The organism is Streptomyces coacervatus, assembly GCF_029223485.1.
Taxonomy (GTDB): Bacteria; Actinomycetota; Actinomycetes; order Streptomycetales; family Streptomycetaceae; genus Streptomyces; species Streptomyces coacervatus.
Genome location: NZ_JARHTP010000027.1, coordinates 1 through 57671, shown reverse-complemented (window position 1 = coordinate 57671; position 57671 = coordinate 1). Strand labels below are relative to the sequence as shown.

General features: G+C 70.7%; 46 protein-coding genes and 3 pseudogenes (1 of these 49 running past the window's edge). 23 read left to right on the top strand and 26 right to left on the bottom strand.

Annotated features, from left to right (window positions below; all coding sequences use genetic code 11):
- Together P2Q00_RS44920 and P2Q00_RS44915 are read right to left on the bottom strand one after the other, a co-directional pair.
- On the bottom strand, positions 1-279 hold the 5' portion of the coding sequence (locus tag P2Q00_RS44920) for a phosphatase PAP2 family protein (RefSeq protein WP_275780585.1). 1650 nt of this gene lie to the left of the window's left edge; 279 of the gene's 1929 nt are visible here — the first part of the coding sequence; it begins with the start codon at positions 277-279; the stop codon falls past the left edge of the window.
- 327 nt (positions 280-606) lie between these two features.
- The gene (locus tag P2Q00_RS44915; protein ID WP_275780584.1) at positions 607-1506 is read right to left on the bottom strand and encodes an N-acetylglucosamine kinase; all 900 of its coding nucleotides are present in this window, start codon (positions 1504-1506) and stop codon (positions 607-609) included.
- Positions 1507-1860: 354 nt separating this feature from the next.
- Between P2Q00_RS44915 and P2Q00_RS44910 the strand changes: the two genes are divergently transcribed.
- The 6 genes from P2Q00_RS44910 to P2Q00_RS44885 all read left to right on the top strand — a co-directional run bounded on the left by P2Q00_RS44910 (position 1861) and on the right by P2Q00_RS44885 (position 10136).
- Positions 1861-2994 (top strand): ROK family transcriptional regulator, encoded by a 1134-nt coding sequence (locus tag P2Q00_RS44910; protein WP_275780583.1) that lies wholly within the window; start codon positions 1861-1863, stop codon positions 2992-2994.
- 274 nt (positions 2995-3268) lie between these two features.
- The gene (locus tag P2Q00_RS44905) at positions 3269-4591 is read left to right on the top strand and encodes an ABC transporter substrate-binding protein (protein ID WP_275780659.1); all 1323 of its coding nucleotides are present in this window, start codon (positions 3269-3271) and stop codon (positions 4589-4591) included.
- 123 nt (positions 4592-4714) lie between these two features.
- Positions 4715-5629 carry a carbohydrate ABC transporter permease gene (locus P2Q00_RS44900; protein ID WP_275780582.1) on the top strand — a complete coding sequence of 305 codons (915 nt, stop codon included), beginning with the start codon at positions 4715-4717 and terminating at the stop codon, positions 5627-5629.
- The gene (locus P2Q00_RS44895) at positions 5626-6528 is read left to right on the top strand and encodes a carbohydrate ABC transporter permease (RefSeq protein ID WP_275780581.1); all 903 of its coding nucleotides are present in this window, start codon (positions 5626-5628) and stop codon (positions 6526-6528) included. Before P2Q00_RS44900 ends, P2Q00_RS44895 begins: the two co-directional genes overlap by 4 nt.
- 2 nt (positions 6529-6530) lie before the next feature.
- A complete protein-coding gene (locus P2Q00_RS44890) occupies positions 6531-8249 on the top strand; it encodes a hypothetical protein (RefSeq protein ID WP_275780580.1) in 1719 nt (572 codons plus the stop codon).
- A 54-nt stretch (positions 8250-8303) separates the two neighbouring features.
- Entirely contained in the window at positions 8304-10136 is a 1833-nt protein-coding gene (locus P2Q00_RS44885) for a hypothetical protein (protein WP_275780658.1), read from the top strand.
- Here P2Q00_RS44885 and P2Q00_RS44880 read toward each other — a convergent pair.
- Positions 10126-10782 (bottom strand): nucleoside/nucleotide kinase family protein, encoded by a 657-nt coding sequence (locus P2Q00_RS44880; RefSeq protein WP_275780579.1) that lies wholly within the window; start codon positions 10780-10782, stop codon positions 10126-10128. The genes P2Q00_RS44885 and P2Q00_RS44880 overlap by 11 nt on opposite strands.
- Positions 10783-10885: 103 nt before the next feature.
- On the opposite strand from P2Q00_RS44880, the gene P2Q00_RS44875 reads away from it, so the two are divergent.
- Together P2Q00_RS44875 and prcB are read left to right on the top strand one after the other, a co-directional pair.
- Positions 10886-11281 (top strand): nuclear transport factor 2 family protein, encoded by a 396-nt coding sequence (locus P2Q00_RS44875; protein WP_275780578.1) that lies wholly within the window; start codon positions 10886-10888, stop codon positions 11279-11281.
- Positions 11282-11377: 96 nt separating this feature from the next.
- On the top strand, positions 11378-12232 hold the full coding sequence (gene prcB / locus P2Q00_RS44870; RefSeq protein WP_275780577.1) for a proteasome subunit beta: 855 nt from the start codon (positions 11378-11380) through the stop codon (positions 12230-12232).
- Between the two features lie 27 nt (positions 12233-12259).
- Here the strand turns inward: prcB and P2Q00_RS44865 are convergent, their stop codons facing one another.
- From P2Q00_RS44865 to sthA, 3 genes are all read right to left on the bottom strand, one after another.
- Positions 12260-13219, bottom strand: a complete 960-nt coding sequence (locus P2Q00_RS44865; RefSeq protein ID WP_275780575.1) for a hypothetical protein — start codon at positions 13217-13219, stop codon at positions 12260-12262.
- An 11-nt stretch (positions 13220-13230) separates the two neighbouring features.
- Entirely contained in the window at positions 13231-14703 is a 1473-nt protein-coding gene (locus P2Q00_RS44860) for an APC family permease (RefSeq protein ID WP_275780573.1), read from the bottom strand.
- Between the two features lie 272 nt (positions 14704-14975).
- The gene (sthA, locus tag P2Q00_RS44855) at positions 14976-16379 is read right to left on the bottom strand and encodes a Si-specific NAD(P)(+) transhydrogenase (protein ID WP_275780572.1); all 1404 of its coding nucleotides are present in this window, start codon (positions 16377-16379) and stop codon (positions 14976-14978) included.
- A 244-nt stretch (positions 16380-16623) separates the two neighbouring features.
- Here sthA and P2Q00_RS44850 point away from each other — a divergent pair, with 244 nt between their 5' ends.
- Entirely contained in the window at positions 16624-17754 is a 1131-nt protein-coding gene (locus P2Q00_RS44850) for a sulfite oxidase (protein ID WP_275780571.1), read from the top strand.
- Positions 17755-17762: 8 nt separating this feature from the next.
- Here the strand turns inward: P2Q00_RS44850 and P2Q00_RS44845 are convergent, their stop codons facing one another.
- Positions 17763-17969: a hypothetical protein gene (locus P2Q00_RS44845; RefSeq protein WP_275780569.1), complete on the bottom strand. Its 207-nt coding sequence runs from the start codon at positions 17967-17969 to the stop codon at positions 17763-17765.
- 177 nt (positions 17970-18146) lie between these two features.
- Between P2Q00_RS44845 and P2Q00_RS44840 the strand changes: the two genes are divergently transcribed.
- Entirely contained in the window at positions 18147-20408 is a 2262-nt protein-coding gene (locus P2Q00_RS44840) for an MMPL family transporter (protein ID WP_275780568.1), read from the top strand.
- On the opposite strand, the gene P2Q00_RS44835 is transcribed toward P2Q00_RS44840, so the two are convergent.
- Positions 20380-21492, bottom strand: coding sequence for a PP2C family protein-serine/threonine phosphatase (locus tag P2Q00_RS44835; RefSeq protein ID WP_275780567.1), 1113 nt, complete (start codon positions 21490-21492; stop codon positions 20380-20382). The two genes, P2Q00_RS44840 and P2Q00_RS44835, sit on opposite strands and share 29 nt — an antisense overlap.
- A gap of 246 nt (positions 21493-21738) precedes the next feature.
- Here P2Q00_RS44835 and P2Q00_RS44830 point away from each other — a divergent pair, with 246 nt between their 5' ends.
- Complete coding sequence (locus P2Q00_RS44830) at positions 21739-22635, top strand: GNAT family N-acetyltransferase (RefSeq protein ID WP_275780566.1); 897 nt, start codon at positions 21739-21741, stop codon at positions 22633-22635.
- A gap of 37 nt (positions 22636-22672) precedes the next feature.
- Here P2Q00_RS44830 and P2Q00_RS44825 read toward each other — a convergent pair whose 3' ends face one another.
- Positions 22673-23566, bottom strand: a complete 894-nt coding sequence (locus tag P2Q00_RS44825) for a Gfo/Idh/MocA family protein (RefSeq protein WP_275780565.1) — start codon at positions 23564-23566, stop codon at positions 22673-22675.
- A 261-nt stretch (positions 23567-23827) separates the two neighbouring features.
- On the opposite strand from P2Q00_RS44825, the gene P2Q00_RS44820 reads away from it, so the two are divergent.
- Positions 23828-24685 (top strand): aldo/keto reductase, encoded by an 858-nt coding sequence (locus P2Q00_RS44820; protein WP_275780564.1) that lies wholly within the window; start codon positions 23828-23830, stop codon positions 24683-24685.
- Between the two features lie 137 nt (positions 24686-24822).
- Positions 24823-25235, top strand: a pseudogene (locus P2Q00_RS44815) (ATP-binding cassette domain-containing protein); the annotation flags it as partial.
- Positions 25236-25292: 57 nt separating this feature from the next.
- Here the strand turns inward: P2Q00_RS44815 and P2Q00_RS44810 are convergent.
- Complete coding sequence (locus tag P2Q00_RS44810) at positions 25293-25628, bottom strand: hypothetical protein (RefSeq protein WP_275780563.1); 336 nt, start codon at positions 25626-25628, stop codon at positions 25293-25295.
- Positions 25629-25799: 171 nt separating this feature from the next.
- Between P2Q00_RS44810 and P2Q00_RS44805 the strand changes: the two genes are divergently transcribed.
- Together P2Q00_RS44805 and P2Q00_RS44800 are read left to right on the top strand one after the other, a co-directional pair.
- Positions 25800-26039: a DUF5133 domain-containing protein gene (locus P2Q00_RS44805; protein ID WP_275780562.1), complete on the top strand. Its 240-nt coding sequence runs from the start codon at positions 25800-25802 to the stop codon at positions 26037-26039.
- A gap of 238 nt (positions 26040-26277) precedes the next feature.
- Positions 26278-26493, top strand: a complete 216-nt coding sequence (locus P2Q00_RS44800; protein WP_275780657.1) for a hypothetical protein — start codon at positions 26278-26280, stop codon at positions 26491-26493.
- Positions 26494-26503: 10 nt separating this feature from the next.
- On the opposite strand, the gene tgmB is transcribed toward P2Q00_RS44800, so the two are convergent.
- From tgmB to P2Q00_RS44785, 3 genes are all read right to left on the bottom strand, one after another.
- Positions 26504-27496, bottom strand: a complete 993-nt coding sequence (gene tgmB / locus P2Q00_RS44795; protein WP_275780561.1) for an ATP-grasp ribosomal peptide maturase — start codon at positions 27494-27496, stop codon at positions 26504-26506.
- A gap of 17 nt (positions 27497-27513) precedes the next feature.
- Positions 27514-27705 carry a putative ATP-grasp-modified RiPP gene (tgmA, locus tag P2Q00_RS44790; protein WP_275780560.1) on the bottom strand — a complete coding sequence of 64 codons (192 nt, stop codon included), beginning with the start codon at positions 27703-27705 and terminating at the stop codon, positions 27514-27516.
- Positions 27706-27837: 132 nt separating this feature from the next.
- Positions 27838-28128, bottom strand: a complete 291-nt coding sequence (locus P2Q00_RS44785) for a YkvA family protein (RefSeq protein ID WP_275780559.1) — start codon at positions 28126-28128, stop codon at positions 27838-27840.
- 241 nt (positions 28129-28369) lie between these two features.
- Here P2Q00_RS44785 and P2Q00_RS44780 point away from each other — a divergent pair, with 241 nt between their 5' ends.
- The gene (locus tag P2Q00_RS44780) at positions 28370-29401 is read left to right on the top strand and encodes a hypothetical protein (protein ID WP_275780558.1); all 1032 of its coding nucleotides are present in this window, start codon (positions 28370-28372) and stop codon (positions 29399-29401) included.
- 90 nt (positions 29402-29491) lie between these two features.
- Here P2Q00_RS44780 and P2Q00_RS44775 read toward each other — a convergent pair whose 3' ends face one another.
- A complete protein-coding gene (locus tag P2Q00_RS44775; protein ID WP_275780557.1) occupies positions 29492-30661 on the bottom strand; it encodes a hypothetical protein in 1170 nt (389 codons plus the stop codon).
- 304 nt (positions 30662-30965) lie between these two features.
- Here P2Q00_RS44775 and P2Q00_RS44770 point away from each other — a divergent pair, with 304 nt between their 5' ends.
- Both P2Q00_RS44770 and P2Q00_RS44765 read left to right on the top strand, forming a co-directional pair.
- Complete coding sequence (locus P2Q00_RS44770; RefSeq protein WP_275780656.1) at positions 30966-31346, top strand: PadR family transcriptional regulator; 381 nt, start codon at positions 30966-30968, stop codon at positions 31344-31346.
- The gene (locus tag P2Q00_RS44765) at positions 31343-32383 is read left to right on the top strand and encodes a hypothetical protein (protein ID WP_275780556.1); all 1041 of its coding nucleotides are present in this window, start codon (positions 31343-31345) and stop codon (positions 32381-32383) included. Before P2Q00_RS44770 ends, P2Q00_RS44765 begins: the two co-directional genes overlap by 4 nt.
- Here the strand turns inward: P2Q00_RS44765 and P2Q00_RS44760 are convergent.
- Positions 32367-32861 carry a lamin tail domain-containing protein gene (locus P2Q00_RS44760; protein ID WP_275780555.1) on the bottom strand — a complete coding sequence of 165 codons (495 nt, stop codon included), beginning with the start codon at positions 32859-32861 and terminating at the stop codon, positions 32367-32369. The two genes, P2Q00_RS44765 and P2Q00_RS44760, sit on opposite strands and share 17 nt — an antisense overlap.
- A 103-nt stretch (positions 32862-32964) precedes the next feature.
- Complete coding sequence (locus P2Q00_RS44755; RefSeq protein WP_275780554.1) at positions 32965-34128, bottom strand: FAD-dependent oxidoreductase; 1164 nt, start codon at positions 34126-34128, stop codon at positions 32965-32967.
- Between the two features lie 97 nt (positions 34129-34225).
- On the opposite strand from P2Q00_RS44755, the gene P2Q00_RS44750 reads away from it, so the two are divergent.
- Complete coding sequence (locus P2Q00_RS44750; protein WP_275780553.1) at positions 34226-35218, top strand: D-cysteine desulfhydrase family protein; 993 nt, start codon at positions 34226-34228, stop codon at positions 35216-35218.
- A 36-nt stretch (positions 35219-35254) separates the two neighbouring features.
- Here P2Q00_RS44750 and P2Q00_RS44745 read toward each other — a convergent pair whose 3' ends face one another.
- From P2Q00_RS44745 to P2Q00_RS44730, 4 genes are all read right to left on the bottom strand, one after another.
- Positions 35255-36619: an FAD-dependent oxidoreductase gene (locus P2Q00_RS44745; protein ID WP_275780551.1), complete on the bottom strand. Its 1365-nt coding sequence runs from the start codon at positions 36617-36619 to the stop codon at positions 35255-35257.
- A gap of 135 nt (positions 36620-36754) precedes the next feature.
- On the bottom strand, positions 36755-37603 hold the full coding sequence (locus tag P2Q00_RS44740; RefSeq protein ID WP_275780549.1) for a chitosanase: 849 nt from the start codon (positions 37601-37603) through the stop codon (positions 36755-36757).
- Positions 37604-37754: 151 nt separating this feature from the next.
- The gene (locus P2Q00_RS44735) at positions 37755-40583 is read right to left on the bottom strand and encodes a SpoIIE family protein phosphatase (RefSeq protein WP_275780548.1); all 2829 of its coding nucleotides are present in this window, start codon (positions 40581-40583) and stop codon (positions 37755-37757) included.
- Between the two features lie 104 nt (positions 40584-40687).
- Positions 40688-43210, bottom strand: coding sequence for a SpoIIE family protein phosphatase (locus P2Q00_RS44730; RefSeq protein ID WP_275780547.1), 2523 nt, complete (start codon positions 43208-43210; stop codon positions 40688-40690).
- 266 nt (positions 43211-43476) lie between these two features.
- On the opposite strand from P2Q00_RS44730, the gene P2Q00_RS44725 reads away from it, so the two are divergent.
- The 3 genes and pseudogenes from P2Q00_RS44725 to P2Q00_RS44715 all read left to right on the top strand — a co-directional run bounded on the left by P2Q00_RS44725 (position 43477) and on the right by P2Q00_RS44715 (position 46464).
- Positions 43477-44889, top strand: coding sequence for a cytochrome P450 (locus P2Q00_RS44725; protein ID WP_275780546.1), 1413 nt, complete (start codon positions 43477-43479; stop codon positions 44887-44889).
- Positions 44890-44961: 72 nt separating this feature from the next.
- Positions 44962-45783 (top strand): annotated as a pseudogene (locus P2Q00_RS44720) (alkaline phosphatase family protein); the annotation flags it as partial.
- Between the two features lie 48 nt (positions 45784-45831).
- Positions 45832-46464, top strand: a complete 633-nt coding sequence (locus P2Q00_RS44715; RefSeq protein WP_275780655.1) for a GNAT family N-acetyltransferase — start codon at positions 45832-45834, stop codon at positions 46462-46464.
- 24 nt (positions 46465-46488) lie between these two features.
- Here P2Q00_RS44715 and P2Q00_RS44710 read toward each other — a convergent pair whose 3' ends face one another.
- The 6 genes and pseudogenes from P2Q00_RS44710 to P2Q00_RS44685 form a co-directional block, all read right to left on the bottom strand.
- The gene (locus tag P2Q00_RS44710) at positions 46489-48219 is read right to left on the bottom strand and encodes a dolichyl-phosphate-mannose--protein mannosyltransferase (protein ID WP_275780545.1); all 1731 of its coding nucleotides are present in this window, start codon (positions 48217-48219) and stop codon (positions 46489-46491) included.
- Positions 48220-48429: 210 nt separating this feature from the next.
- Positions 48430-48636 (bottom strand): hypothetical protein, encoded by a 207-nt coding sequence (locus P2Q00_RS44705; protein ID WP_275780544.1) that lies wholly within the window; start codon positions 48634-48636, stop codon positions 48430-48432.
- Positions 48637-48744: 108 nt separating this feature from the next.
- Entirely contained in the window at positions 48745-51162 is a 2418-nt protein-coding gene (locus P2Q00_RS44700) for a GH92 family glycosyl hydrolase (protein WP_275780543.1), read from the bottom strand.
- 209 nt (positions 51163-51371) lie between these two features.
- Positions 51372-52199: pseudogene (locus tag P2Q00_RS44695) on the bottom strand (ThuA domain-containing protein); the annotation flags it as partial.
- Positions 52200-52219: 20 nt separating this feature from the next.
- Positions 52220-53989 carry a pectate lyase-like domain-containing protein gene (locus P2Q00_RS44690; protein WP_275780541.1) on the bottom strand — a complete coding sequence of 590 codons (1770 nt, stop codon included), beginning with the start codon at positions 53987-53989 and terminating at the stop codon, positions 52220-52222.
- A 64-nt stretch (positions 53990-54053) separates the two neighbouring features.
- Complete coding sequence (locus tag P2Q00_RS44685; RefSeq protein ID WP_425579645.1) at positions 54054-55037, bottom strand: chitinase; 984 nt, start codon at positions 55035-55037, stop codon at positions 54054-54056.
- A gap of 470 nt (positions 55038-55507) precedes the next feature.
- Here P2Q00_RS44685 and P2Q00_RS44680 point away from each other — a divergent pair, with 470 nt between their 5' ends.
- A complete protein-coding gene (locus P2Q00_RS44680; RefSeq protein WP_425579644.1) occupies positions 55508-57622 on the top strand; it encodes a DUF1996 domain-containing protein in 2115 nt (704 codons plus the stop codon).
- The last annotated feature ends 49 nt before the right edge of the window (positions 57623-57671 follow it).

The window sequence follows — 57671 nt, the reverse complement described above, 5'->3', positions numbered from 1 at the left end:
GGCGCCGCCCGTCTTCCATATCTGCGCGAACCCGCCGAGCACGCGGACGACCGCGTTGGTCTCGGGCGTGAGGTTCGTCGAGACATTGGTCCTGTAGTCGTCGACGAATGCCGCGGGCATCGTGGCGGCCTTGGCGTCGGCGGCGCTCAGCCATGTCACGAAGGTGGGCGCGGCCAGCACACCGGCCGAGGCGCCCAGGGAGGTCTTGAGGAACCCCCGCCTGTTGACGGCGAGTCGACCGGCCTTCGAGGAGGAGCGGTGCCCGGCAGGTGACGGCATGCGTGTGCCTCTCTTCAGTTCTTCGGCCGTGCGGCCGGGAGGGAGATCGTGCGATCAGAGGTGTCCCGCGGGACGCATGGGATGTGCGAATCCGGTGCGTCCCGTGAAGCTTTGAGCGAAGATCTACGGCCGGGTGCTGACCCGATGGCGAGTGCCCGGCGACCGAGACGTGTCGTGTCGGTGAACTAAGCGGGTCGGCAGCGCCCTTGAGGGGCGCGGGGCTATGACATCAGCGGCTCCGCCGCAGGGCGCGATCAGCCACGACGGAGCCGCAGCCGATCGACGGCGTGTCGCAGCACACCGGTGCAGCGCCTGGCGTCGACGTGCTCACAGGATCGAACGCGCCAGAGTCACCGCACCCTCCACGGGTGGTTCCCGCAGCGGCTGCGGACGGGCTCCGGGCACAGACCGGGCGAGCGCCGTCGCGAACGCGCCGTACAGCGAGGCCTGGGCGAGGACGGTGCTGCCCGCGACCACCACGTCGTCCACCATGACCCCGCGAGCGGCGAGCCGCTCCACCAGCGCGGCCAGCGAACGGCCGGCCTCGGTGATCACCGCACGAGCGAGCGGCGAGCCCGCCTCGGCGGCCGCGAACACGACCGGCGCATGCCGGCCCCACTGAGCGGAGACGTCCGTGGCGCCCTCCAACGCCGCGCCGAGCGCCGGTACTTCGGAGACGCCGAAGGAAGCGACGAGACCCCGGGCGAGTTCATCGGGCTCCTCCCCGCGGTCGTGTGCCGCCCAGGCGGCCCGCGCGGCCTCGCGGACGAGACCGGCCGCGCCGCCCTCGTCGCCGAGCACCGCACCCCAGCCGCCGACCTGGAGGGAAGTTCCGTCGGCGAGCCGTCCCACCGCGACGGAACCAGTGCCGGCGACCAGGCCGACCCCCTTGTCCAGGCCCGCGGCGGGCACGAGCAGTTCGGCGTCACCCATGACCAGCGCGGGTGCGTCGAAGTGCAGTTGCAGGGCGGTACGGATCTGGGCGCACTGGCGCGGAGTCTCACAGGCGTGACCGCCCACTGCGAGGGCCGCCGGGCGTGCGCCCTGCGGCAGCGCGTCGGCGACCAGCGCGGCCAGCCACCCGGCGGCGGCCACGGGGTCGTGCGGCCGCCAGCCGCGGCTCGTCCGGACATGATCGGCGACAAGCTCCGCGCCGACGTAGGCACGCAGATGCGTCTTGGTGCCACCCACGTCGATACCGACCACGAGGGGCATGAAGTCCTGCACGGGGCCTCTTTCGTCAGTGCGCTGGACACGCCGGACCGGTAGCGCCCCTGAAGGGGCGCGGGGCTGTGTCGATATGCGGCTCCGCCGCGCGGGCGCGATCAACCACGACGGTGCCGCAGACAACCAACGGCCCCACGCGGCACAACCGGCGGAGCGCCACGGTAGGCGAACCGTGCCTGAAATTACGGGAGTTGACGAACTAGGGAAGCCCCGGGACGGGCTTCTGACGGACACGGCAGGCGAGTACCGTGAAGTTCGTTAGGAAGTTAACTAACGAAGTACAGTGCGTCAAGAGGCATCGCGCACTCGACCACTGAGCGGCTCGTGACCCGTGGGAGAACTGTGATACACGACATGGCGGAAGCCCCCCGCCTGACCGAGAGCGCAAGCGCGGTCTTCGCCGTGCTCGCCGAGGCGGGCAGCGCGACCCGCCCGCAGCTCGCAAGCCTGGCGGGCCTGTCCAAGCCCACCGTGTCCTCCGCCGTCGCGGAGCTGGAGAGCGCCCGGCTCGCCGCCCACTCCGGCACAGCCTCCGGCGGCACGGGCCGCTCCGCCGCCGTCTACGGCCTGGGGCCCGCCGCCGGGGCCGTGCTCGCCGTCGACCTCGGCCCCGCCCTCACCCGGGTGCGCGGCTGCGCCCTGGACGGCACTCTGCTCGCCCAGGCCACCGGGGCCCGGGAGGAGGCTGCCGACGTGGTGCGCGAGGCGCTCGTCGCGCTGCCCGCCGGCGCCCCGCTGCGCACCGTCGTCGTCGCCGTCGGCGACGTCACCGCGCGCGAGAAGGAGGGTGCCCGTATGCGCCCCGCCACGGCCAAGGCCGGCCCCGTCTTCGACGCCATGGCCGTCGCCCTGCCGCCGGGCGTTCCCGTGCACCTCGAGAACAACGTCAACTGCGCCGCGCTCGCCGAACTGCACGAGGGTGCCGCGCGCGGCCGGCGCACCTTCGGCTATCTGCGGATCGGCGTCGGCATCGGCCTCGGCATCGTGGTCGGCGGGCAGGTGCTGCGCGGAGCCAATGGCGCCGCCGGTGAGCTGGCCCGGCTGCCCTACCCCTGGGACGACGGCCGCGAGCCGCGCCACGAGGCCCTGGAGGAGTACATCGGCGCCCGCTCACTGCTGCGGCGGGCGGCCGAGGCCTGGCCGGACGAGGACGGGCCGTGCCCGCGCACCGCCGAGCAGCTCTTCGCCCTGGCCGGGGAGGGCCGGGCGGCGGCCCGTGCCGTGATCGGCCGCCACGCCACCGACGTCGGCCGCCTCGCCGCCGCCGTGACCGCCGTACTGGACCCGGGACTGATCGTCCTGGGCGGCAGCACCGGCGCGGACCCGCAGGTACTGCCCGGTGTACGGGCCGAACTGGCCCGGCTGAGCTGGCCCACCGAGGTGGTCAGCAGCACGGTGGGGGATCTCGGCACGGTCGTGGGCGCCGCCCGGCTCGCGGTCAGCCGAGGAGTCCAAACCGTGACCGAGGCCGCGGGGGCGAAGGATTGACGGCCTCCGACTCGATCTGCCAATGTCCGGACAAGCGCTTTCTAAGTCGGCCGGGATGCCGACTCGGGGTGAACCTCCCGCCCGTACGCGAAGTACGGCAGCCGCACGAGGGCGTGCTTGTGCGACGACGGCCCTCATGGCCGGGGACACCACCCTTCAAGGCGACGCGGCCGGGCGAGGCCGTGCCCCCGGAAAGCGAAATTTCCTGCAAAATGCACCCGTGCCACCCTGGCTGGCGCCGTGCTTCTTCCGCTACGACGAAAAGGGATCGAAGATGATCAGTCTGGGTGTGCGGCGCTCACGCCGACTCGGCCGCGGCGGCATACGCCGCGTGGTTCCCCTCGCTGCCGTGGCCACGGCAGGTGCCCTCCTGCTCTCCGCCTGCGGAGGGGGATCCGGCTCGGGCGGCAACTCCAAGTCGCTGACGTTCTGGATCTCCACGGTTCCGGGGCAGGACGCGGGCTGGAAGAAGCTGGTGGCGCAGTACAAGAAGGAAGCCGGCGTCTCCGTCAAGCTCGTCAACATCCCCTACGACGGCTACACGACGAAGCTGCACAACGCCGCGCAGGCGAACTCTCTGCCCGACGTGGCGGCCGTGCCGGCGCTGGACCCGATCTGGTCGAACAAGCTGCTCGACCTCAGCTCCATCGCCAACAACAAGAGCAACAACATCAACGCCAACTTCCTCGCCAAGGACTCGTCCGGGAAGGTGCTGTCCATCCCCTCGGACGTCACCGCGTCCGGTCTGTTCATCAACAAGACGCTTTTCAAGAAGGCCGGTGTCTCCGTCCCGACCTCGCCCGACAAGACCTGGACCTGGACCGACTTCATCGCGGCGGCGAACAAGGTCCGCGAGAAGACCGGCGCCAAGTACTCCCTGACCTTCGACCAGTCGCCGTCCCGGCTGCGCGCCATGGTGTACGAGCTCGGCGGGAAGTACGTCCACGCGGACTCCTCCGGCAAGTTCTCGGTGGACGCCGCGACCAAGAAGGCCGTGAAGTACTTCGTCGGACTGAACGACGACAAGACCATGCCGAAGTCGGTGTGGACCAGCGGCGCCGACCCGTCGGCCATGTTCCAGAGCGGTGACGTGGTCGCCTACTGGTCCGGCGTCTGGCAGGTTGCCTCCTTCGCGGACAGCATCAAGAAGTTCGACTGGGCGAGTGTCCCGACTCCCGCCGAGCCGGTCCAGGCCAGTGACGTCAACAGCGGCGGCATGACGGTGGGCTTCAACAACAACAGCGCCGGGGCGACCGCCGCGAAGAAGTTCCTGTCCTGGCTGTACGAGCCGGCCCACTACAAGACGCTCTGTGAGGCGTCCGGCTTCCTGCCCGTCGAGAGCGGTCTGAACCCGACGTACCCCTTCAAGTCCGAGGCGGCGCAGGCGGCGTTCAAGCTGTACAACGAGGAGATCCCGCTCTACGCCCCGATCTCCGGCTACTTCAACGGCGCGCAGACGAACTGGGTGCTGAAGGGCAAGAGCCTCACCGAGGACCCGACCAAGACGGAGCTCGGCAAGGCGATCAACGGCCAGCAGTCGGCCGACAAGGCCCTGCAGAACATCGTGGACGGCTACAACCAGCAGGTCGGCGGCTGAACGTAGGCCACAGGGCCGGGCGGCGGCGTCGAGACACCGCCGCCCGGCCCTGAGCGCCCATGTGATGCCGGCCTCATGGCGTGAGCCCACAGGAATCCATTCCACCAGCACGGAGTCAGGAAGATGACAAAACGCGCCTCGGACGTGTCCGCGAGCCCGCCCAGGAGACGCCGCAGCAGCTACACCATCGCGCCGCTCGTCCTCATCGCGGCCAATGTCGTGCTCTTCGCGCTGTTCTTCGTCTGGCCTGCGGTGATCGGGCTCGTCTACTCCTTCACGAACTACACGGGTGTGGGGGCGTTCCAGTTCATCGGACTGGACAACTACCACAACCTGTTCGGGGACTCCACCTTCTACGATGCGCTGAGCCGGACGCTGCTGTACGCCGTGCTCTTCGTGCCGCTGAACTTCGCGCTCTCGCTGCTCGCTGCCAACCTGGTGGTGAGCAAGCACGCCAAGGGCGCGTCGGTCGCCCGCGTCATCTTCTTCATCCCGTGGCTTCTGTCGCCCATCGTCGTGGGTGTCCTGTGGCGGTGGCTGTTCGGTGAGAACTTCGGACTGGTCAACTACGTCATCGAGAAGCTCGGCGGAAGTGCCGTTCCGTGGCAGTCGAACGCGGACCTGTCGTTGATCGTGGTGGTGATGGCGGCTTCCTGGGCCTGGACGGGCTTCTCGATGCTGCTGTTCATCGCGGCGATCAAGAACGTACCGGTGTCGTACTACGAGGCGGCCTCGCTCGACGGCGCCGGCCCATGGCGCCAGTTCATCAGCATCACGCTGCCGAGCATCGCGCCCACCTCGTTCATCGTCATCCTGCTCAACACGATCAACGCGATGAAGGAATACCCGGTGTTCGTCGCCCTCAACAACGGCGGACCCGGCACGTCGAACAACCTGCTTGTCCAGTACATCTATGAGACCGGCTTCAAACGGGGCCAGATCGGCTACGCGAGCGCCGCGTCATTCGTGCTCATGCTCATCCTGATGGCCGTCGCGATCATCCAGCTGATCGTCAACCGGCGGGTGGAGAACCGATGACAACCACAGACATGCCGCGCAAGGTCGACGCCGGTCCCGGACGGGCCGTCACCAAGAAGCGGTCCGGCGGCGCGGGCAGTGGTGGGCTCCGGCGGGCGGTGTCCGCGACGACACTGCTGTGGATCCTGGCGTGCCTCTACGGCCTTCCGGTGCTGTGGTTCATCCTCAGCTCCCTCAAGCCGGCCAGCGACCTGTTCTCCTATCCGCTGACGCTGGTTCCGCACAACCCCACCCTGTCGGGTTACCTGACGGCGTGGCGCAGTGCCAACTTCTCCCAGTACTTCGTCAACACGGCCATCGTGTGCGTGATCACGACGATCCTCACGGTGGGAGTCAGCTGCTGCACCGGGTACGCGCTGGCCAAGTACGACAACAAATGGCTCAAGGTCTTCTTCATCTGCATCCTGGCCACCACGATGCTGCCGTCCGAGGTCATGCTCGCCCCGGAGTTCCTGGTGGTCCGCAACCTCGGTCTCTACAACTCGTTCGCCGGCATCATCCTCCCGGCCGTGCTCACCGCGACCGGATGCTTCATGTTCCGCCAGTTCTTCCTGACGGTTCCGGACGAACTCGTGGAAGCCGCACGCATCGACGGCGCCCGTGAACTGTCCATCTTCCTGCGGATCATGGTGCCGCTCTCCCGGCCCATCATGCTGACCCTCGCCATCCTGTCCTTCCAGTGGCGGTGGAACGACTACATCTGGCCGCTGCTGATGCTCAACGACCCCAACAAGTTCACCGTGCAGATCGGCATCCAGAGCATCGTCGGCGCGCAGAACATCAACTGGTCGGTCCTGCTCGGCGCATCGGTCATCTCGATGATCCCGCTGATCGTCATCTTCCTGGTCTTCCAGCGCTACGTCATGGGCGCCGACATCAATGCCGGACTGAAGGACTGACCTTGGCCACCCCGCTCGACCGCGAGTTCGTCCGCGCGGCGGCCCGCGCCGCCGACCGGTCGGCCGCCCCGCCGGCGGCCGGCCCCGACGAGGAACCCGCCGGTGTGACCCACCGGGCGCTGGCACGCCGGGTGAAGACTCTGGTCGCGGCGTACCGTTCCCCGGACTCGGCCCTGCACGGCAGCAGACAGGCCATCGCCGCCGCGATGACCCACCTCCGCGCCCTGCGGGCCGCGCAGACACCCACCGGCCTCTTCGCCGACGGCGACAACGTGCAGTCACCGCCGGACTCCGCGTTCACCGTCAACGATGTGTGCGACGCGTACGTCCTCGCCGCCGACGCGGGACCGGAACTGGGCGAGGTGACGGCCGTGCTCGCCGAGATCGCCGGCGCCGCCTCCGGCGCTCTCCTCACCGGTGGGGTGCACACCCCGAACCACCGCTGGGAGCTGTGCGCGGCGCTGGCCCGGCTGCACCGGTCGTTCCCGGACGACCGGCTGCTCGACCGCGTCGAGGAGTGGCTCGCCGAGGGCGTCGACATCGACGCGGAGGGCCTGTACTCGGAACGCAGCGCCGTCTACGCGGCCCACGTGTCCAACCCGTCGCTGCTCCTGCTGGCCGACGTGCTGGGCCGCGCCGACCTGCTGGACGCCGTCGAACGCAATCTCGCCACGACCCTGGACCTCATCAGGCCGGACGGCACGGTGGAGACCGTCCATTCGCGACGGCAGGACCAGAACCAGCCGTTCCCGCTGGCGCCCTACCTGCCGCACTACCGGCTGCTCGCCATCCGCACCGGCCGGGGCGACTTCAGCCGGGCGGCGCGACTGGCGGCCGCCGGCGGAATCGACGACCCCGACCTGCTCGCCCAGACCCTCCTCACCCCGGACCTGTGCCGCCCCCTGCCGGCACCGGCTGCGGAGACACTTCCGCGCGACCGGTACCTCACCACCGCACGCCTCGCCGCCCGCGCCTCGGCCACCGCCCACACGGTGGTCTACGGCGGCTCCGATGTGCCCGAGCACCGGCGCATCCGCTCGGGCCTCGCCTGCAATCCCACCTTCCTGCGCCTGTTCGCCGGAGACGCCGTCCTCGACGCGGTCCGTCTCTCGCGGGGGTTCTTCGACCTGGGCCCGTTCCGCGCCGCCGACATGGAACAACTCGCCCTCAACCGGTACCGGCTCACCGAAACCCTCACAGCCGCCTACTACCAGCCGCTCCCGACGGACCGGCGACAGGACGACGGCGCCTACCGGATGGCGGACGAGGGACGCTTCTCGGCCGCGATGGCCTTCCCGGACCGGCCTCGGGACGAGGTCTCCCACACGACCGTCGTCGAGGCGGACCTGAGGGAGGACGGTGCCGACCTGCGGATCGACATCGGCGGACCACGGGTGCCCTGGGCCCTCGAACTGACCTTCCGGCCGGGTGGCGTGCCGGAGGGCGCCGTACCGATCGGCGACGGGCGCTGGTGCCTGACGACCGGGCCGATGACCTACCGGGTCGGTGACGACGAGATCCGGATCGAGGCCGGCGTCGAGACAGGCGAACCGCTTGCCGGGCCGGACCGGAGCGACGTACTGCGGTACGACCCGGGTCAGGACTACACCGTGGTGGGCGGCACCGACGCGACGACCGGAAACCGCGTCTACATCGGTGGACACGGCCCCCAGACACTGACCGTCGCACTGCGCGCCCGCCGGTCCGCACCTGTCGTGTGACCCCGACGACCCGACCCACGCCATGGCCACCTCATGCATGAAGGGCTGATCCCCGTGCACCTGCCCCACCAGCGCGGCTCCCTGCACGACCTGCTCGACAGCCCCGAGGCGTACGACGCCGTCCTCGCCGACGTCGTCGAGCAGGCCCTGCGGCGGATCACGCCGGAGGGCAACCTCGAACACCCCGACTGCCTGGACGACATCGGCGACACTTCGCTCGGCATCACGTCCCTGCTGGTGCTCGCCCTGCAGCGCACCGAGGACCCGCGGCTGCCGGAGGCGGTGCACCGCAGCCTCGCCTTCCACCTGCGCGAGCGGGTCTACGTCGAGGACAACCCCGGCTACCCGAACCTGAGGATCCGCAACTCGGGCTTCCCGTACGCCCGTTACGTCCTGCAGGCGGGCGCCCACCCCATCGGCGACTGGCCGAGCACGGCGTGGGCGCTGCTCCAGGCGGTCAACATCCTCGACGCACCGGACGGCCTGATCGACCCCGACCAGCGAACCCGGCTGCTGGAGGTGGCGCAGGGCTACTGGCGCTGGCTGACCGAGGCGACCTTCTTCAACCCGCAGGAGGCCGGCAACCAGGCCATCGGGTGCGTGGTCGGCGGCCTGATGCTGGCGCGTCATCTCCCAGCACAGGAAGGGGAGTTGGTCCGCTCCCGGGCGGTCGAGGTGTACGCCGAGGAGATCCGCGCCCACCGGGTACGCGACCGGGGCGCCCTGCTGCCTCCCGAGCACGGCGGCGCCTACGACAACAACTACGGCCCGATCTCCCTCTCCTTTCTCGCCCAGGCCCACCGGGTCAGCGGCGCGGAGATCTTCGCCGAGGACGGCGACGCCCTCGCCCGCTACATCGACGCCCGTCTCACCGGCGGCGGCTTCGACAACGGCGGTCCCCGCTACAGCGAGCAGCACTCCGGCTTCGAGTCGGTCCTCGGCCTGCGCTACTTCAGCCGCCGTATCGGCTCCGACCTGGGCCGCTACCGGGGCGACACCCGCTGGGGGCGGCACGCGGCCAAACCCGACGGTGGGGTCGACGGCCACTTCGCCTGGATGCTGGTCTGGCAGATCCAGGACCCCACGCGCTGGCACCGCACACCCTCGACCGAGCCGGTGCGCCACCAACTCCGGGCGGGCACCGTCTCGGTGGCCTTCGACGACCGTATGACCCCTTCGGTCGTCGAGGCGGGCGGCACCTACTACCTTCCGGCGGCCGTGGCCCGCCAGCACGGCTTCGGCCCCGTACTGGACGGATTCGTGTTCTGCCGACCCATGGGCGAAGTTCGGGTACGGGACGTGCGCACCGACGGCCTTGCCGCGAAGGTGGTCACCAAGCCGGTCGTCGGCCGCGACCACGTCCTGCGGCACGTACGGTCCCTCTACGTCACCGACGGCACTAGCCTGTGGACGACGGTCGCCGTGGAACGCCTGCCCGGAGACCCGTATCTGCTCGCCGGCCTGCCGTACGCGGCGGACGACGGCAACCGGGTGCGGCGGACGGCCGAGGGCGCGGTGGCGTCGGCGGGCACGCTGCGTCTGACACACCCGCAGGCGCAGGGCGAGGAGCACTTCGACGCCCGCGCGGAACTCACCCAGGAGCAGGCGGCGTTCGCGCTCGCCGCCGACCCGCGCGGCTACGGCAACCCCGACGACGGCTGGCGCCACCTGGTGAGCTCCACCGCCCTGGAGGCGGGCCCGATCCCGGACGCGCCGGACGACCTGCATGTGTTCGCCGTACGGTACGGCTCCGAGGGGCCGCTCACGGTGTCGGTCGAACGGACCGAGGAGGGGCTGGCCGTCCGCACCGCCGCCTTCACCGCGGTGATCGGCGCCGACGACGAGCGGGGGGAGCCGGGGTTGACGCTGCGCGCGGTCAGTACTTGAGGGCGAGTTCGCCCACCGGGACCACCAGGTCGGCCCGCGCCCGGCTCGCGGCGACCACCTCCGCATTGTGCTGGTCGCTGCGCTCCACCCAGGCCACCGCCTCCTCGTGCCCCTTGCCGAACTCCTCGTGCCGGGCGATCAGCCGCCTCAGGCGCTCCTGCTCGTCCAGTTCGCAGAACCACACCTCGTCGAGCCGGCTGCGGACGCGGGGCCAGGCTCCCGTGTCCAGCAACAGGTAGTTGCCCTCGGTCACCACCAGCCGGGCCGTCGGCGGCACCGGGACGGCGCCCGCGATCGGCTGCTCCAGCACCCGCTCGAACCCCGGCGCGTACACCACGTCGGCTTCGTCCTCCTCGCGCAGGCGTGCCAGCAGCGCCGCGTACCCCGCCGCGTCGAAGGTGTCGGGCGCTCCCTTGCGGTCCCGGCGGCCCAGCCGGTCCAGCTCGACGTCGGCGAGGTGGAAGCCGTCCATGGGGACATGCGCGACCCACGGCTGTCCGGCCGCCCCGTTCAGCTCCCGCACCAGGCTCTCCGCGAGCGTGGACTTGCCCGCGCCCGGGCTGCCGGCGATGCCGAGGACCGCGCGCCGACCCCCTCGGGGAAGAGCGCGGGCACGGGTCAGTAGATCGTCGAAAGTCAGCGGCACACGGCAGAGTCTGTCACCCGGACGGCGGCGCGATGAACTGCGGCGGCGCGGGGAGTCGTCTCTCCAGGGGGACACGTCCGTGGTGAGGAAGGGAGCCGGTGCCGTGCCCGACGACGCAGCACAGATCCGCACACTGATCGAGAAGTGGGCCGAGGCCGTCCACCGCGGCGACCTGGACGGCGTCCTCGCCGACCATGCCGAGGACATCGTGATGTACGACGTCCCGCCGCCGGACGAGGGCATTCGCGGCCTTGCCGCCTACCGCGCGACCTGGCCGCCGTTCTTCGCATGGCAGGCCCAGGGCGCCTGCTTCGACATCGAGTCCCTCGACGTCACCGCCGGCACCGATGTCGCCTACGCGCACGCACTGCTGTACTGCGCGACGCCTCAGGAACTTGCTGAACACCCCACGCTCCGCCTGCGGTTGACGATCGGCCTGCGCAAGGAGCGCAACCGCTGGCTGGTCGCGCACGAACACCACTCGTTCCCCCACGACTGAGAGCCCGCGAACCAACCCCGTGCACGGTGCGGGTGTTTCCCGCGGTGCCGGTTCAGGTAGGAGTCCGATGTCGGGCCGACGAGGAGGGGGAGTGGCATGATCGCGAGTGACACGGGTGGCGGGCTGGGGGAGGAGTTCTTCACTCCGGGAGTGGCGTCCTTCGCCCAGTTCCTGGCGGCGCACCGCCCCGAACTGCTGCCCACCCGCCGCCCCTTCCCCGACGGCGTCCGGGCCCGGGACGGCCAGTTCCCGCACGGCACCACCGTGCTGGCCCTCGCCTACCGCGACGGTGTGCTGATCGCCGGCGACCGCCGCGCCACGATGGGCAACCTCATCGCGCAGCGCGACCTGGAGAAGGTGCATCCCGCGGACGACTACACCGCCGTGGCCTTCGCCGGTACCGTCGGGCTCGCCCTGGACATGGTCAAGCTGTACCAGGTCGAGCTGGCGCACTTCGAGAAGATCGAGGGCATCCCCATGACCCTCAACGCGAAGGCGAACCGCCTGGCCGGCATGATCCGGGAGAACCTCGGCCAGGCCATGCAGGGCCTCGCCGTCGTACCGCTTCTGACCGGCTACGACGAGTCCGCCCCGGACGGCGAGAAGGGCCGCATCTTCAGCTTCGACGTGGTCGGCGGCCTGTACGAGAAGACGGACTTCCACGCCGAGGGCTCCGGATCGCCGTACGCCCGCGGCGCGCTCAAGAAGCTGTTCCGCAAGGGCATGGACCGTCGGGAGGCCGCCCTGGCCGCCCTCCAGGCCCTGTACGACGCGGCCGACGACGACTCCGCCACCGGCGGCCCGGACATCAACCGCCGTATCTTCCCCATCGTGTCGGTGATCACCGAGGAGGGCTTCGAGCGGCTTTCCGAGCCGGAGGCCGAGGCGCTGAGCCGGGAGATGGTCGAGCAGCGCAGCACCCGCCCGGACGGACCGAACGCCGCCTCCTGACCGCCGTCGTCGGCCTGTTCCGATCGGTCACCCCCGCAGCTTCAGCTCCTTGCGCCACTTGACGAACTGCTGGTCCGGATCTCCCGTGTACGACCAGGGAGTTCGGGTGGCCCGGCGCCCCAGCATCCGCAGCAGGGCGGTGGCGACGTCCGGGACATGCGCGTTGCAGGCGGCGTGTGCCAGATAGTTGAGGTCGCGCAGTTCGCCGGGGGCGATGCCGCTGTCCGTGCGGCCCGTGATCCAGCGCTGCCAGGTGCGGCGTACGTCGCTGACGGCGCCGTCGTGGTTCCAGTGCTGCCCGAGGCCCACCGCCGACTGGCTGCCCTTGGCGGCATCGAGGGCGTAGCGGTACTCCTCCACCCGTGCGTACTGCACCAGAACCGGCAGTGCGCAGCCCGGGGGTGCCACTCCGGCCGCGTCGCGGGCGAAGTCGTACATGAGGCCGTGCGTGCCGTGCCAGCGTGCCGAGTAGTAGTGCAGGACCTGCAGATGGCCCTCCACGCTGTACGGGTCGCGCCGGTGCAACTCGTCCCACCAGCGCGACAGTTCCTGCCGGCGCACGCCCGAGGAGTACAGCCGGGCCACCGAGATCAGGGAGATCCACGGTGTCGGATCGTCCAGGTAGGCCTCCGCGGCCTGCAGACACGCCGTCACCGCGGTGTCGATGCGGTGCTGGTCGATCGGCACACCCCGGCCGGCGGCGATGGCCAGGTTGAACGCGCGGGCCGTCTCCGTCGCCGCCCGCAGCACCAGCGCGTCACCGCTGTGGGGTTCGGCCGCCAGCCACGACTCCACCGTGGAACTGCCCGCGCAGGCCTGTGCCAGCAGCCGGACCCGGTGGCCGCGGGCCAGCCAGTCCGGGCCGGTGACCCGCAGCAAGTCCCTGAGGCCCTGCCAGCGGCCGATGACGATGTCGTGGCGTGCGTCGGTCAGGGGCGCGTCTCCGCAGTCGGGGTCGTAGTCGGGAGCGAATCGGTCTCTCGCCATCGGGGTCTGCCTCAGAAGTCGGTGGAGAGACCTTCGTGGACACGGGAGTTCGCGGCCGTCAGGCCGTCGGGCACGTACTCCGCCTCGACGGTGCGGCTGGCGTCCAGGCGGGCGGGCCGGTAGTAGTCGCTGCCCTGCCTCCAGTACCAGAGCATCGGGACCAGCCCGACGGCCAGCCCGCCGATGCCGATGGCGATCGCTGCGGTGTCGAGCCCGCTCAGTGACTCGGCGAAGATCCAGAACATGAACAGGGCGCCGAACAGCGGCCACACCCCGCCGAGCAGGAAGTCGGTCGGCGACTTCAGCAGCATCCTGCGGTACGCCACGACCACCGCGAGGCCCGCGAGGCCGTAGTACACGGCGATCTGCAGGCCGATCGCCTGGATCGCGTCGGAGAGGATGTCGCCCACCGAGCCGAGCGCGTTGGAGGCGATGAACATCGCCAGCGCGACTCCGCCCACCACCGTGACGGCCACCCACGGGGTGTTCCAGGTGCGGTGCACCCGCCCGAGCGCGGAGGGCATCGTACGGTCGCGGCCCATGGCGAACAGGGAGCGGGTGACCTGGATGAGGGTGGTCTCCAGGGTGGCGATGGTCGACAGCATCACCGAGACGACGAGCAGTTTGCCGCCCCAGCCCGGCCAGATCGCGTCGCCGAGCGCACCCAGCACGTTCGCGTCGTTCGCCTCGATCTGCTTCGAGGACAGGATGACGTTCACCGCGATGGTGAACGCCTCGAAGAGCAGAAAGACGATGCCCACCCCGATCAGCCCGGCGAGTCCCGTCGTACGACGGCTGTTGCGGGTCTCCTCGCTCAGGTTGCTGGTGACGTCCCAGCCCCAGTAGTAGAAGGCCGCGACCAAGGCGCCCGAGGCGAAGCCGGACACCCCGTGGAAGTGGGAGAAGCCGAGCCAGGACCAGTCGAACGGGCGGGCGCCCCCGGTGTGGAGGACGGCAAGCACCGCGAACAGCGCCAGTATCGTGAGCTCGACGCCGGACATGACGAGCTGGGCGCGGACGGTGAGCCGGGCTCCGCCCAGGACCACGAGCAGCATGACGACGAACCAGGCCGCGCCGACCACCGTCGACAGCGCCGTGTTGTCGGCGAGGCCGTCGTCGAACAGGGCCAGCGTCATCGAACCGGCGGGCAGCGAACCGGCCACCATGAAGATGGTCGCCGAGATCACCAGCGCCCACCCGCTGATGAAGCCGAGAAACGGATGCAGCGTGCGCCCCACCCAGGAGTAACTGGCGCCCGCGTTCACATCGATACGGCCGAGATAGGTGAACGCCAGCGCGATGCCCAGCATCGGTATCGCGCAGTACAGCAGTGCGGCCGGGCTGGCCAGGCCCACCGCGCCGACCAGGACCGCGGTGGTCGAGGCGATCGAGTACGCCGGAGCGCTGCCCGCCACGGCCATCACCACGGTGTCGAACGTACCGAGGGCATTGGCCTGCAGCCCTCTGCCCCTGTTGTTGCTCATGGTTGCGCTGCTTTCCGTCTTGCACGACGCGAGGGCGAACCAGGCCCCGACGGCGTAGGGGGAGGTGGGGGGTGATGAACCCGCCCCGGACGGAAGAGGGTTGGCCTCAGGTCAAGGGCGGCGAAAAAGCGCGGCGGATACCGCCCGGCCGATGCGTCGCCGGACGGTCACGCCGTGTGTGCGAGTGATGATAGCCCCAGACTTTGAGCTTTCAAGTTGACCAGGGGGTAACCTCCCGGCTGCGGTCGGTGAGGCCCCCGGGGAACGGACGGTCAGTCGCCGATCCGGTCGATCTGCCGGAGCTTGTTCGTGGCGTCGAGAGCGGCGACCTTGTAGGACTCCGCCAGCGTCGGATAGTTGAAGACCGCGTCGACCAGATAGTCCACGGTTCCGCCGCAGCCCATCACCGACTGGCCGATGTGGATGAGTTCGGTGGCGCCGGTGCCGAAGCAGTGCACGCCGAGCAGGGTGCGGTCCTCGGGGGAGACCAGCAGCTTCAGCATGCCGTGCGAGTCGCCGATGATCTGCCCGCGGGCCAGTTCGCGGTAGCGGGAGATGCCGACCTCGAACGGCACGCATTCGTCGGTGAGTTGGTCCTCGGTACGGCCGACGAAGCTGATCTCCGGGATGGTGTAGATGCCGATGGGCTGCAGGTTGTCCATCTGGCCGACCGGTTCACCGCAGGCGTGGTAGGCGGCCGTCCGCCCCTGTTCCATCGACGTTGCGGCCAGCGCCGGGAAGCCGATCACATCGCCGACCGCGTAGATGTGCGGCACCTCGGTGCGGTAGTGCTCGTCGACGGTGATCCGGCCGCGCCGGTCCGCGGACAGTCCGGCCTTGTCCAGGTCGAGTTCGTCGGTCAGGCCCTGCCGGCCCGCCGAGTACATCACCGCGTCGGCCGGTATCTTCTTGCCGCTCTCCAGGATGGTGAGCGTGCCCCGCGGATGGCGCTCCACCGCGGCGACGGTCTCCCCGAACCGGAAGGTCACGGCGAGGTCCCGCAGGTGGTACTTGAGCGACTCGATGACCTCGACGTCGCACATGTCGAGCATTCCGGCCCGCTTCTCGACGACCGTCACCTTGCTGCCGAGCGCGGCGAACATGGAGGCGTACTCCATGCCGATGACCCCGGCGCCGACGATGACCATGGAGCGCGGGACGCGTTCCAGCTCCAGCACATTGTCGGAGTCCATGATCGTACGGCCGTCGAACTCGACGCTGTCGGGCCGCGCCGGCCGGGTACCGGTGGCGATGACGATGTGCTCGGCGCTGAGCAGCCGTTCGTGACCGGTGACCTCGCGCAGCGCGATGGTGTGGGGATCGACGAAACTGCCGGTGCCGGCGAACAGGGAGACGTGGTTGCGGGAGAGCTGGCTGCGGATGACGTCGACCTCCCGGCCGACCACGTGCTGGGTGCGCGCGGTCAGGTCGGAGACGGTGATGTCCTCCTTCAGCCGGTAGCTCTGCCCGTACAGATCGCGCTGGGTGAGACCGGTCAGGTACAGCACCGCCTCGCGCAGGGTCTTGGAGGGGATGGTGCCGGTATGGATGGAGACCCCGCCGACCATGTCGGGGCGGTCGACGACGGCGACCCGGCGGCCGAGCTTGGCCGCGGCGATGGCGGCCTTCTGGCCACCCGGGCCGGATCCGATGACAAGCATGTCGAAGTCGGGCACCTTCCGGAGTCTGTCAGCCCAGGGCCCCGCTTCGAAAGACTGAACGGGCAACGATCGCACCCGAACTCACAGGGAGGACCTGGCATTTGCCGCCTGGTCCGAAACGCCTCCGCCGACTGCCGCGCCCTGAAGGGGCGCGGGGAACTGCGCGACCAGCCACGACGGCGCCGCAGTCGGCCGACGGCATTTCGCGGCCCCGCGGCGGAGCCGCACAGCGGCACAGCCAGCGGAGCATAATGCGGCCATGGGCCATCGACTCGCCGACGCGAGCACACCCGCCCGGCTCGCCGCCCCCGACGAGGGCATCGGCCGGGACGAACTGGCGCTCGCCACCCGCAACCACGGCCTCCCACTCGAGGCACTGCGCTACGACGTCACCCCGCCGGGCCTGCACTACCTGCTGACGCACTACGACATCCCGTACGTTCCCGAGAACACTCCCTGGCCACTGACCGTCGGAGGCCGGGTCCGCCGTCCGCTGCAACTGGAGGTGGCCGAACTGCGGGCCTACCCCCAGGTCACCACGCGCGTGACCCTGGAGTGCGCGGGCAACGGCCGGGCCCTGCTGACCCCCCGCCCGGTCAGCCAGCCCTGGCTCGTCGAGGCGGTCGGCACCGCCGAGTGGACGGGCGTACCGCTGCGGCTGCTGCTCGCCGAGGCCGGAGTGGAGTCCGACGCCGTCGACGTGGTGTTCACCGGCGCCGACCACGGCGTGGAACGCGGCGTCGAACAGGACTACCGGCGGTCCCTGCCGGTGGACGTCGCGACGGGCACCGAGCCCGAGGTACTCGTGGCGTACGCGATGAACGGCGCCCCGCTGCCGCCCCAGCACGGCCGCCCGCTGCGCCTGGTCGTGCCCGGCTGGTACGGGATGGCCCATGTGAAATGGCTGCGCGACATCACGGTCGTCGACGCACCGTTCACGGGCTTCCAGCAGAGCGTGGCCTACCGGCTGCGGCAGGACTCCGCAGACGAGGGCGAACCGGTCACCCGGATCGAACCCCGCGCCCTGCTGATCCCGCCCGGATTCCCGGACTTCATGTCCCGCTCCCGCGTGGTACGGCCGGGCCCGGTGACGCTGGAGGGCCGCGCCTGGTCGGGGCGGGCACCGCTCGCGCGGGCCGAGGTGAGCACGGACGCCGGGCGCACCTGGCACCAGGCCCGACTGGACCCCGACGACGGGCGGCGGTGGGCGTGGCGCCGCTGGCACTTCGACTGGACGGCGACCCCCGGCGAGCACGTGCTGAGCGCGCGGGCCACCGACGCCGAAGGACACACCCAGCCGCTGGACCAGCACTGGAACCGCGGCGGCTTCACCAACAACCTCGTCCAGCGGGTGCCGGTGCTGTGCCTGGAGCCCGGTGACGCGGACTGAACCGGCGCCTACGGCAGCAGTTTCTCCAGGGCGGCGGGGCCCTCCGTCTCCAGCTTGCGCCTGGCCCACTCGAGAGTGTGCGGGGTGATGTCCCTGCCGGTGGCAAGGACGAGGTCCTCCGGCGACACATCGGTGCCGGTACGGGTGTGGAGCAGGTCGTCCGGGGTGACACGGTCCTCGGACGGCCCGGACACGTCGGGCTGTGACGTCGGCATGATCTCTGCTCCTAGGGTCCGGATCGCTACTGCTAACACCATTCATCGCCGAAGCGCGGCGTGCATCCGGAAGGGAACGCAAGCGCCCCGAGATGCCGGAGTGACAGGACGGGCGTCTAATGAGAGACGTCCCATGAGAGACAGCGACCGTCTCGACCGGCAGGGAAGACCGAGGCAATGTCACCGACCCGCAAGGACGCGGGGGGCACGGGGGTTGTCGCCGGAGGGGTGCTTCGGCGGCTGGGGGAGTGGTGCGCCAGGCACTTCGTGATCGTCATGGTGGCCTGGCTGGTGGCGCTCGTGGCGCTGCAGACCCTGAACCGCAACTTCGGCGGGGAGTACTCCGACAACTTCTCGCTGCCCGGAGTGCAGTCCCAGCAGGGCCTGGACGTCCTGAAAAAGCATGATCCCGCGGCGGGCGGCTACAGCAGCCAGATCGTCCTGCACGACGGACAGAAGTCCCTGACCGCGCTGAGCTCGCAGATGTCCACCACGGTCGGCGACCTGCAGAAACTGCCGCACGTCCTGTCGGCCCAGAACCCGCTGTCCGTCCCGCCCTCGAAGGTGGGCCCCCTCGCCTCCGACGGGAAGACCGGGTACATCACCGTCCGCTTCAACGTGCAGCCCTCAACTCTCGGCGACAACTACCTGAACGGCGTGGACAAGGCCGTCCAGCCGCTGCGCTCGGCAGGCGCGCAGGTCGAGTACGGCGGACCGCTCGGCGAACTGGCCCGGCCCGCCGCCGACGACCGGGTGAGCGAACTCATCGGCTTCGCCGTCGCGATCGTCGTTCTGCTGATCGGCTTCGGCAGCGTCATCGCCGCCGGCGTCCCCCTGCTGACCGCGCTGATCAGCGTGATCGGCGGGCTCGCCTGCCTGGGGCTGCTCGCCGCGGCGTTCACCTTCGCGACCGTCTCGCCGACCCTGGCCACGATGATCGGGCTAGGTGTGGGCATCGACTACGCCCTGTTCCAGATCACCCGGCACCGGCAGAACCTCATGGACGGCGCCGACCCGGTGCGCTCGGCCGGCCACGCCACCGCCACCAGCGGACGGGCCGTCCTGGTCTCCGGCTGCACCGTGATCATCGCTCTCGCCGGGCTGTCCGTATCCGGCGTGTCCTTCATCGCGAAACTCGGCGTCGCCGCCGCCGTGACGGTCGTCTCCGCGGTCATCGGCGCGCTGACGCTGGTCCCGGCCCTGCTCGGACTCGTCGGCAAACGCATCGACCGCTACCACGTACGGCGCCCCGTCGCCGAGACCGACGCCGCCCCCGGCACCACCCCCACGGGCACCTGGCACCGCTACGCACAGCGGGTCGAGCGGCGGCCCTGGCAGTTCCTGACCGCGGGCGTCGTGACCGTCGTGGTCCTCGCCATCCCGGTGCTCTCCCTCCAGCTCGGCCACATCGGCGACGGCGCCGACCCCACCTCCTTCACCGACCGGCGGGCGTTCGACCTGATGACAACTGCGTTCGGTCCCGGCTCCAACGGCCCGCTGACCGTCGTCATCGACCAGACCTCCGTACCGTCCGCACAGCGCTCCTCCCTCTCCACGCAGGCGCAGAAGACCCTCAACGCAGTCGCCGGCGCCGCCACGGTCACCCCGCTGACGACCACCCAGGACGGGGACGTCCTGATCAGCACGGTCTACTCGCAGCAGTCCCCGCAGAGCGCCACCACCACCGACCTGAGCAACCGCCTGGTCCACCACACCCTTCCCGCCGCGGTCTCCGGTACATCCGCCAAGGGTTACGTCACCGGCACCACGGCCGCCCAGGTCGACTTCCGGGACATCGTCGCCAGCCGGCTGCCCCTGATCATCGGCGTCGTGGTCGGTCTGGCATTCCTGATCATCCTCGCGGTCTTCCGCGGTCTGCTCGTCGCGGTGAAGGCGGCCGTCCTCAACGTGCTGTCGATCGGCGCCTCGTACGGCGTCGTGGTGGCCGTCTTCCAGTGGGGCTGGGGCGGGCCCGCGCTGGGCGTCAACGGCAAGGTGCCCATCGAGAGCTATGTGCCGATGATGATGTTCGCGATCATCTTCGGCCTGAGCATGGACTACGAGATCTTCCTGCTCTCCCGCGTCCACGAGGCCTGGCTGCGCACCGGAGACGCCAAGGCCTCGGTCGCCCACGCCCTGGAGATCACCGCCCGGGTCATCACCTGCGCGGCACTGATCATGATGAGCGTCTTCGCGGCCTTCATCGTCAGCGACAACATCGTGGTCAAGATGCTCGGCCTCGGCCTCGCCGTGAGTGTGCTGATCGACGCGAGCGTCGTACGGCTGCTGATGGTGCCGGCCGTGATGACGCTGCTGGGGCCGCGCGCCTGGTGGACGCCGCGCTGGCTCGACCGGATCCTGCCGCACATCGATGCCGAGGGCGACCAGGAACAGAGCGCCGGGAAGGACGTCAGCGAGCGTCCGGTGACCCGGGCGTGAGGACCAGCATCGTCACGTCGTCGACGACGGCAGGGCAGTACCGTACGAGATCCGCCCAGACCCGGCCGGCGAGCACGGCCGGGTCGTCGTCGGCCAGCGCGGCCAGCCGGTCGGTCAGCGGATAGAACGCGCCGGAGGAGTCACGGGCCTCGCTCACGCCGTCCGAGGCCAGGAACAGGCTGTGGCCGGGCTCCAGGCGTAGCGTGAGCCCGGCGTGCGGGCCGCCGTCGGACAGGCCGAGACCGAGCGGCGTCCAGGCGGCGAGTTCGATCTCGGTGGCCTGCCGGCCGCGCAGCAGCACGGGCGCCGGATGCCCACAGGACACCATCCGCACCGACCGGGCGTCCGGTGAGAACTCCAGCAGTACGGCGGTCGCGAACAGCTCGGCGTACCGGGACGACGCCGAGTCCGTCTCCAGCCTGCGGTCGAGCCGGGCCGCGACCGACTCCAGGTCCGGCTGGTCCAGCACCGCCTCCCGGAAGGCCCCCAGCAGGGAGGCGACCGTGGCGACCGCCGACAGCCCGTGGCCCTGGACGTCGCCCATCACCGCCCGCACACCGTGCGGCCCCTCGCGCACGTCGAAGAAGTCGCCGCCCACCAGCGTTCCGCGCTGCGCGGCCCGGTACAGGCCGACGCAGCGGACCGCCCCGACCCGCTCGGGCAGCTCGGGAACGACGGCGCGCTGCGCGGCCTCGGCGACCGTGCGCTCCAGATCCAGCTGGGCGTCGCGGCGGCTGCGCACATAGGACACGAACACGCTCAGCACGGACACGAAGGAAATGGTCAACAGGTCCGTGTTGCCTGGGTGGTTGAGCTGGAAGGCCGGGATGTTGAGCACGGCGACGACGACACCGCCGAGAACCGCGGTCGCCAGCGGCCCGTACGAGAGGACGGCCAGCGGTGGGATGGCGCCCAGCAGGAAACCGATGTCGAGGGGCTCGTCGCTGGCCAGGGTGGCCACACACACGCCCGCGATCAGGACGAGCGGCAGCACCCGCACCAGACGCGGCGGCGGCGCGCCCCGCAGCCAGCCCCGCCGTTCGTGGTCCCGCCGCCGCGGTGACAGGAGGTGCACCTTTCCCACAGCACCACGCTCCTACGACGGGCCGCCGCCCGCACGCCGGGCCGGAAACCGCCTCCCGGTTCGGGAAAAGCCGTGGACGCGCCCATGACGGGCCCCCTACCGTGTGACCTCACGCCCCAAGACAGACGGAAGGAGGCGAGTGCCGTGCAGTCCACACATGTCCCGCGCTCCCTCGTCGCTGTCCCGGCGTGCTTGGTCTGACCTGATCCGGGAGCGCTGCTCGCAGTACACATCCCGGAGGAATCCATGACCGATCCGGTCATTCGCGCGCTCGACGAGAGCGACGCCGACATCTTCGACACGCTGCCCGACCCGCTGGGTGCCCGTGCGGTGCACCGGCGGACCCGTCACCGTCCCGACTGGAAGCGGGTCGCCGTGCGCGACGGCGCCGTCGTCGCGCGCGGTGCCTGGTGGGGCGGCCCCGACGACGCCGAACCCCTCAACGTCAACTGGTTCGACGTGGCCGAAGGGGAGGAGGAAGCGGGGGCCGAACTCCTGCGCTCCGCCCCCTGGCAGGTCGCACTCGAACTGAACCTGCCGGCCGGCTGGCGTGCCGACCCGCGCCTGCACGCGGCCGCCGAGGCGCGCTTCAGCGCCGCACGGGCGGCCGGGTACGAACTCCTGGTACAGCGCTTCCTGTACCGCTGGACACCGGAGTGCGGGCTGCCCGACCGGCCCGAGCGGCTCGACTTCCGGGCCGAGCCGGACGACGCGGTGTTCTTCGACGCACTGCGCCGCATCCACTCCGTCACCCTCGACGCGCATGCGCTCAGGGCCATCGAAGAGGGCGGCCTCGACCGGGCCGCCCAGGAGGAGCTCGACTTCTTCCGCTGGTGCCCGTCACCGCGGGAGTGGTGGCAGATCGCGTACACCCGGCAGGGCGAGCCGGTGGGCATCCACATCCCGGCGCACAACCCCTCGGGTCCGTGCATCGGTTTCATCGGCGTGCTGCCCGAACAGCGCGGACGCGGCTACGCCTACGACCTGTTGGCACAGTGCACACACTTCCTGGTCGAGCAGGGCGCGAAGTTCGTCGCCGCGGCAACGGACCAGGGCAACTTCCCGATGGCGGCGAACTTCGCGAAGGCCGGCTATCCCGTCGTGCGGGAGCGCATCGACTTCGATCCCGGGAGGCGTGAGTAGTCGAGCCTGATGGTCGAGGCCCTCGACCGGAGTTGGGTCAGCCGGCGGCGCCGTCCAACAGGGTCTGGGCCTCGACGAGGATCTCGGTGACCCGCAGCCCGAAGGCGGCGTCGCAGGGGTGCGGTCGCCCGGTGCGGGCGGCGGAGAGCAGCGCGTCGGCGGCGCGGACGAGCGCGGCGACAGCTCCCTCGGCGCTCTCCGGCAGCACCGACACCCCTGCCTCGCCGCGGAGTTCGACAGCCGCGCCCGCCGCCGCGGACGGGGCCGACAGGCTGAGCGTCAGGGTGCTCGACGCGCCGTCGAGGTGGTCGAGGACCAGCTGGACGGTGTCCCCGGGACCGGGCGCCGCGGCCGCCACCCGCCGGGCGTCACCGAGGACCGGCAGCAGCACGGACAGGGCATGAGGGCCCACGTCCCACAGCGCGCCCTTCTCCCGCCGCCACGGCGAGTGCGCGAACGGGCTGTCGCCGGCACCGCCGAACAGTGCCCCGAGCCACTGGGCGTGCGCCGTGAACCAGCCCCCCACGCCCGCCTGTTCGGCGATCCAGGCCTCGGTCTCGGGCAGGAAGCGGGAGGTGAAGAAGACGACCGAGGCGACGCCGGCCTCCGAGGCCGCATCGACCACGGCCCGCCCCTGCCCGACCGTCGTGGCGAGAGGCTTGTCCAGCAGCAGATGGCACCCCGCCCGCGCCGCCCGCACCGCGAGCTCCGCCTGCACGGCCGGCGGCAGGGCGACCGCGACCGCGTCCACATCGGCGAACAGCGCGTCGACCTCGTCGTAGGCACGCGTGCCGTACCGGTCGGCGAGCTCCTTCGCGGCCTCCGTACGGCGGCCCCACACCCCGACGAACTCCAGCTCGGCGTGCTCGTGCAGGGCCGGGGCGTGCGCCATCCCCGCCCAGGGGCCGGTACCGAGAAGTCCGATGCGCATACTGCCGCCTCTCCACTGTGCCGCCCGTTGCGACGACTGGTCGCCAGCGAGCGTCGCACACCGACCGGGCGACCGCGCAAGCCCGTTCGGCCCACCCGGGGATTCAGTTGCGCGGCTGCTGAATGTGTTCTCTTTCCTCTATTGGACCTGCGGCCCGTGGGCGGGTCAGGCTGGAAATGCGTTCTGGCACAGCCGCACTCCAGGTGCGGAGGGCCGAACGTCATTCGGTACCGCGCGACAACCGGAAGAGGTCACGAGCCCATGCACACCCGCCGCATCGGTGACGTCGAAGTCAGCGCGATCGGCCTGGGCGGGATGCCCATGTCGATCGAGGGACGGCCGGACGAGGCGCGCTCCCTCGCCACGATCCACGCCGCCCTCGACGCCGGCGTGACCCTGATCGACACCGCGGACGCCTACCACCGGGACGCCCACGAAGTCGGCCACAACGAGACCCTGATCGCCAAGGCCCTCGCCTCCCACGACCGCGGTGGGGACGTCCTGGTCGCCACCAAGGGCGGCCATCTGCGCCCCGGCGACGGCAGCTGGACCCTCGACGGCAGCCCCCGCCACCTCAAGGAGGCCTGCGAGGAATCCCTGCGCCGGCTCGGCGTGGAGGCCATCGGGCTCTACCAGTTCCACCGCCCCGACCCGAGGGTGCCGTACGCCGAGTCCGTCGGTGCGATCCGGGACCTGCTGGACGAGGGAAAGATCCGTCTGGCGGGCATCTCCAACGCCGACCCGCAGCAGATCAGACAGGCCCAGGAGATCCTCGGCGGTCGCCTGGCCTCCGTGCAGAACCAGTTCTCCCCGGCCTTCCGCTCCAGCGAGCCGGAACTGGAGCTCTGCGACGAACTCGGCATCGCGTTCCTGCCCTGGAGCCCGCTCGGCGGCATCTCCCGGGCCGGTGAACTGGGCTCCAGGTTCGCGCCGTTCGCCCGGATCGCCGAGGCCCGCGGGGTGAGCCCGCAGCGCGTGTGCCTGGCCTGGATGCTCGCCAAGTCGCCGGTTGTCGTCCCCATCCCCGGCGCCAGCCGCCCGGAGACGATCCTCGACTCCCTCGCCGCGACCGACCTCGACCTCACCGCCGAGGAGCGCGCACAGCTCGACGCCGTCTGATGGCCTCGTCGTCCTGAAGACCCCTCGACCACCGCTACCGCAACGAACACCCGATCCGCACCCTCGGGTACCTGTTCCGCGCCGACCGCCGCCACCTGATCGCGGCGGTCGGCGTGTTCACCGTCAAGCACAGCCCCGGCATTGACGAGGCCGACGAGGAGACGGTGCGCGTGGCGCTGCGCGACGCCAACGCACTGGAGTTCACCGAGGGGCTGCGGCAGGCCCTGGACACCCTGGTCGGCGAGCGCGGCGCCCGGCTGTCCGGCGGGCAGCGCCTGGGGGTACCCCCAGGTCCTCAAGGCACTGGGGGAGCTTGGCCATCGCCCGCGCCCTGATCCGGGACCCCGAGGTGCTGATCCTGGACGAGGCGACCTCGGCCCTGGACACCCGCTCGGAGGCCCTCGTCCAGCAGGCGCCGGCCCGGCTGCTGCGCGGCCGGACCACGTTCGTGGTGGCACACCGGCTGTCCACCGTGCGGGGCGCCGACCAGATCGTGGTACTGGGCGACGGCCGCATGCTGGAAACCGGGACGCACGAGGAACTCCTGCGCAGCTGCACGGCGGACAGGTCGCCTGAGAGCCTCTGCGTCCGGCCCCCGGCCGCCTCCTCAGGCGGCGCTGCTCCGTCGCATCCCGTGCGGGCAGGTCGAGTCGTGGTGGATGCCGAGGCTCGTCCACCAGCGTTCGCAGCACGCGGCGTCCAGCTCCCCGCGGACGATCTCGTCGGCGGCCGTACGCGCGGGATGGCGCACTGCGGCGGCGGACCTGCGCAGATCGCGGATCAGCGTCTCGCGGACGACGGCGATGACCGGGACCAGGCTCGCCGCTGCGAACAGACAGGCGGCCCACCGGGGGCCGTGGAGGAACTCGAGGACCGTGGTCCAGGCGAGTTCGCCGCTGGTGGTGAGGTAGAGGGTGCAGAGCAGGCGGCCGGAGCGGTTCATGGGCTTCACCGTTCGTGCTTGGGAGGTTACCCTCTGTTCAACGCCTCGCGGCGCGCTGGGAATCGGGTCGGACGGCGCTAATGCGTCAATTTGCGACCCGGGGCGCGGAAGATGTGAATGGTCCGGGCCTGCCCGGGAAGGCGGGGCGAAAACCAAAGAGAGGGGCGCTTCGTGCTCGTTCCTGACCCGAAGGTCGTCAGAACGTTGCTCACCAGATACGCGTCGCTGCGCATCGCGCAGGCGGAGCGTGAGAAGCCGCAGGCGGCACGGGAGTTGGCGGACGTCAGCCGCGCACTGTGCGCCACCATGGGAGCCACGAGCGTCGAGGACGCGATCGCGAAGGCGGACGCCCTGCTGATCGCCTCGCGGCGGACCCCGGGCGGAGACGGCGGACTGTCGCTGGCCGTCTGACGCGGCGACGGCTTCGGCAGCGGGGAGGCGCGGCGGTGGCACCGCGCAACTCGCCGTGTTCACCGCCCTGTTCAGCCTGCTGCGGGCGACCGTCGAGATCCCCGTGAACGTATGTCGGCCAGCCACACCGTCGTGCCGACGTCAAGTGCTCTTGGAGAATTCACATCCCGGTATGCCGGGGCGCATACACTCGACAGCTGTGCCCATGCGCATGGGCCACCACACGAAAGGCGCGTTGGTGTTCCAGGATTCCCCGATCTACGACCGACTCGTCGCCGAGCGCGGCGACGTCCCCACTCAGGCTCGCCGGGAGGCCGAGCGCGTGAGCCGGGAACTGGAGTACGCCATGCGGCCGCTGCAGTCCTTCGGCGGCGTAGCCTCCCCCGAGCGCCAGGCCTCCCCGGGTGCCGGATGGCAGCGGTCCGCGCTGCTGCCCGGCTCGCTGCCCCACTGACCGCCCACCCTCAACACACCGTGGTGTTCGAGCCGTTGACGCGTGTCTGCGGCTCCGGCCCGGGATGGGCGAGCCACTCCGCGATGGTCCGGGCGATCGGCAGACCCGTCTCCACCTCGACGAAGCCGAACTGCCCCGACTGATTGCACTCCAGGAACCACCAGGTCCCGTCGGCGTCCTCGGCGAAGTCGAAGGCGCCGTAGGCCAGTTCGGCCTCGCGCAGATATGAGCGGACGGCTTCGGCGATGCGCGGCGGGACATCGGTCGCCCGCCACGGTATGTCGGACGAGGCGAAGCGCACGTCCACCGAGCCCGGGTCGTCGGGATCCACATCGGCGGCGGTCGCCTTGCGGGCCGCCAGCAGCCGCTCGCCCACCACGGTCAGCCGGATGTCGGCCCGCTTGCCCACCCGCCGCTGCAGCAGCGTGGGCCCGAACGCCACGGCGGAGAAATCCGTGTCCGGCGCGACCCGGCTGGTCGGCACCGCCCGCGGCGGATCCTGCGGGTGCGCCCCGGAGACCGGCTTGACCACCAGATCCGGATAACGGTCGGCGAACTCCCGGGCCGCCTGCGGAAATGTCGTGATCAGCGTGGCCGGGACGGGCAGTCCGCAGCGCTGGGCGAGCCGGAGCTGCCACGGCTTGTGGCGGGCCCGGCGGGCCGCGTCGGGATGGTTCATCCAGCGCGCGTCCGAGCCGCGCAGCATGCCGTAGAGCGCCTGGGAGGACTCCTCGGTCAGCCACGCGGAGGGCGTGGTCGCCCGTGTGCCCGCACCTCCCGGCCTGCGCACCCACACGGACCGCAGCCCGGCGATGCTCACCAGGCGGCCCGCGGACTGGAGATGGCCGCGGAAGCGGCCGTGCACGTACTCACCGGACAGCGCGACACCGCCGGGCAGGTCGGCGGGGTCCAGGCGGACCACCGGAACCGCGGACGCGTTGAGGTGCACGACCACCATGTCGGCGGTCACGTCCTCTTCACAGGTCAGGATCAGCACGGTCATGGTCGGCGGTTCCGCGTTCAGTCGTCGAAGTGTGTCTTGGAGCCCGCGGTGGACGTCGTGGTCCCCGACTCTCTGAGCAGCGCGAGGTCGCCGGCGGCGACCCGGCCGTCCATGAGCACGTTCAACTGCAGCCCGGAGTCGTAGACATACGGAGTCGTGGCCTCCAACTCCACCGCCGGACGTGCGTAGTTGAGCGCGAACGGTTGCATCGTGTCTCCCTCGTCAGTGCAGCACCGACCCGACGGTCCGCGCCTTGCGGCGCCGCCCGGTCCGCCGACTGCATTGCCCTTCCAGTCACTTATACGAATCGAACGAGTGATTGGTTTCCTTACTCTCCGTGATCACAGGGAAGATTCGTGACGATTCGGCCCGTCGAAAGAGCCGCGCAGGCTGCGCAGAGCGAGGAGAAGGACGCCGATGTCGTCCAGGTAGATCGGGTCGGGAAGCAGGTCGGTCGGCAGCAGGAAGTACACGACGGCACCCCAGAAAACCCAGCGCGGCCCGGTCGGCAGCCCGGCACGCCTGAGGTCGCGCCGCGCCCGCACCAGTCGCACCAGCAGGGCGACGGCCACCGTGAGGGCGAGCGCCGCGAGGGCAACGGCGACCACGATCACCGTTGTGGTCCATTTCACGGTCCTCCTCCATTCGGCGTGCCGAACGGCGCGCCCCTTTTTCTCGGATTCCCGCATCCGGCGTTCGTACGTGTCCCCGTCGCCCCGTCATGAGCGCGGCGCGGGCTCATACCTGTGGCCCACTCGACTGGCACGGGCCGCAAGCAGCACCTAGTAATGGCAACTGCACCGCAATGTCGTGAAACGCGTCGGGAGACGCGGGAGCTGGCGAACCTTTCCATCTCTTCTATGCAGGAGCGTCATGAGCATCAGCTCTTCATCACCTCAGTCCAACGACCGCCCGATAGCTGTCGCGCACGACGACCCGTTCAGCACCGTGGTGCACGCCGCCGTCAACGATCGACCCCTGGAGGAAGTCGCCAACCTCATCACCATGCTGGAGCAGTCCCCGCAGTACGCGACGGCCACCACCGACGCGCTGCGCGCGGTCGGCAAGAACCGCTCCGTGGAGGACGTCGCCCGGCTGGTCACCCTTCTCACCCGCCCACCGCGCGACGCCGCCAGCGCGGACGAAGCAATCCGCGCGGCGGTCGAGAACCGTCCGGTGGAGGAAGTGACACGGCTGATGGCACAGCTTCACCGGACGTCGAAGGAATGCCACTTCGGGCAGGAGGCAGCACGGGCGGCCGCCTCGACACGGTCCGTCGAGGACCTCGTGGAACTCATCGGCCGGCTGGGCGAAGAGCGCACAGCCCGCGCCACCGTGCCGGAGGCGTGGCCGCAGGCTCGGCCGCACGGCGAGAAGGAGTGGGGCCCGGACGGCGCAATCCCGCCGCCCGTCCCCCCGGCCCCGCCCTCCTTCGGCCCGGGCACCGTGCTGGGGCGGCCCGCCCGAGCGCCGGCGCGTCACGCCGAGCGCCCGCCGTGGCCGGGCCTGCTCGTCGCAGCCGCACTCTTCCTGTGTGCGCTGCTCTGGTTCCCGATGTACCAGACCGGCGAGCCCGTCCAGATCTACGTCACCGGCGTCGCGGTGTCGGCCCTGTGCGCCTTGCTGGCCGTACTGGTGACCCTGCGGCCCGTCCCGCTCGCCCTCGCGGTCGCGGGCGCGGTGCCGGCGCTGCTTGCCGGGGTCGAGTTGTACCGGGGCCGGCTCCACTCGGCGTGGCTGTCCCAGGCGCTCGACCTGACGCTCGCGCCGGGCTGGGTCGCCGGCCTGGCCGCCATGTGTGCGGCACTGGCCGCCCTGACGGCCCTGGTCCTGCGCATCGCCGCGCACCCGTCGGCCATGGGTGCAGCGGCCCGCCCCCTGGCCGCGGCGAGCCGACCGGAGTGATGCGCCATCTCCCTGACGTCCTCAGTCCGTCACGTCCAAGCCCGCGGTTCTTCGGACCGCGGGCGCTTCACGTCCCGTGCACACAGGCCTTCAGCGGCCGGACGAGTCCGGCCGCTCACCTGTGCCGTCCGGCTCCCGGCCGCCGTCCGCGACCGGCGTGGGGCGCAGGGCCTTGGCGGTGTCCTTCAGGCGCTCCAGCCTTCGGGTCAGCTGCTGGAACGGGGAGCTTTGGGGCGCGGCGGGCAGCTGCGGCCGGATGGGAGCGCCGTCGCCGTTCTCGCGGTGGGCGGCCAGCGCCTCATGCGCCCGCTCGGCGGCCTCGCGGTACAGATCCCGGGACTTGGTCATGGCCTCGAGCGCCTCGGCGTACATGTCCACGAGCCCGCGTGCACGGGCGAGTTCCTCTTCGAGCGTCCTCAGCTGCCAGTCGTCCCGCAGCGCGGTGACGGCCTTCTCGGCACCGTCCGGCAGTGCAGACGGCAGCGCGGCGAAACGGGCCAGCCCGTCGAGGAGTTCCGCCGGCCGTGAGCCGTCGAGGAAGACCGTGCGTACGGAGAATTCGTCCGCGTCGAAGCCGTCCGGGGCCGGCGTGGCGGGCAGCAGGACCGCGCCGCCGCGCGGGACCTGCACCCCGAACTCGCGCAGGACCCGGTTCACGATGCGCAGCTGGTCCGGTGCGGCACGGTGCTCCACGACGCGATGCCGCAGGCTCGGCGGCAGCATCGGGCCGATCGGCAGCCGGCCGCGCTCGTCGGGCGTCATCGCCTCGTGCACGAGGACATTGATGTTCCAGCCTCCGCGCACGGAGTTCCTGAGCAGACGCCGGATGTCCTTGTCGTCCGCGGGAAGGCGGTTGACCTCCCGAAGGCGCAGCCCCGTGACGGGCTGGCGGTCCCAGGGCACACCGGGCTCGTCGGGCCAGAACATGGTGGCAGGAGACGGCCACCCCTGCTCCCACGCGCGTTCCGCCTCCGCCGCAAGCACCCACTCCCGGCCGGGCTCCGCGTCGTGCGCGAGCGTCAGCCGGGCCCGCACGGTCACCGAATCGGCGACCGTCCAGCGCGCCTCGAAGACGGACTGCGCAGCGCTCTCGGCGGTCTCGGCGACCGGCACCTCGAGATGGTCGTCGATGGTCCCGTCGTCCTTGAGCCGGTGCAGCGTCCGGCGTACGACGTCTTCGGTATCGGGCCCGGTATGGCGGCCACGGGCCAGCCACAGCGTGCGGGACGGGGTCGGGCGGGTGGAGGCGGAAGTGCGCATGAGTCCATCTGGTGGCGGGGGCACGTTCATGCACCAGTATCGTCGCCGCGGGTCGGCGGGCATCGCCCGGGGGTGGTCGCACGGGAGGTGCGCGGCGCACTCGGGGTGCGAGGAATCCGCTCAAGGAGACCCGGTTCACCCGTTTCCCCCGCGCACCGGGCCCGCCACAATGGCGCCCGCGAACAGGGCCCGCCCACCATCCGCTTAGGGGCGGGTCCTGTTCGCGCCTCGCCATCCCCAGGTGACTCGGCGACTCGCTATATATCGGAAGCCGATATATCGTGGCGGCATGGCATCGAGGAACATGACTCAGGCGGCGTTCTTCGTCCTCACCGCCCTGGCCGACCAGCCCCGGCACGGCTACGGGATTCTGCGGGAGGTCGAGGATCTGTCCGACGGCGCAGTGCAGTTGCGCGTCGGCACCCTGTACGGCGTGCTGGACAGACTCACCGCGGACGGGCTGATCGTCCTGGACCGCGAGGAGGTGCACGAGGGCCGGCTGCGGCGCTACTACCGCCTCACGGACGAAGGGATGCAGGCCCTCGAAGCGGAGGCGGAGCGCATGGCCGCCGGCGCCAGCGCCGCCAAGGAGCGCATCGCCGAGGGGCGCAGGGCCCCCGGAGCGGTCGCGAAGCCGGTTGCCCGTCCGGCCGCAGGCCCCGGACTCGCCGGAGGTCTGGCATGACGACGCTGCTCGAGACGCGCTACCGCACGGTGCTGCGCCTGCTGCCCGCCTACTACCGGCGCGAGAGGGAGGAGGAGATGGTCGAGGTCTACCTGTGGGACATCGACCAGGAGACCCAGGACCAGAGCAGGCCCACGCTGGGCGAGGTGGCGAGCGTCGCCGCCCTCGCCATGCGCAGCAGGCTGGCCGCCACCGGGGCGCCACGCCCGTACCTCCTGCTCGGGTCGGCCGTCCGTCACTTCGCCCTGTTCGCCGTGCTGCTGCAGGCCGCCGCCGCGGTCGTCGACCGCGTCCTGGGGCTGACCTGGGCAGCCACGCATGGAGGGCGCGACTGGGACATGTTCCTGTCGGGATTCACCGGCCGCGGTCCGCTGGGGAACGTCGTCGAGGTCGCCGCATGGGTGCTTCCGCTGCTGTGGACGGTCGCCTACTTTGCGCTCCTGCACGACCGCAGGCGCCTCGCCCAGGTGTCCGTGCTGCTCGCCGCGCTGCCCACGCTGTCGCCGTTCGCCGCTCCGCTGGTGAGCGAACTGGAGCCGTGGGACCCGTGGTTCGCCACCGCCGGGGCGCTCTTCGCCTGGCTGCCGGCGCTCGCCCTGTGCGCCGCCCACCACCGTGACGCCCCCAGGGCAGTGCTGCCCGTCGGCACCCCGGGCCTCGCCTTCGCGGCCTGCAGCGTGGTGTCGGGTGCCTCGGTGGTCGTGTTGCCCGCCATGCCCGACGCGGCCTGGGCGCCGGCCACCTGTTTCGTCGTCGGAGCGCTCGGCTGGCTGCTCCTGCGCCGCCGCGGCGCGGACCGGAGCGCGGCCTGCGGTGCCGTGGCCCTGGCCGCGCTCGGTCTGCTGCTGCTGGCGGTGCGGGTCGCCACGCTGTATCCGTGGCTCGGCCTTCTCCCCGGCGCCTACCTCGGGAGTGCGTTGGGCCAGGCGGCAGCGCTCACGCTGCTGACCGTGGCGCTGGCGGTCGTGGCCAGGCGCGACCTCGCCGCGCGCCGGCCCGCACCGGAGGGGCGGCCGCCTGTCACCCGTGGAAGGTGATGTAGCCGTTGCCGTCCGGGTCGTTGCCGCTCTTGGTGTAGGCGTGCGAATCGGCACCGCTGCCCGACGGCTTGTACACGTAGATCGTGTCCTTGTCGTTGTTCCACATGAAGTTGCAGTTGTTGCGGTAGACGACGTTGTTTCTGTCGGAGTCGGTGCCGTGGCCGCCGCGGAGCTTCACATAGTCGCCGGGCTCCAGGTAGTGGTTGCGGCTGAAGGTGAACTTGTTGCCGGCCTTGTCCTTCACCACGTACCCCTTCAGGTTCACGGTCGTGCCCGACGAGTAGTTCTTGATCGTCAGGTACTCCTCGTCCGTGTTCCCGGTGGTGCAGTTGTTGGAGTCGCGGCCGGGAGCGTCGTACTGGATGCCCTTGATCTTCAACGCGGACCGGTACTCGGTGGCGTGGGCCGGGACGGCCGCCAGCACGGCGAGCGTGCCCGCGGCGGTGGCTATGGCGGCGACAGAGCGTATACGCATGTAAATCCCCCCTGTTGTGGATTTCCGGTGAAGGATCTGGAGCGTATACAACCGGGGGGATTTGGGGGTGGATTTCGCCGAAATGGCCGTACGTCGCCCGGGGTCACCCCGAGCGGGTCCAGACATCGACGCCCCACTCCAGGAGCCGGACGAGCTCGTCGTCCCCGGGCCGGGGCACGGCAGTGCCCCGGGCGGCGGGGGACGGTGAGTGGACACCGCGCGAGATGTTGCCGCTGACGGTGATGTTGTGCTCCACGCGTGGGCGGCGCAGCTCCTCGTAGAGGCGGAGCGCGGTCTCGGTGTCCGGTGCGTCGCGCAGGGACTTCGCGAGGACGACGGCGTCCTCCAGAGCCATCGACGCGCCCTGACCGGTCACGGGGGAGGCCGCATGGGCCGCATCGCCGACGAGCAGTGTCCGGCCGGAGCGCCAGGGTGTGCCGGCGGGTATCTCGGTGGCGTTGGTGACCATGACGTCGTCGCCGGTGGCCGCAACGATGTCCGCGGCGGGCGTGGCGTCCTTGCGCAGCAACGGAACGAGCAGTTCGCGCCACCCGGCGGGCGAGCCGTCCGCGATCTCGTCGGCCGGCAGCGGCTCGCCGGCCACGCGCGCGAACCAGTACGTCTCCCCGTCGGGCGAGACGGCATGGCCGAAGGCGGCCGTGCTGCCGCGCACCATGGTGATGCGCGCGTCCGGTTCGGACCGGGCTGCGGCGCGGGTGTAGCCGTAGAAGACTCGCTGGCCGGCGTAGCACGGCTGGGCGTCGGGGGCGATCTGCCGGCGGACCGTGGAGTTCAGGCCGTCGGCGCCGATCAGCAGGTCGCCGGTTGCGGTGCTGCCGTCGGTGAAGTGCGCGGTGACGCCGTCGGGGCCGTCCTGGACGGAGGCGAGCCGGGCGCCGTGCCGGATCACTATGCCCCGGCGTGCGGCCTCTGTCTGCAGGGCCGCGTTGAGGTCGCCCCGGCGCAGGCAGCGGTACTGCAGGAGAGAGTCGGCGGCTTCGCCGAGGGGGACTTGTGCCAGTTCGGCGCCCGCGTCGTCCAGGACCCGCATCGAGGTCAGCGGGAAGCCGACCGCCCTGACCGCGTCGGAGGCATCGATCTGCGCGAGGGCGCGCATGCCGTTGCTCGCGAGGGTGAGGAACGCGCCCAGATCCTCGGCCGAACCGGGATGCGCCTCGTGCACGCTGCTCTCGAAGCCCGCCTTGTGCAGCGCCAGGGCCGCCGCCGTGCCGGCGATTCCACCACCGATGACCAGTATTCGTGCCACGCCCACCCCGTTCCTTCCGGTAGGGCCCCCGTGGTCGTACGCGCAGCTGTGAGAACGTCTGGTCAGCGGTGCGGGTTCCTGTTTCGGAGGAGTTGTCGTGGGCGATGTCGTGAAGGGCCGTGTCGAACTGTCCACTTGGCCCACGCCCGTCGAGCGGATGCCGCGGCTTGCGGCCCGGCTCGGCCTTCGTGAACACGATCTATGGATCAAGCGGGACGATCTCATCGGCCTGGGAGGCGGCGGCAACAAGGTCCGCAAACTGGAGTGGTTCGTGGGAGCCGCCCTTGCGGAGGGCGCGGACACGCTGGTCACGACCGGCGCCGCACAGAGCAACCACGCCCGTCTCACCGCTGCCGCCGGGGCCCGGCTGGGCCTGGACGTGGTGCTCGTCTTCCCGGGCACACCCGAGGGCACGGCGGACGGGTCCGGGAACCTCGTACTGGACAGCCTCTTCGCGGCCCGCGTCCACTGGGCCGGCGACGCCGAGCCCAGCACCCTGGGCGACGTCGCCGGCGAGGTCTGCGAGCGGCTGCGCCGCGACGGAGCACGCCCCTACCTGATCCCGTTCGGAGGCTCGAGTCCGCTCGGGGCACACGGCTATACCGAAGGCGGCGAGGAGCTGCGGGCCCAACTGCCCGACGTGGACCACGTGGTGGTGGCCCTCGGCTCCGGCGGCACGATGGCCGGGCTGGTCGCCGCTCTGGGGCAGGAGCGCGTCCTGGGTGTCCACTGCGGGGCGGTGCCGGAACCGGCCGCCACCGTGGCCGATCTCGCCGGTGCGCTCACCGGCCGTAGCGTCGACCCCGGCTCCCTGCGGGTGCGCACCGACCAGGTCGGCGCGGGATACGGCGTCCTGCACGAGCCGGTTCTGGAGGCGATGCGGACGGTCGCGGAGACCGAGGGAATCGCCTTGGACCCCGTCTACACCGGGCGGGCGATGGCCGGACTCGTCGCCGCCGTGCGAGACGGCGACATCGGCCCGGGGCAGCGCACGGTGTTCCTGCACACCGGCGGGCTGCCTGGACTGTTCGGGCACACGGACACGGTGCGGCGCACTGTGTCGGCCCTTCAGTCCTGGAAGCCCGCCTGACGGCCGGTCGCGCCGGACGGCACGACCGGCCCGCGATCACGCGCCGCTCTCGCGCAGCATGTCCTCGCGCTCGACGATCTTCACGCGCTCGCGGCCCTGCGGCTCGCCCAGCGCCTTCTCCGCGGCGTCCAGCTTGTACCAGCCCTCCCAGGTGGTGAAGCGGACGCCCCGCTCGGCGAGGAACGCGTCCACCGCCTCGGGCTCGGGTGCACCCGGCGTCTGCAGACGGCCGTTCGCGTGGTCGTCCAGGAGGTTGGCCACCGTCTCGTTGGCGTCGCCCTTGGTGTGGCCGATCAGGCCCACCGGACCGCGCCGGATCCAGCCGGTGACGTACGTCGACTGCAGGTGCTCGCCCGACTCCTGGAGGACCCGGCCACCCTCGTCCGGGACCGTGCCCGAGTCGATGTCCCAGGGCAGCTTGGGGAGCTTGTCGGACAGGTAGCCGACCGCGCGGTAGATCGCGTTGACGTCCCAGTCCTTGAACTCGCCGGTGCCCTTGACATTGCCGGTGCCGTCGAGGGCGGTGCGCTCGGTGCGCAGACCGACGACCTCGCCGTCCTCGCCGAGGATCTCGGTGGGCGACTCGAAGAAGTGCAGGAACAGTTTGTGCGGGCGGTCGCCGACATCGCGGATCGCCCAGTTCTCCAGGGTCTTGGCGACCATGTCGGCCTGCTTGTTGCCGCGCCGCGTCTCGATCGAGCCCGCGTCGTAGTCGATGTCCTCGGGGTCGACGATGACCTCGATGTTGGGGGAGTGGTCCAGCTCCCGCAGCTCCATCGGGGAGAACTTCGCCTGCGCCGGGCCGCGGCGGCCGAAGACGTGGATCTCCAGCGCCTTGTTGGCCTTCAGGCCGTCGTAGACGTTCGGCGGGATCTCGGTCGGGAGCAGCTCGTCCGCGGTCTTGGCCAGGATGCGTGCCACGTCGAGCGCGACGTTGCCGACGCCGAGGACGGCGACCTTCTCCGCCTCCAGCGGCCAGGTGCGCGGCACGTCCGGGTGGCCGTCGTACCAGGACACGAAGTCGGCGGCGCCGTACGAGCCGTCGAGCTCGATGCCGGGTATGCGAAGCTCGCGGTCGGCCGTCGCACCCGTCGAGAAGATCACGGCGTCGTAGAACGCACGCAGGTCGTCCAGGCTGAGGTCGTTCGGGTAGTCGACGTTGCCGAAGAGGCGGATCTGCGGCTTGTCGAGCACCTGGTGCAGGGCCGTGATGATGCCCTTGATGCGCGGGTGGTCGGGGGCGACGCCGTAGCGGATCAGGCCGAACGGGGCGGGCATCCGCTCGAAGAGGTCGATGGACACGCCGGGTTCGGCGGCCACCTCGGACTTGAGCAGGGCGTCGGCGGCGTAGATCCCGGCGGGGCCGGCTCCGACGATGGCTACCCGCAGGGGGCGCGGCATGATCAGGTTCCCTTCGAGCGATGACAGGCGACTCGAACGGGAAGCCTAAGCTAAGGCAAGCCTAAGTCGGTACGCGGGTCCGGTCTATGGGCTCATAAATCAACTTTATGAGCCCATAGACGCTCCGCGGACCGGTCAGCCGATGTGGTAACTGTCCCCGTACACCTTCCAGTTGAGCGGTGTGTCGAGGCACAGGTTCCCGTTGCGCAGGAACACCCGCTGCTCGGTGTCGACCCGGCTGGTGTCGCTGTGCGCCTCCTCCTGCTTCATCGCCCACACCCGGGCGTCGAGGAAGGCGTTCAGGTACGTCGTCTCGTCGCCGCCCTGGGCCGGCGGCTTCGCCTTGTTCAGTGCCCGCTTGCGTATGTTGCGGAAACTGGTCGGGTCGTCGCCGTCGCCGTGCATCACGATGGCGTCGTAGTAGGTGAACTGCCCGAGCGTGCCGAGCCCGTCGGTCTTGCCCTGCTTGACGGCCGGGTTGAAGTAGACGCGGTCGCGCTCATCGTTCTGCGCCTGCTGGAACGCCGTGTCCTGGGCCGCCTTGCGCCAGTCCTTGGGGAAGTTCGGGTCGAGCCCCTCGTGCGAGTCGGAGCCGTTCACCGAGCGCAGCGCCGGAAGGTATTTGGCAAGTATGTTGCCCGGCTTGCGGTCGGTGTAGAGCTGGACCAGGTCGAGCATGTCGCCGGTGCCGGAGCAGAAGCCGATGATCCCGGCCGTGTAGCCGCGGCCGTCGCCGATGTCCTCGATGTACTTGTACTGCGCCTTCCAGTCGAGCGAGGAGTTCTCCGCGCTCGACACCAGCTTCATGGCGATCTCCTTCTTCGCCGGGTCGTCGAGGCCCACGCAGCCTGCCGCGGCCGGAGCGGCCGAGGCGTGCCAGGGCCGCAGGAGGGGTGCCGCGGCCAGGGACGCGCCGGCCGCGAAGAGGACGGTGCGGCGTGAGATGCGGGTGGGATGTGCAGGGTCGCCGGAGAGGTGCCTCACGGGGGCTCCAAGGAGTGGTGGGGGGTGGGGAGTTGGCCGTGCGATGACACTGATAGGAAGGTTTCCTATCAGAGGATCCGGGCGAGGCACACCCGTCGCGGAAGAAGTTCGTAGAGTCGTACGAAGAAGGTACGGACCAAAAGGGGCCGAGTCAGGGCAGCGGCTGCTCCGCCCAGATGACCTTGCCCTCCGGGGTGTACCGGGTGCCCCAGCGGTCGGCGAGCTGGGCCACGAGGAACAGGCCGCGGCCGCCCTCGTCCGTCATCGCCGCATACCGCAGATGCGGCGATGTGCTGCTGCTGTCGAAGACCTCGCAGATCAGGGTGCGGTCGAACAGCACCCGGACATGGATGGGGTCGGCGCCGTAGCGGATCGCGTTGGTGACCAGCTCGCTCAGGATGAGCTCCGTGGCGAACGTCAGCTCGTCGAGCCCCCATCCGGTGAGCCGGCGGCTGACGGAAGCACGTACCTCCGAGACCTTCGCCGGGTCGTTCGGCACCTGCCAGTCGGCGATGCGGTCGGCGTCGAGTGCCCTCGTGCGGGCGACGATCAGGGCGACGTCGTCGCTCGGTCTGGCCGGCAGCTGCGAGTCGAGCACCACCCGGCAGGTGTCCTCCGGCGATTCACCGGCGCGTTCCAGCGCGCCCCGCAGCAGTGCCAGACCCTCGTCGATGTCCCGCTCCCGGTCCTCGACCAGCCCGTCCGTGTAGAGGACGAGACGGCTGCCCTCCTCCAGCACCAGGTCGGCCGTCTCGAACGGCAGGCCGCCGAGGCCGAGCGGGGGACCGGCGGGCACATCGGGGAACTCGACGCTGCCGTCGGGCCGGATCAGGGCCGGCGGCGGATGGCCGGCCCGGGCGATGGTGCACGTCCGGGACACCGGGTCGTAGATCGCGTACAGGCAGGTGGCGCCGGTGACCGGGGCGTGGCCGCCGTCCGCCGTCTCGTCCTGCATCTCGTCCTGCGTCTCGTCCTGGTCGATGCGGCCGACCAACTCGTCCAGCAGGGCGAGGAGTTCGTCGGGCGGCAGGTCGAGGGCGGAGAAGTTGTGGACCGCCGTCCGCAGCCGTCCCATGGTGGCCGCGGCGTGCAGCCCGTGCCCGACGACGTCGCCGACGACGAGGGCGACCCGGGCGCCCGACAGCGGCAGTACGTCGAACCAGTCCCCGCCGACTCCGGCCTGCGCCGGCAGATACCGGTAGGCGATGTCCAGGGCGCTCTGCTCGGGCAGTCTGCGGGGCAGCAGGCTGCGCTGCAGGGTCACGGCCATGCTGTGCTCGCGCGTGTAGCGGCGGGCGTTGTCGATGGAGACCGCGGCGCGGGCCACCAGCTCCTCGGCGAGGGCCAGTTCGTCCACGTCGAAGGGCTCGGGCTTCTCGGCGCGCCAGAAGCTGACCACCCCGAGGACCAGCGTTCCGGCGCGCAGCGGCACGGTGATCAGCGAGTGGATGCCGTACTCGACGACCTGCGCGGTGCGCTCCAGATCCTGCGCGTGCCAGCCCGGCGCCGCACCGAGGTCCGGCTCCAGCACGGCCTGCCCGGAGTGCAGGGAGCGGGCCTGCGGCGAGGAGTCGACGAACCTGATCTGCCTGCCCACCTTGTAGAGCGGGGCGTCCTCGCGGATCCCGCTGGACGCGGTACGGCGCAAGGAGGTCACCGCCTCCGGCTGGCCCCCGCCCAGCACCGCGTCGAACAGGTCGACCGTCGCGAAGTCGGCGAACCGCGGGACGGCGAGCTCCGCCAGCTCCTCCGCGGTGCGGGCGACGTCCAGGCTGGTGCCGATGCCCACCCCGGCGTCGTACAGCATGTTGAGGCGTTCCCGCGCCGTCTCGGCCCGGCCGGACAGGGCGCGCAGCTCGGTCGAGTCGCGGAGCGTGGCGACGCTGCCCGGCGGGCCGCCCTGGACGTCCGTGGGCCGCTGGTTGACCGCCAGGAGCCGGTCCTTGACCAGGTGCACCTCATCCGTGGCGACCCGCCCGGAGGCCAGCAGCTCGGCCGTGTCGGGGGCGAGGCCGAGGTCGAGGGCGTACCGGCCCTCGGCGTCCTCGGGCAGATCGAGCAGACGGTGCGCCTCGTCGTTGGCGAGCAGCAGCCGGCCCTCGCCGCTGACGATGAGTACGCCCTCGCGGACGGCGTGCAGCACCGCGTCGTGGTGCTCGTACATGCGGGTCATCTCGTCCGGGCCCAGACCGTGCGTCTGGCGCAGCAGCCGTCTGCTCACCAGCGCCGTGCCCCCGGTGGCCAGGGCGAGTCCCACGGCCGCGGCGAACAGGACGAGCGGCAGCTGCCGGTCGGCGGTGCCGCCCACGGTCGCGGTCGTGATGCCGGCCGACACCAGGCCCACGACCTTGCCGTCGTCCGCCTTGATGGGCACGACCGCCTGCACCAGCCGCCCGATCGTCCCGTTGATCTCCTCGACCACCGTCCCGCCGGCCAGCGCGGGTTCGATCGTCCCCACGAACTTCTTGCCGATGCGGTTCGGTTTGGGGTGGGTGTAGCGGATGCCGTCGGTGTTCATGACGACGATGAAGTCCACGCCGGTCGCCTTGCGGGCGGCCTCTGCCCGCGGCTGCAGAATTTTCGTGGGGTTCGGGCTGCTGAGCGCCTCGCGGGTGCCCGGCGCATTGGCGAACGCCTCGGCGACGGCGACCGACCGGTTGCGGGCCTCCTGTGTGCTGTCGTGCCGGACCTGCAGATACAGCGCCCCCACCGCGGCGACCACCAGCAGCAGCACGATCACCACCTGCAGGACGAACACCTGCCTGGCGATGCTGCGCCCGGTCAGCGCCGACCGCAACGCCGTGATGCGCGCGGGTTCCGGCTCGCCCGGATGCCCTCTTCGGCGGGTGGGCGCACTGTGTGGCGTCCGCGTCGTGCGCTGCCCGTGCGCTGCGTGGGCGCGATCGGTCGCGCGGCGGGCACGGGGACCGCCGGGACGGCGGTGCGACCGGGTCCCGGAACGGTCCGGAAGACGGACCATGTGCCCATGTCTACACTGCCGGGCCGTGTGAGGCGAGAGGCATCACAGAGGGTGACGGAGTTCGCCTCCCGTGCGTGTGCCGACGTCACGGGCGGGGGACGGGTTCACCGCTGGTTCCCGTGCGCCGCACGGCGCGTGGCGAGGAGCAGCGCGATGTCGTCGGGGCGGTCGGCGGAGTGCCGGGCCGCCGCGGTGAGGCGGTCGGCGATCCCGGCCAGCGGACGCCGGCCCGGGCGTACGGCGGGGGCGCCCACCTTCGCCAGGGCCACCCGCAGGGCCGTGATGCCGTCGTCGATGTCGACGCCGGGCCGCTCGACGAGCCCGTCCGTGTACAAGGCGAGGACGGCACCGGGCTCGATCCGCAGCTCGGCGACGGGGTACTGGGCGTGCGGATCCACCCCGAGCACCACACCGCCGGGCAGGTCCAGCACCTCGGTGTGGCCGTCCGGGTGGCGCAGCAGCGGCGGCGGGTGCCCGGCACGGGCTGCCCGCGCCAGGCCCGACGCCGGATCCAGCCGGATATAGCAGCAGCTCGCGAACTGTCCGGGATCGAGGTCGATGAGCAGATGGTTCGTGCCGCTCATCACCTCGTCGGGCGGCCGGTCACCGAGCGCGAACGCCCTTACCGCACTGCGCAGTTGACCCATGGTGGCCGCCGCCTGCACACCGTGCCCCTGGACATCGCCGATGACCAGCGCCAGACCGTCCCCCGCCTCGACGACGTCGTACCAGTCGCCGCCCACCTCCATGCCCTGCGTTCCGGGCAGATAGCGCCCGGTGGTCTCCACCTGCGGATGGGCCGACAGCCGACGGGGGAGCAGGGCCTGCTGCAGCCCGCGCGCGAGCGCCGCCTCGCTCTCGTAGCGCTTCGCCTTCTCCATGGCGTGGGCGATCAGTCCGGCGAGCGCGGTCAGCACCGTGCGTTCCTCGGTGCTGAAGCTGCGCGAACCGTCGAAACCCAGGATGCAGGAACCCACCGGGCGCCCGGAGGCGATCAGCGGCAGGAACGCGCGGGCTCCCTCGTCCGCGTCCAGCGCGATGCCCGGATAGGCGGCGGCCAGCTGCTCCATCGAGTCGAAGAAGATCGGGCGGCCGCCGGTCAGCGTCTCGACACCGGGCAGATGGGCGTCCAGGCCCACGCCCTCGAAGGGGGCGAGGAACCCTTTGGGGAAGCCGTTCTCCCAGGCCAGATACAGATGCCGGTCCTGCAGCAGATAGATGGCCAGCCGGCGGCCGCCGAACGGAGGCAGCAGTTCCCGCATGACCACGGCCGCCACCTGCCGTGCGGTGACCGCCTCCGTCAGCGCGATGGCGAGGACGATGGGGCGGTACAGCGGAGCCATCGAGGGCACGTCGGGCGAGGCCGAGGCGGCCGGCTCCGAAGCGGGGGCGGCGGCGTCCGCCACGTGGTCCGCCGGACGGAACGTACACGTCAGCACGTCCGGGCCCGGATAGACACACACGTCGAGCCAGGCGCTCTCGTACGACGGCTCTGCGTTCTCCCCGCCGGGCCGTGCCACCGGGAAGCGCACCGGGTCCGGCGACAGCAGAGCGCTGCGCAGATGGTCCTCGAAGGCGGGCTGGTTCAGCCAGGGCACCGCCTCCCACAGCGGACGGCTGAGCAGCTGCGTCCGGGAGCAGTGCAGCAGCTGTCCGGCGCGGGGGTTGGCGTAGAGGATCAGCCCCAGCCGGTCCAGGCAGAGCACGCCGTCGGGCAGCAGGTCGGCCGCGGCGTCGGCCGCCGCACCGGGGCCGGGGTCGACGACGAAGCCCCGGACGGGATGCGCGCCGGACGGTGTGCCGGGCGGGGCGGGGGCGGCGTACGGGCTCCACAGCTCCACCAGCCGCAGCGCGCCGTCCTCGGCCCGCACATACAGCGGCAGGGGCGGTGGCCGGCCCGCGGCGGTCTCCCGCAGCGCGGCCAGGACGCGCTGTGTCTCGGCCGGGGCGACGGCGTCCGCGAGCGCCTCCACGGACGTGGCGAACCCGTCGGCCGGCACCCCCAGCAGCGCGGGCAGGCGCTCGTCCACGGTCACGACGTCCGTCACCGGATCCCAGGCGAAACCCCCGGCACGCCCCGCGGGCGGCCGCGCGCCCGGCGGCCGTACGCACACCGGCTCCCCGTCCCAGGCGACCGGCGATCTGCCGCCGTCCTCCAGGCGCCCGAGGGCCGTGCCCAGGTCCTCGGCCAGCCGCACCATGCGATCACGGCAGTGCAGCAGCTCGGTGGCGTCCGCGGCGGAGGGACGCAGCACGGTCAGCACACCGAAGGTCGTCGGCCCGCCCACGACCGGTACGTACATCGACCCGAACTGGAACGGCAGCCCGGCCGCGAACTGGGGATAGCGGCGCATCGTCTCCGTGGCGTTCGGCAGGACCACCTGCACACCGAGCCGGTAGGCGTCGGCCACCGGGAACGGACGGTCCACATGCAGCCGCCACCAGGGCCGGAACAGCGGGCCCGGCAGCCCCGCGAGCACCGCAAGGCGCAGCAGCCCGGGCGTGCCCGAGCGCAGATAGACCCCTCCCGAGTGCCCGCCGGCCGCACCGATCGCCTCCGTCGAGGCGTCGATCAGCAGCGCGGCCAGCTGCCCGGGCGTCCGGTGTGCGTGCTCCGCGCGAGTCATCGGCCCTACCTCGTCCGTACGCCGTCCAGCGGGCGACACAGCAAGAATGCGCCACTTCGGGCCCACGGCGCACCTGGGCGGACGCAGACAGCAGGGAAACCCGTGCTCCCGGACGTCGCAGGGATGTCCGTCGATGCCTCGTTCCGTGCGCCTGGGGCGCAGACCGTGGATGTGACGCAGAGAGCATGGTTCCGGTGCATCGGGCGAATTGGTCATGGGCATGCTTTTGGGCGTTTGCCCCCGCCCCCACAAGGAGTGATCGAGCGATGAGCGCCCCCACCGCGGCACCCGTCCCCACCCCCACAGCCCCCGGCGGACTGCCGCTGATCGGACACGGACTCCGCCTCGCCCGCGACCCGCTGCCGTTCATGACCTCGCTGCGCGAATACGGCAGCGTGGTGCGAATACGTATCGGCCCCACACCCGCCTACGTGGTCACGGACCCCGCACTGACCCGCCGTGTCCTCGTGACCGACGCCGCCCACTTCACCAAAGGCGGCAAGTACAACGACGCGCTGCGGGTCTTCCTCGGTGACGGAATCGCGACCGTCGCCGACGGCGACACCCATCTGCGCAACCGCCGTCTGATGCAGCCCATGTTCAACAAGGCGCACATCGCCGAGCGCGGCAACGCCATGATCGAGCAGGTTCGGACGATGGTCGGCGCCTGGACCGCGGCCGAATCGCGCGATGTGCTCGCCGACATGAACGAGGTCACCCTCGCCACGTTCCTCGTCGCCGTGTTCGGCGCGGACCTGCCCGCCCACCTGGAGGGCGAGTTCACCGCCCTGCTGCCCGACATCATGAAAGGAACGATTCGGCAGGTCATTCTCCCGCCCTGGGTCACGCGACTGCCGCTGCCCGCCAACCGCGCGCACGCCGACCGTGTCGCCCGCCTGCGCGCCCTTATCGACCAGGCCATCGACCACCACATCGACGTCACCGCACCCGGATCGGCTTCGGCGGACGGTGCGTCCGGTGCCGAGGCGTGCCCGCACGCGGCCGAGGCGCGCCGGCGGCAGAGCGGTCTGTTCGAGACCCTGATCGGCGCTGAGGACCAACTCGGCCGCCGGCAGCTCCAGGACGAGACCATCACCCTCCTGGGCGGAGCGATCGAGACCACCGGGACCACACTCGCCTGGGTGCTGTACGAGATCGCCGGCAACCCCGCCGTCGAACGACGCCTTCGTGAGGAGCTGGCCTCGGTGTGCGGGGACCGGCCGCTGCGCTACGACGACATCGACCGGCTCCCGTACGCCCGACGGGTTCTGCAGGAGGTCATCAGGAAGTACGGGGTGATCTGGATGGTGACGCGGACCGCCACCCGCGACATCGAACTCGGCGGACACCTCATACCCGAGGGCGCCGACGTCATGTGGAGTCCCTATCTGCACCAGCACGACTCCGCCTATTTCCCCGACCCGGACAGCTTCGACCCGGACCGCTGGGAGGCGGACGGCGTCGCGGGCACCCGAGGGCCCTTTCTCGCCTTCGGCGACGGCCGCCGCAAGTGCATCGGGGAGAACCTCGCGTGGGTCGAGCTCCTCATCATTCTCGCGACCGTCCTCCAGGCCTGGCCCCGGTTCAAGGTGACCTCCCGTCCACCGCGTGCCCAGGCCGTCATCACCGTCGAACCCGACGCCTTGGCCATGGAGTTCCATTCGGACTCGGCCGACTGACGGTCGGTCGAGCGCCCTCATGCGCAGGGCGCCCTCCGTTTCCCAACGCCGGGCAATGTCCATGTAGCCGAGTTGACACGTCGTAGATTCCTGGGTTCCGCCGCGGGCGCGCTGGGCGGCGCCGCGGCCCTCTCCCTCCTCCCGCCGAGCGTCCGGAAGGCCGTCGCAACCGGGCCGCCGAAGAACGGCTCGCTGGGCGGCATCGAGCACGTCGGCCGTGAATCCGAAGGGCTATCTGCTGCCCTTCCACCTCGACACCCACAAGTCGAGCGCACAGGCCATCCCGTCCACCAGCCATGCCTGGTCCGTGCAGCACCGGGCCTGGAACGGCGGCAGGATGGACCAGTGGCTGCCGACTCACCGCAAGGCCGACGGCGCCAACGGCCCCTATGCGATGGGTCACTACACGCGCAAGGACATACCGTTAACGACCGGCTGCCGACGGTCAGTTGGATCATGCCGACCAGCTACCAGTCGGCGCACCCCGACTACCTGCCGGCCGCCGGCGCCGACTTCGTCGCCTCGAAGATCGAGGCCATCGCGTCCAACCCGAAGGTGTGGCGCAAGACCGCCTTCATCCTCAACTACGACGACAACGACGGCCTGTTCGACCACGTGGCGCCGCCGACCGCGCCGGCGGGGACGAAGGACGAGTACATCCAGGGGCTGCCGATCGGTGGCGGCTTCCGGGGGCCCGCCATCATCATCTCGCCCTGGACCATGGGCGGTTGGGTCGCCTCGGAGGCCTTCGACCACACCTCGGCTCTGCAGTTCCTGGACCGGTTCACCGGGGTCGAGGAGCCGAACGTCAGCGACTGGCGGCGCGAGACCTTCAGCGACTTCACGACGGCCTTCCGCTTCCGTGACGCCCGTGGGCCCGGACCGTCCGGTCCGGGCCCAAACCCCTTGTGGGAGCGCTCCCGCAAGGCGCAGGATGCCCGGATGACCTCGACTCCCGCCATCCGCCCCTACCGCTCCCAGGACCGCGAAGCCCTCGACGACATCTGCATCCGCACCGCGCACAACGGCCAGGACAGCCGCCCCGTCTACGCAGACCCCGGCATCTTCCCGGTGATCTTCGCGGCCCCGTACGTCCACCTGGAACCGGAGCTGGCCTTCGTCCTGGACGACGGGCAGGGCAGAGCGGCCGGCTACGTCCTCGGCACCGCGGACACGCCCCGCTTCGTCGAGGCCTTCCGTGCGAAGTGGCTGCCCCTGGTCGCGGACCGCTACCCGGAGCCCGCGGGCCCGCCCGACACCCCGGACGAGGCGATGATCCCCTTGCTGCACCACCCCGAGCGCATGATCGTCCCCGAGGTTGCCGCATACCCGGCCCATCTGCACATCGACCTGCTCCCCGCGTGGCAGGGCCGCGGACACGGCCGCGCGCTGATGCGCACCTTCCTGCGCGCCCTGCACGACCAGGGCGTCGCCGCCGTACACCTGTCCATGGTCACGGCCAACACTCCGGCCAGAGCCTTCTACGACCGCCTGGGCTTCCACGCGATCGAGGTGCCGGACCCCGGACCGGTCACCTATCTCGGGCGTACGACAGCGGAGTTGGAGATGTTGTGAGAGCCGGGCGCATCCGGCGGGGTCTCATATCCAGGTGTCCAGCCACATCCGGGAGTGCCAGTCGGTGTACGGGATGGTCTGGCCTGTGTACAGCGGGAAGAAGTAGATGAAGTTCCAGGCGATGAGCAGCACCAGTACGCCCGCGCTCACCGCACCGGTGAGCCGGCGTCGCTCGTTCGCCCCGGGCGGCCCCAGCATGGCGCCCACCATCATGGCCACGGCCAGGCACAGGTAGGGCACGAACGCGACGGCGTAGAAGGAGAAGATCGTGCGGTCCTGGTAGTTGAACCAGGGGAGGTATCCGGCGGCCACCGCGCACAGGACGGCGCCCGCGCGCCAGTCGCGGCGCAGGGCCCACCGGAACAGCAGATAGCCGACCGCGGCGCAGGCCGCCCACCACAGCAGCGGGGTGCCCAGGCCCAGGATCTCCTGCGAGCAGCCGGCGGCGGCGTGGCAGCCGTCCTGCCCCGCCGTCGGGGCCTGGTAGTAGAACGCCACCGGCCGCCCGTCGACCAGCCAGCTCCACGGGTTGGACTGGTAGCGGTGCGGGGTGTGGAGGCCGATGTTGAACTCGTAGACGGCGTGTTCGTAGTGCCACAGGCTGCGCAGCGGAGCGGGAATCCAGGACCAGGTGCCGCCGCGGCCGTCCGCCCAGTGCCGGCCGTAGCCCTTGTCGGACAGGAACCAGCCGCTCCAGGTCGCCAGGTATGTCAGCACGGCGACGGGGACCATGGAGAGCACCGACCAGCCGAGGTCCTTGCGCAGCATGGCCTGGTAGGGCCGGTAGGCGCCGGCCACGCGGCGGGAGCCGACGTCCCACAGGAGGGTCAGGGCCGTGAAGAAGACGAGGAAGTACAGGCCGTTCCATTTGCTCGCGGCGGCCAGGCCCAGGAAGACGCCGGCCGCGAGCCGCCACGGACGCAGGCCCATGCCGACGCGTTCGCCGGTGTGCTCGTCGGGGCGCGCGAAGCCGCCCTCCTCCACGGGCAGGGAGGCCGCCAGCCGGGCTCGCGCCCGGTCCCGGTCGACGAGCAGGCAGCCGAACGCGGCCAGCGCGAAGAACATGACCACGAGGTCGAGCAGTGCGGTACGGCTCATCACGAAGTGGAGGCCGTCCACCGTCATCAGCGCACCGGCGAGACAGCCCAGCAGCGTCGAACGGAACAGCCGGCGCCCTATTCGGCACAGCATGAGCACCGACAGGGTGCCCAGCAGCGCCGTCATGAACCGCCAGCCGAACGGGTCCAGGCCGAACAGGCTCTCGCCGAGGGCGATCACCCACTTGCCCATCGGCGGATGCGCGACGAAGCTGCCGGCGTCGGAGAGCGGGATGACCTGGGGGTGCGCCAGGATCTGTGGGTCGGCGACCTTGCGGTCCGGCCAGGTGCCTTCGTAGCCGAGCCGCAGCAGCGCCCAGGCGTCCTTGGCGTAGTACGTCTCGTCGAAGACGAGGGCCCGCGGCTGCCCGAGACGCCAGAACCGGAGCGCCCCGGCGACCAGGGCGACGAGGATCGGCCCCACCCAGCCCATGGATCTCGCGATGCGCCCGGCGAGCCGTGGGCCGATGCCCAGGAACTCCCAGACACGGGTGCCCGGCTCGGGGAAAGGCGGCACCAGACGGTCGCGGGTGTCGGTCCGGGAGGCCGGGGTGTACCCGAACCGGCGCAGGCGCTGTGTCCAGGAGGCGGCCTGGGGGTCCGCGGCCGGCCGGGCGTCTTCGTCGGCGCCGGCCCGTGTGGGGGTGTCACTCGTCACCGGTTCATCGTATTCATCGTTGGGAACAACAGTGCGGGCTCAGGATCATGGCGGGTACGAGGACGAAATCGCCACGGTGGATCCACCGGGCTTGCAGCCGGTGATCGGCTCACTCGGGTGTGGGAGTGTGCGCAGGGAGCAGCCCGGCGGCCTTGGCTGTCGGCCAAAGTCCCGGCTGGATCGGGTGGTTGAAGAAGTCGACGGTCTCGCTCACCTCCTCCGGTGCGAGCGCCCGTAGCCGTACACGGGCGCCGTGTCGTACAGCCGGATGCCCAGCCGCCACGCACGGTCGAGGACGGCGGAGCACTCCTGGTCGGAGACGGGCACGAACAGCCCGCCCGGTGATGCCGGGTCCAGACCGAGCCGACTGACGCACAGCCCGGTCCGTCCCGGCGGCACGAGGTCGTCGGCTCTCATCACTGCTCCCGGGCGGCCGTCGCCGTCACCGTCGGAGTACGACGGCCGCCCGTCAGCAGGTCCGGAGCTCGCGCCTTCGCAAACCCGGCCGTGCCCACCGGGTACGGCTCACTCGGGCAGCGTGCCGGGGTCCGTCGCCCACTGCGTGTTCGGCTGCTCCGTCAGCCGGAAGTCGAGCCTGCCGCCCGAGACGGTCGGGCCTGCCCCGGTCCAAGACTGCTGCAGGGCCCGCCCGTCGAGGCGTACGGAGTCGACGTAGATGTGCATGTCGTCGGCGTCCGGCGCGGTGATCACGAGGTCCTTGCGGCCGGGGCGGTCGATCACCGCGGACGGGAAGACCGGGGCGCCCAGCAGCAGTTTGGCGGTGCCCGGGGTCTGCGGGTAGATGCCGAGCGCGGAGAAGACGTACCAGGCGGACATGGTGCCCAGGTCGTCGTTGCCGGGCAGGCCCGACGGGCCGGTGCCGTACACGGTGTCGAGGATCTGCCGGACGGTCGCCTGGGTCTTCCAGGGCTGTCCGAGGGCGTTGTAGAGCCAAGGGGCGTGGATGCCGGGCTCGTTGGTCGGGTCGTAGCGCAGCGCGTCGCCGCCCCGCACCGACCACGAGCCGTCCGCCTTGTGGAAGAAGCCGTCCAGCCGGATGGCCGCCGCCTCGCGGCCGTCCATCGCGGCGGCGAGGCCCTGGACGTCCTGCGGCACCATCCAGGTGTACGTCGCGCTCGTGCCCTGCGCGAAGCCGAGATCGCTGCCCGGGTTGAAGGGGGTCACCCACGAACCGTCCAGCTTGCGCGCCTGGATGTATCCCGTTCCGGGGTCGAAGACGTTGCGCCAGTAGGCGCCCCGCTCGCTGAAGACCTTCGCCTCCGTGTCCCGGCCGAGCAGCTTCGCCCACTGGCCGAGCGCGGAGTCGGCGACGGCGTCCTCCAGGGTCTCGGCGGCCCCGCCCCAGCAGTGGCACACGTCCTGGGCGGCGTAGTGGGAGCTCAAGTACTGGGCCAGGTTGGGGCGTTGGCCCACGCACTGGCCGGGGCAGCCGGCGTCGGAGAGGCCGTCCGGGTTCGGCACGGTGGCCTGGTGGACGAGCGAGTCGAAGGCGCCCTGGTAGTCGAAGTTGCGCACGCCCATGGCGTAGAAGGTGGCCAGGGTCGTCGCCGACGGGTCGCCGGTCATCACGTGGGTGGCGCCGCTGATGTGCACCCAGCGGTCCCACACTCCGCCGTTCTGCTGCGCGAAGTTGTACAGGGACTGCGCGAAGTCGCCCGCGACCGTGGGCTTGAGAAGGGCGAGCAACTGGATCTGAGCCCGGTACTGGTCCCAGCCGGAGAAGTTGCTGTACTGCGCGCGCTGCCCGCGGGCCACTCGGTGGACGGCCTGGTCCATGCCCCAGTAGCGGCCGTCGGTGTCGCTGATCAGGTTGGGCTGCATGAGGGCGTGGTACAGCGCCGTGTAGAAGGTCTGGCGGCGCGCGGCGCTGCCGCCCTGCACACGGACGACGTCCAACTCGCGGTCCCAGGCCCGCGCCCCCGCCTCGGCGACCTGCCCGACGCTCGCGTGCGCCGGTATCTCCTGCCGGAGGTTGGCCTCGGCGCCCTTCTGGCTGACGTAGGAGATGCCGATCCGCATGTGGACATCGTTGTCAGAGCTTGTGTCGAAGCCGACCCAGCCGCCGGAGCCGCGCCCGGCCCGGTCCGCGCCCGTCGCATAGCCCTCGCCACCGGAGGCGGACGTCGAGCCGGGGGAGACGGCGGAGTCCTTCCAGGTGCCGGTCGAGGAGAAGGCCCGGTCGAAGGAGGCGCTGAAGTACAGCTTGTAGTAGCTCTTGCGGTTGTTGACACCGCCGTTGGCGCGGCGGCCGCAGAAGGCGCCGGTGAGCACCCAGCCCGTCACCCTGTGGTGCGCGGCGTCGATGTCGACGTGCGCGTCCTGGCTGCCGTTGAGCGAGTTGGAGACGCGGAAGAGCAGGCTGGCCGGGTGGTCGCTCGGGAAGGTGAAGTCGGCGACGCCCGCGCGCTTGCTGACGGCGAGGTCGGCCTTGGCGCCGGAGGCGAGGCCGAGGGTGTAGCGGCCCGGCGTCGCCTTCTCATCGGCGTGCGAGAAGTTCGCCGCGTAGACCGCGTCCTTGGTGTCCGCGGACGGAGACGAGGTCACGTCGCCGACGAACGGCATGATCGGTATGTCGCCCGCCGCGCCGGGGTTGCAGCCGGCGCCGTTGACATGGGTCAGGCTCAGACCGCGGATGCGGGTGGCGTTGTACTCGTAGCCGTTGGCCGCTCCGGTGCTCGTCTGGTCGCCGGTGGTGCTGGTGGGCGACCAGGCGATCATCCCGTACGGGAGGGTGGCGCCGGGGTAGGTGTTGCCGCCGTTGGTGGAGCCGATCAAGGGGTCGACGAGCGAGGAGGGACGCTCGGCGGTGGTGTCGGCCACCGCGGACGGGAAGGGGGCGGCCACCGCGAGGGCGGTGGTGGTGAGGACGGCCGCGGATCTGGCGCCGAATCGTCTTGCTGCGGGCGGTCGTTGAAGGCGCATGCGCGAGATCGCCTTTCGGTGACGGGACGAGGGACCGGAGCGCTTCCGGGCCGGGGCCAGGCTAGGTGGCCGTCCGGTGGAAGGGGAGCGTCGGCTGAGTCCCGGTGGTGAAGGCGTGGTTAACGGTGGTGCTGTCGAGCGGGCACGGAACAGGGCCCCGACCGCGCGGCGGTCGGGGCCCAACGCGCACCGGCTCAGGGGTGCGCGCTCGGTTGGACGCTCTGGGCACCACCCAGCCACTTCAGGCCGTCGAGCAGGAAGCGGTTCTGCGTCTCGCTCGCGAAGGTCGAGGACAGGGTGGTGTTGGTGTCGTAGTCCATCGCGTTGTGGCCGAAGTTGGCGTACAGCATCCGGTACTTCGTGTTGGTCCACAGGATCGGGTAGTAGCCGCTGTACCAGGACTGGTTGGGATCGGTGCCGAGCGGGAAGCTGCTCGGGTCGACCGAGGCGAGGATTTTGATATCGGGGTTCTGCCGCAGGTCGTTCGACCAGCTGTACCACTCGCTGACGGACGAGGTGAACGTGGCCGGCAGGTCGCGCGTGGCGGGATGGGTGCGGTCCTCCACGCGCAGCACCGCGGTGGTCGGCCCCCAGGTGTTGGACTCGAAGTTGCCACTGCCGAGGAACTGGTTGTGGTACCAGGACCAGTTCTGCGCGTCGGTGGTGAAGGCGGAGACGTGGAAGCCCATCCAGGCCCCGCCGCCCTTCATGTAGTTCTCGAAGCCGCTGCGTTGGGCAGCGCTCTGCGGCAGGTCGTCGAGGAACAGGACGACTTGGTAGCCCTTGACTCCGCCGTTCGCGAGCAGGTCCCAGTTGTTGCTGGCCGTGTAGGTGAAGCCGTTCTGTGCGGCCTGCTTCGGGAACCAGTCGTTGGCCTCGTGGACGAAGCTGATGTGGGCCGCGTCCCAGGTGCCGCTGTAGAGGGCGAGCACCTTGAACGGCTGGGCGTCCGCATGGGCGCTCGGCACGGACAGCCCCGTCAGCAGGATCGCCAGGAGCACGAGGATGCGCGCGGCGCCGGTTCTGATGGCATGCATCGGATCAACTCCTCGTCAGGTCAGGGGTAGTTGACGAGATTGGCGACGTTGGTGGACGAGTTGGACGGTCCGCCGCGGTCGTTGACGACGTGGCGGATCGTGCCCGTACCGCCGAGAGAGACGGTCACCATGTCGGTGAAGCGGATGTTCGGGTTGTCCGGCGCCTCGATGGCGTGCTCGGCCGTCACGCTCGGATTGGCGTTGAAGAAGCAGTAGCTGCCGAAGCCGTAGACCTGGTGGCTGGTCACGGAGTCCGCGACCTTGTAGGCCGCGTAGCCCTGCGTGCTGCCGTTCATCCAGGCCGCCTGGTCCGGCGGGTCGTAGGGCATCTCGTTCTGGTAGAAGTACGTGCGGCCGCCGTTGCCGTTCCAGATCGTCTGGTGCTTCTGGAAGTGCTCGACGAACAGGCCGTACATCGTCACGTCGTCGCCGTTGACCACAAGCCCCGTGTCCGCGGTGTTGGTGTTCCAGCCGACGCCGTCCCCGTGGTCGGCGCGCCAGATCCACAGGTGGTCGCCGATGACGTCGTTGCTGTTGACCGTGAGGCTCGTGGTGGCCTTGCCGACGCCCGCGCCGCCGATGCGGAAGAACACGTCGTGCAGCGAACTCGGGTCGGCGCCGTGGTCCGCCGACGAACCGCTCGGGCCCATCTCCAGCAGCTGAGAGGAGTTGGTGGTACCCGCGTCGATGAGCAGCCCGGCGAGCTGGACGCCGTCGACATCGGCGACGGTCATGGCGGTGATGCCGTTGTCCGGTACGAGGGTGGCGAGCCCGAGGCCCAGCACCACCGTGTCCGGCTTGGTGATCTTGAGGGTCTGGTCGAGGTGGTAGACGCCCGGAGTGATCAGCAGGTGCTTGCCCGCGGCCAGCGCCTCGTTCATCTGGGCGGCCGTGGCACCCGGCTTGACGATGAAGAAGTCGGACAGCGGGAGTGAAGTACCCGCCGGGGTGCCCGAACTCCAGCTCACACCACTGGAGTTGGTACGCGCCGCGGGCACGAACACCTTCCAGGCACCGTCGGAGTCGACGTAGAGGAACGGCTTCTCACGGGTGACCGGGCTCTTGTCGACCGTCGTGTACGGCGGGTTGGGGAAGCTGGTGGCGGGCACGCCCTGGCTGCCGACGAAGACCATGTTCCAGTTGGAGCCGGTCCAGCTGCCGAGCTGGGAGTTGCGGGTCAGCCACTGCTGCTGCGAACCCGAGCGGACCTGCCCGTCGACCTTCGTGTCGGCCATGTACCCGCCGCTGGACCAACCGCCGTCGTCCAGGGCGAGGTTGCCGCGCAGATGGATCCGGCGGTACGGCGCCGCCTGCGACACCGCCCAGCGGTCCGTGCCGGAGTTCGGGGTGACCGAGAGGTTCTCCGCCGAACGCCAGAAGTTCTGGGTGGCGTTGCCCTGGAACCAGTCGGCCTCCGCGTGCACCGCGCCTTTGATGTTCACGTCGTCGGGGGACAGGCCGAGACCGGCGACCTGCGTGTAGAAGCCCACGTTGGCGTCGGCGTCGTAGGTGCCCGGCTTGAAGAGGAACGCCTTGCGGGCGGCGCCGAACTGGTTGGTCTCCTGCTCCTTGAACGTGGCGTCGAGGCTGCTCTGGATCGTGTCGGCCGGGGTCGACGGGTCGAAGACGGTGACGTTCGGACCCAGGTCGGGGTCGGGCGCCGCCGCTTGGGCGCCCTGGGTGAGGTGCGGCAGGACGACGGCGGCACCGGAACCGGTGGCGGCGAGGAGGAAGGCGGTCAGCAGAATCCGTAGACGGCGACTGCCGGCGTGCTTCTTGGTTCTGGACACGGCTGTCTCTCTTGGTGGTGTGGGGGGTGTGGGGGGTGGCAACTGGGGGTGTCCGTGGGGGAGTTCAGCCGGTGTACTGCGCGAAGACGCTCGTGTACTCCCAGTCTGTCTGGTCGACGCCGGAGCAGCTGTCCGCGGGGCCGCCGCTGCAGGGGCGGTCGCGGTTGGCGGACCAGAACGTCAGGCGGGCCAGGTGGTGTTGCTGGGCGTACCCGAGGATCGTCTTGAAGTCGTCGACGGTGACGGTCTCGTTGTTGTCGGTGATGCCGTTCATCGACGAGATGCCCATGTCCCGGTAGGCCTGGTCGTCGCCGTAGCCGTAGGCGCTCTTCAGCGCGGACTTCAGGCCCTCGGCGGCCTGTTCGGTGAGGTCGCCCATGTTCTGGCCTGCGCCGCCGAAGTCGAACGGCATGATGGCCCAGGCGTCCACGGTCAGCCCGGAGGACGCAGCCCGGTTGATGAGGCTCGTGTCCGGGCCGCTCTGCCCGGTGCCGATGGTGATGTAAACCTTCAGACCTGCGTTGTTGGCCTTGATGGTCTTCAGCGCGTCCACGGTGCGCTGTTGCACGGTGGGATCGCTGTAGGCGTCGGCCTCGATGTCGATGTCGATCGCCTTGAGGCCGTAGGCGTCGATGACCTTCTGGTACGCCCCGGCCAGGTCGCCGGCGTTGGAACAGGAGCTCTCCAGCTTGTTGCCGCTGTAGCCGCCGAAGGACGGGATGACGTCACCGCCGTTGCCCCGGACGGTGTTGACGGTCTGCTGGTCGACGCCGCCGGTGAGCGGGCGGCTGCCGTCCCACTGGGGGTTGCAGTTGCCGTTGCTGAGGACGAAGGCGAGGGTGAACCACTTCACGCCGGTTGCGTCGGTGATGGTGCTGGGGTTGGGCGGGCTGCCCCAGCCGTTGTAGAGGTAGGGCGCCACGACCATCGGCGCGGGCTCTGCGGCACCGGCGGGGGAGGCGTTGAGGGTCGCGGCGGAGAGGGCGACGAGGGCTATGGCGAGGCCGCCGCGCAATGCGGCGGCGCGGGTGGGGGGTTGTGCGTTCATGAGTGGGGTCACGGCCTTTCGGCAGCAGCGGACGGTGGGGGGAGCAGCCCAAGAGAGTTCACGTGAGTGAACCTTGGGCGTGCCTGTGAAGCTGCGTGACCCGGAACCTAAAGGTCTGAACCAGACACGTCAAGAGATGAAGCAGATGTGACACGTGTCCTGATTCTCTGTTCAAGAAATGGCGGTTGCGGGGGCTCCACTGTCGGAGCTTGTTGTTGGTGAGCCGCCACCAGAGGGCTCCACCCCGTGTACCGCTCACGCGTCCCCGGCGGTCCAACGTCGAAGTTCTGCCCGGCCGCGTTCCCGCCGTGCCATGCTGCCCCGATTTGTGCCACGTGTGGGGATGTGGGGGCACGCGCTTACTGAGAGGTTCCTATGAATCTGTGGGGTGCTTGAACACGCGGGTGCCGCGGTCCGTATGTGGCGAGGGATTCTCATGCCCGACCGCCATGATCCGTAGGAGAACTCACGTGGGACGCAACACGCGCAGACGCCCAACAGGCCCGCGCCGCGCAACCTTTGCGGCATTCGCGCTGATGCTGGGCGGAGGCGGGCTGGTGGCGGCCAATGTCTACGCCTCTGCGACCGAAGGCGGTTCGGGCACGGACGGGGCGCAGACGCGCAGCGCCATGGCCGGCACGATCGAATGCCCCGACGTCGGCAGCAAGTTGACGCAGGTGCCGGACCAGGCGCGGGGGGACGTCGACAAGGAACTCGCCTCGCTGGACCAGCAGATAGCCGAGGCGTACCAGCGCCTGCAGGCGGCGACGCCGGAGCAACGCCAGGACAGCGGCTACACCGACGACACGGTCATGAATCCGCTGAAGGAGAAGCGCGCCGAGTCGCTCGACCGCATCGGCGGCGCCATCGAGCAGGCGGGCAGGCGTCCCGACGGCCTCGGCTCCATGGCGGACTGCTCGCTGCGCATGTGGAACGACCAGAACGGCGGCCAGGCCGCGGGCGGTGACTCCCAGAACGGCGGTCAGCAGGGGCAGGGAGACCAGCAGAACGGGGGAGACCAGCAGAACGGGGGCGGCCAGCAGAACGGCGGCGGTCAGCAGGGTGGCAACGGAGGCCAGGCCGGCAACGGTCCGGTGGCCGGGGACTACCAGGACATCAACACCGTCCAGCCCAACGCGCCGGCCCCGGACCTCAAGTCCTTCGCCTCCAGCGGCACTTTCACCACCAGCTGCGGCGTCAACGCCAACGGACTGCGCAACTCCGACAACGTGATCGTCGCCCCCGGCGTCACCAACGGCGCCCATCACTTCCACGACTACGTCGGCAACCAGTCCAACAACGCCTTCGCCAGCGACGACGACCTTGCCAAGGCCGACACCAGCTGCGAGAACCAGGGCGACAAGTCCACGTACTACTGGCCGGTGCTGCGTCTGCAGAACGGCAGCCAGGACAAGGACGCGAACTCACCGGGCGGCGGCATCGAGGGCAACGCCGGTCAGATCGTGACGCCGAAGCAGGTCACGATGACGTTCATCGGCAACCCGCACAGCCAGGTCACCGAGATGCCCCGCCTGCTGCGCATCATCACCGGCGACGCCAAGGCCTTCGTCAACGGCCCGGCCAACGCCAACGCCTCCTGGAGCTGCACCGGTTTCGAGGACCGGCAGCTCAAGGACAAGTACCCGCTGTGCCCGCAGGGCAGCGACGTGGTCCGCACGTTCAAGTTCCAGAGCTGCTGGGACGGCCGCAACATCGACAGCGCCAACCACCGCACCCACGTGGCCTTCGCCGACGCCTCCGGCAACTGCTCGAACGGCTTCAAGGCCATCCCGCAGCTGGTGCAGCGCATCGTCTACGACGTGAAGGCGCCGAGCCTGCAGGACGGCGGCCGTACGACCCCGTTGTTCGCGGTGGACTCCTTCCCCGAGCAGCTGCACAAGCCGGTCACCGACCACGGCGACTTCATCAACGTCTTCGACGAGGGCCTCATGAAGGAGGTCGTGTCCTGCATCAACGGCGGCCGTGAGTGCGGCGCGGGCACCGGCGAAGACCCGGGCTCGGACGGCGGAGCGACCCAGCAGCCGACCGAGAAGCCGACGGACCAGCCGACCGAGAAGCCGACCGAGAAGCCGACGGACCGGCCCACCGAGACGCCCACGGACCAGCCGACCGCTCAGCCCACCGAGGACCCCACCACGCCGCCCGCCGGTGACAACGGAGGGAACTCGGGCGACGGGTCCGGCAAGGGGAACTCCGGCGGCGGATCCGACGACCCGACCGCGCAGCCCACGACCGCCGCTCCGGGGACCGAACAGCCGGCGGACGACAACGCGCCCACGGTGTCCAGCACTACGGAACCCAGGGTCTATGCGTCGTCCAAGGCCTCCCGGAGCGCCGCTGCCGCCCCGGCGAAGGACGGCACCAGCGCGGGCAACGGCTCCGCCCAGCCGCAGGCCACAGGCGGGAGCGACCCTGCCGCCGCCGGTCAGACCGAACCGCAGGCGACCCAGGGCGGCGCCCTGGCCGAGACCGGCACGACCTTGTGGCCCGCCACGGCCGGCACCGTGCTGCTGATCGCAGGGCTGTTCCTGCTCACCCGTACGCGGCGCCGCTACCTGCGATGACACCCGGGGGCGGCCCGCCCCCCCCCGGCCGGCCCCCCCCCCCGCCTGG

What these genes read in the sequence shown, in the direction of transcription:
- P2Q00_RS44845 (WP_275780569.1), bottom strand. Translation starts at nt 17,969, where the DNA reads ATGCCGACGTCACAGCCCGACGTGTCCGGGCCGTCCGAGGACCGTGTC.
- prcB (WP_275780577.1), top strand. Translation starts at nt 11,378, where the DNA reads ATGATCGCGAGTGACACGGGTGGCGGGCTGGGGGAGGAGTTCTTCACT.
- P2Q00_RS44840 (WP_275780568.1), top strand. Translation starts at nt 18,147, where the DNA reads ATGTCACCGACCCGCAAGGACGCGGGGGGCACGGGGGTTGTCGCCGGA.
- P2Q00_RS44730 (WP_275780547.1), bottom strand. Translation starts at nt 43,210, where the DNA reads ATGACTCGCGCGGAGCACGCACACCGGACGCCCGGGCAGCTGGCCGCG.
- P2Q00_RS44705 (WP_275780544.1), bottom strand. Translation starts at nt 48,636, where the DNA reads ATGAGAGCCGACGACCTCGTGCCGCCGGGACGGACCGGGCTGTGCGTC.
- P2Q00_RS44900 (WP_275780582.1), top strand. Translation starts at nt 4,715, where the DNA reads ATGACAAAACGCGCCTCGGACGTGTCCGCGAGCCCGCCCAGGAGACGC.
- P2Q00_RS44895 (WP_275780581.1), top strand. Translation starts at nt 5,626, where the DNA reads ATGACAACCACAGACATGCCGCGCAAGGTCGACGCCGGTCCCGGACGG.
- P2Q00_RS44775 (WP_275780557.1), bottom strand. Translation starts at nt 30,661, where the DNA reads ATGCGCACTTCCGCCTCCACCCGCCCGACCCCGTCCCGCACGCTGTGG.
- P2Q00_RS44745 (WP_275780551.1), bottom strand. Translation starts at nt 36,619, where the DNA reads ATGCCGCGCCCCCTGCGGGTAGCCATCGTCGGAGCCGGCCCCGCCGGG.
- P2Q00_RS44685 (WP_425579645.1), bottom strand. Translation starts at nt 55,037, where the DNA reads ATGAACGCACAACCCCCCACCCGCGCCGCCGCATTGCGCGGCGGCCTC.
- P2Q00_RS44830 (WP_275780566.1), top strand. Translation starts at nt 21,739, where the DNA reads ATGACCGATCCGGTCATTCGCGCGCTCGACGAGAGCGACGCCGACATC.
- P2Q00_RS44905 (WP_275780659.1), top strand. Translation starts at nt 3,269, where the DNA reads ATGATCAGTCTGGGTGTGCGGCGCTCACGCCGACTCGGCCGCGGCGGC.
- P2Q00_RS44725 (WP_275780546.1), top strand. Translation starts at nt 43,477, where the DNA reads ATGAGCGCCCCCACCGCGGCACCCGTCCCCACCCCCACAGCCCCCGGC.
- P2Q00_RS44780 (WP_275780558.1), top strand. Translation starts at nt 28,370, where the DNA reads ATGAGCATCAGCTCTTCATCACCTCAGTCCAACGACCGCCCGATAGCT.
- P2Q00_RS44865 (WP_275780575.1), bottom strand. Translation starts at nt 13,219, where the DNA reads ATGGCGAGAGACCGATTCGCTCCCGACTACGACCCCGACTGCGGAGAC.
- P2Q00_RS44770 (WP_275780656.1), top strand. Translation starts at nt 30,966, where the DNA reads ATGACTCAGGCGGCGTTCTTCGTCCTCACCGCCCTGGCCGACCAGCCC.
- P2Q00_RS44910 (WP_275780583.1), top strand. Translation starts at nt 1,861, where the DNA reads ATGGCGGAAGCCCCCCGCCTGACCGAGAGCGCAAGCGCGGTCTTCGCC.
- P2Q00_RS44825 (WP_275780565.1), bottom strand. Translation starts at nt 23,566, where the DNA reads ATGCGCATCGGACTTCTCGGTACCGGCCCCTGGGCGGGGATGGCGCAC.
- P2Q00_RS44760 (WP_275780555.1), bottom strand. Translation starts at nt 32,861, where the DNA reads ATGCGTATACGCTCTGTCGCCGCCATAGCCACCGCCGCGGGCACGCTC.
- P2Q00_RS44810 (WP_275780563.1), bottom strand. Translation starts at nt 25,628, where the DNA reads ATGAACCGCTCCGGCCGCCTGCTCTGCACCCTCTACCTCACCACCAGC.
- P2Q00_RS44765 (WP_275780556.1), top strand. Translation starts at nt 31,343, where the DNA reads ATGACGACGCTGCTCGAGACGCGCTACCGCACGGTGCTGCGCCTGCTG.
- P2Q00_RS44735 (WP_275780548.1), bottom strand. Translation starts at nt 40,583, where the DNA reads ATGGTCCGTCTTCCGGACCGTTCCGGGACCCGGTCGCACCGCCGTCCC.
- tgmA (WP_275780560.1), bottom strand. Translation starts at nt 27,705, where the DNA reads ATGCAACCGTTCGCGCTCAACTACGCACGTCCGGCGGTGGAGTTGGAG.
- tgmB (WP_275780561.1), bottom strand. Translation starts at nt 27,496, where the DNA reads ATGACCGTGCTGATCCTGACCTGTGAAGAGGACGTGACCGCCGACATG.
- P2Q00_RS44820 (WP_275780564.1), top strand. Translation starts at nt 23,828, where the DNA reads ATGCACACCCGCCGCATCGGTGACGTCGAAGTCAGCGCGATCGGCCTG.
- P2Q00_RS44860 (WP_275780573.1), bottom strand. Translation starts at nt 14,703, where the DNA reads ATGAGCAACAACAGGGGCAGAGGGCTGCAGGCCAATGCCCTCGGTACG.
- P2Q00_RS44715 (WP_275780655.1), top strand. Translation starts at nt 45,832, where the DNA reads ATGACCTCGACTCCCGCCATCCGCCCCTACCGCTCCCAGGACCGCGAA.
- P2Q00_RS44850 (WP_275780571.1), top strand. Translation starts at nt 16,624, where the DNA reads ATGGGCCATCGACTCGCCGACGCGAGCACACCCGCCCGGCTCGCCGCC.
- P2Q00_RS44700 (WP_275780543.1), bottom strand. Translation starts at nt 51,162, where the DNA reads ATGCGCCTTCAACGACCGCCCGCAGCAAGACGATTCGGCGCCAGATCC.